54 protein-coding genes (1 of these 54 running past the window's edge) are annotated in these 55,672 nt (G+C 65.6%); 24 read left to right on the top strand and 30 right to left on the bottom strand.

From position 1 onward, the window contains the following. The first annotated feature begins 104 nt into the window (after positions 1-104). A complete protein-coding gene (locus HD883_RS05060) occupies positions 105-2,525 on the top strand; it encodes a catalase (protein WP_373563312.1) in 2,421 nt (806 codons plus the stop codon). Positions 2,526-2,592: 67 nt separating this feature from the next. On the opposite strand, the gene HD883_RS05055 is transcribed toward HD883_RS05060, so the two are convergent. Next, positions 2,593-3,123 (bottom strand): C40 family peptidase, encoded by a 531-nt coding sequence (locus HD883_RS05055; RefSeq protein WP_179587538.1) that lies wholly within the window; start codon positions 3,121-3,123, stop codon positions 2,593-2,595. A gap of 226 nt (positions 3,124-3,349) precedes the next feature. Beyond that, the gene (locus HD883_RS05050) at positions 3,350-4,237 is read right to left on the bottom strand and encodes a LysR substrate-binding domain-containing protein (RefSeq protein ID WP_179587539.1); all 888 of its coding nucleotides are present in this window, start codon (positions 4,235-4,237) and stop codon (positions 3,350-3,352) included. A gap of 136 nt (positions 4,238-4,373) precedes the next feature. Here HD883_RS05050 and HD883_RS05045 point away from each other — a divergent pair, with 136 nt between their 5' ends. The 5 genes from HD883_RS05045 to HD883_RS05025 all read left to right on the top strand — a co-directional run bounded on the left by HD883_RS05045 (position 4,374) and on the right by HD883_RS05025 (position 9,646). Beyond that, the gene (locus tag HD883_RS05045) at positions 4,374-5,435 is read left to right on the top strand and encodes a Bug family tripartite tricarboxylate transporter substrate binding protein (protein ID WP_179587540.1); all 1,062 of its coding nucleotides are present in this window, start codon (positions 4,374-4,376) and stop codon (positions 5,433-5,435) included. A 91-nt stretch (positions 5,436-5,526) separates the two neighbouring features. Beyond that, positions 5,527-6,288 (top strand): SDR family NAD(P)-dependent oxidoreductase, encoded by a 762-nt coding sequence (locus tag HD883_RS05040; RefSeq protein WP_179587541.1) that lies wholly within the window; start codon positions 5,527-5,529, stop codon positions 6,286-6,288. 61 nt (positions 6,289-6,349) lie between these two features. Beyond that, positions 6,350-8,005: a (2,3-dihydroxybenzoyl)adenylate synthase gene (locus HD883_RS05035; protein WP_179587542.1), complete on the top strand. Its 1,656-nt coding sequence runs from the start codon at positions 6,350-6,352 to the stop codon at positions 8,003-8,005. Positions 8,006-8,030: 25 nt separating this feature from the next. Further along, entirely contained in the window at positions 8,031-8,873 is an 843-nt protein-coding gene (locus HD883_RS05030; RefSeq protein ID WP_179587543.1) for an amidohydrolase family protein, read from the top strand. Beyond that, the gene (locus HD883_RS05025; RefSeq protein WP_373563311.1) at positions 8,870-9,646 is read left to right on the top strand and encodes an enoyl-CoA hydratase-related protein; all 777 of its coding nucleotides are present in this window, start codon (positions 8,870-8,872) and stop codon (positions 9,644-9,646) included. The genes HD883_RS05030 and HD883_RS05025 overlap by 4 nt, the downstream gene beginning before the upstream one ends. 19 nt (positions 9,647-9,665) lie before the next feature. On the opposite strand, the gene HD883_RS05020 is transcribed toward HD883_RS05025, so the two are convergent. Then, positions 9,666-11,147 (bottom strand): amidohydrolase family protein, encoded by a 1,482-nt coding sequence (locus HD883_RS05020; protein WP_179587545.1) that lies wholly within the window; start codon positions 11,145-11,147, stop codon positions 9,666-9,668. A gap of 4 nt (positions 11,148-11,151) precedes the next feature. Next, positions 11,152-12,171, bottom strand: coding sequence for an ABC transporter substrate-binding protein (locus tag HD883_RS05015; protein WP_179587546.1), 1,020 nt, complete (start codon positions 12,169-12,171; stop codon positions 11,152-11,154). Between HD883_RS05015 and HD883_RS05010 the strand changes: the two genes are divergently transcribed. Continuing rightward, a complete protein-coding gene (locus tag HD883_RS05010) occupies positions 12,170-12,343 on the top strand; it encodes a hypothetical protein (protein ID WP_179587547.1) in 174 nt (57 codons plus the stop codon). The genes HD883_RS05015 and HD883_RS05010 overlap by 2 nt on opposite strands. Before the next feature lie 94 nt (positions 12,344-12,437). On the opposite strand, the gene HD883_RS05005 is transcribed toward HD883_RS05010, so the two are convergent. The 7 genes from HD883_RS05005 to HD883_RS04975 all read right to left on the bottom strand — a co-directional run bounded on the left by HD883_RS05005 (position 12,438) and on the right by HD883_RS04975 (position 19,532). Continuing rightward, positions 12,438-12,902 (bottom strand): RidA family protein, encoded by a 465-nt coding sequence (locus tag HD883_RS05005; RefSeq protein ID WP_179587548.1) that lies wholly within the window; start codon positions 12,900-12,902, stop codon positions 12,438-12,440. Between the two features lie 93 nt (positions 12,903-12,995). After that, positions 12,996-13,973 (bottom strand): hypothetical protein, encoded by a 978-nt coding sequence (locus HD883_RS05000; RefSeq protein WP_179587549.1) that lies wholly within the window; start codon positions 13,971-13,973, stop codon positions 12,996-12,998. Between the two features lie 201 nt (positions 13,974-14,174). Continuing rightward, entirely contained in the window at positions 14,175-15,665 is a 1,491-nt protein-coding gene (locus HD883_RS04995) for an efflux transporter outer membrane subunit (RefSeq protein ID WP_179587550.1), read from the bottom strand. A gap of 2 nt (positions 15,666-15,667) precedes the next feature. After that, entirely contained in the window at positions 15,668-16,597 is a 930-nt protein-coding gene (locus tag HD883_RS04990; protein WP_179587551.1) for an efflux RND transporter periplasmic adaptor subunit, read from the bottom strand. Then, complete coding sequence (locus HD883_RS04985) at positions 16,594-16,824, bottom strand: DUF1656 domain-containing protein (protein ID WP_179587552.1); 231 nt, start codon at positions 16,822-16,824, stop codon at positions 16,594-16,596. Before HD883_RS04985 ends, HD883_RS04990 begins: the two co-directional genes overlap by 4 nt. Beyond that, positions 16,814-19,045 carry an FUSC family protein gene (locus HD883_RS04980; protein ID WP_179587553.1) on the bottom strand — a complete coding sequence of 744 codons (2,232 nt, stop codon included), beginning with the start codon at positions 19,043-19,045 and terminating at the stop codon, positions 16,814-16,816. Before HD883_RS04980 ends, HD883_RS04985 begins: the two co-directional genes overlap by 11 nt. Before the next feature lie 19 nt (positions 19,046-19,064). Further along, a complete protein-coding gene (locus HD883_RS04975; RefSeq protein ID WP_179587554.1) occupies positions 19,065-19,532 on the bottom strand; it encodes a MarR family winged helix-turn-helix transcriptional regulator in 468 nt (155 codons plus the stop codon). A gap of 252 nt (positions 19,533-19,784) precedes the next feature. Between HD883_RS04975 and HD883_RS04970 the strand changes: the two genes are divergently transcribed. After that, complete coding sequence (locus HD883_RS04970) at positions 19,785-20,729, top strand: LysR substrate-binding domain-containing protein (RefSeq protein WP_179587555.1); 945 nt, start codon at positions 19,785-19,787, stop codon at positions 20,727-20,729. Between the two features lie 44 nt (positions 20,730-20,773). On the opposite strand, the gene HD883_RS04965 is transcribed toward HD883_RS04970, so the two are convergent. Next, positions 20,774-21,460: an SDR family oxidoreductase gene (locus tag HD883_RS04965; protein WP_179587556.1), complete on the bottom strand. Its 687-nt coding sequence runs from the start codon at positions 21,458-21,460 to the stop codon at positions 20,774-20,776. Positions 21,461-21,689: 229 nt separating this feature from the next. On the opposite strand from HD883_RS04965, the gene HD883_RS04960 reads away from it, so the two are divergent. Continuing rightward, complete coding sequence (locus HD883_RS04960; RefSeq protein ID WP_257021998.1) at positions 21,690-22,292, top strand: PadR family transcriptional regulator; 603 nt, start codon at positions 21,690-21,692, stop codon at positions 22,290-22,292. A gap of 161 nt (positions 22,293-22,453) precedes the next feature. Continuing rightward, positions 22,454-23,308, top strand: coding sequence for a siderophore-interacting protein (locus tag HD883_RS04955; RefSeq protein ID WP_257022412.1), 855 nt, complete (start codon positions 22,454-22,456; stop codon positions 23,306-23,308). An 84-nt stretch (positions 23,309-23,392) separates the two neighbouring features. On the opposite strand, the gene HD883_RS04950 is transcribed toward HD883_RS04955, so the two are convergent. Next, positions 23,393-23,728 (bottom strand): thioredoxin family protein, encoded by a 336-nt coding sequence (locus tag HD883_RS04950; RefSeq protein WP_179587559.1) that lies wholly within the window; start codon positions 23,726-23,728, stop codon positions 23,393-23,395. A 108-nt stretch (positions 23,729-23,836) separates the two neighbouring features. Here HD883_RS04950 and HD883_RS04945 point away from each other — a divergent pair, with 108 nt between their 5' ends. After that, positions 23,837-24,460 (top strand): DNA-3-methyladenine glycosylase I, encoded by a 624-nt coding sequence (locus HD883_RS04945; protein ID WP_179587560.1) that lies wholly within the window; start codon positions 23,837-23,839, stop codon positions 24,458-24,460. Here HD883_RS04945 and HD883_RS04940 read toward each other — a convergent pair. Further along, positions 24,457-24,774 carry a chaperone modulator CbpM gene (locus HD883_RS04940; RefSeq protein ID WP_179587561.1) on the bottom strand — a complete coding sequence of 106 codons (318 nt, stop codon included), beginning with the start codon at positions 24,772-24,774 and terminating at the stop codon, positions 24,457-24,459. The two genes, HD883_RS04945 and HD883_RS04940, sit on opposite strands and share 4 nt — an antisense overlap. Positions 24,775-24,808: 34 nt before the next feature. Next, a complete protein-coding gene (locus HD883_RS04935; RefSeq protein ID WP_179587562.1) occupies positions 24,809-25,741 on the bottom strand; it encodes a DnaJ C-terminal domain-containing protein in 933 nt (310 codons plus the stop codon). Between the two features lie 229 nt (positions 25,742-25,970). On the opposite strand from HD883_RS04935, the gene HD883_RS04930 reads away from it, so the two are divergent. Continuing rightward, positions 25,971-27,167 carry an AI-2E family transporter gene (locus tag HD883_RS04930; RefSeq protein ID WP_179587563.1) on the top strand — a complete coding sequence of 399 codons (1,197 nt, stop codon included), beginning with the start codon at positions 25,971-25,973 and terminating at the stop codon, positions 27,165-27,167. 159 nt (positions 27,168-27,326) lie between these two features. Here HD883_RS04930 and HD883_RS04925 read toward each other — a convergent pair whose 3' ends face one another. The 5 genes from HD883_RS04925 to HD883_RS04905 all read right to left on the bottom strand — a co-directional run bounded on the left by HD883_RS04925 (position 27,327) and on the right by HD883_RS04905 (position 31,950). After that, entirely contained in the window at positions 27,327-28,289 is a 963-nt protein-coding gene (locus HD883_RS04925) for a pirin family protein (RefSeq protein WP_179587564.1), read from the bottom strand. Between the two features lie 115 nt (positions 28,290-28,404). Next, entirely contained in the window at positions 28,405-29,406 is a 1,002-nt protein-coding gene (locus HD883_RS04920) for a methyl-accepting chemotaxis protein (RefSeq protein ID WP_179587565.1), read from the bottom strand. Positions 29,407-29,555: 149 nt separating this feature from the next. Then, entirely contained in the window at positions 29,556-30,518 is a 963-nt protein-coding gene (locus HD883_RS04915; protein WP_179587566.1) for a Bug family tripartite tricarboxylate transporter substrate binding protein, read from the bottom strand. A gap of 78 nt (positions 30,519-30,596) precedes the next feature. After that, on the bottom strand, positions 30,597-31,265 hold the full coding sequence (locus tag HD883_RS04910) for a GntR family transcriptional regulator (protein WP_179587567.1): 669 nt from the start codon (positions 31,263-31,265) through the stop codon (positions 30,597-30,599). Positions 31,266-31,293: 28 nt separating this feature from the next. Continuing rightward, positions 31,294-31,950, bottom strand: a complete 657-nt coding sequence (locus HD883_RS04905) for a DUF4286 family protein (protein WP_179587568.1) — start codon at positions 31,948-31,950, stop codon at positions 31,294-31,296. Here HD883_RS04905 and HD883_RS04900 point away from each other — a divergent pair. Genes HD883_RS04900 through HD883_RS04890 form a run of 3 tightly spaced genes read left to right on the top strand, consistent with a single transcriptional unit; the run spans position 31,934 to position 35,085 of the window. Next, complete coding sequence (locus HD883_RS04900) at positions 31,934-32,662, top strand: amino acid synthesis family protein (protein WP_257021997.1); 729 nt, start codon at positions 31,934-31,936, stop codon at positions 32,660-32,662. The genes HD883_RS04905 and HD883_RS04900 overlap by 17 nt on opposite strands. An 18-nt stretch (positions 32,663-32,680) precedes the next feature. Then, complete coding sequence (locus HD883_RS04895; RefSeq protein WP_179587569.1) at positions 32,681-33,877, top strand: amidohydrolase family protein; 1,197 nt, start codon at positions 32,681-32,683, stop codon at positions 33,875-33,877. Next, positions 33,877-35,085, top strand: coding sequence for an FAD-dependent oxidoreductase (locus tag HD883_RS04890; protein WP_179587570.1), 1,209 nt, complete (start codon positions 33,877-33,879; stop codon positions 35,083-35,085). The genes HD883_RS04895 and HD883_RS04890 overlap by 1 nt, the downstream gene beginning before the upstream one ends. 26 nt (positions 35,086-35,111) lie before the next feature. Here HD883_RS04890 and HD883_RS04885 read toward each other — a convergent pair whose 3' ends face one another. Both HD883_RS04885 and HD883_RS04880 read right to left on the bottom strand, forming a co-directional pair. Beyond that, entirely contained in the window at positions 35,112-35,942 is an 831-nt protein-coding gene (locus HD883_RS04885) for an aldo/keto reductase (RefSeq protein ID WP_179587571.1), read from the bottom strand. Positions 35,943-36,022: 80 nt separating this feature from the next. After that, a complete protein-coding gene (locus tag HD883_RS04880) occupies positions 36,023-38,188 on the bottom strand; it encodes an Ig-like domain-containing protein (protein ID WP_257021996.1) in 2,166 nt (721 codons plus the stop codon). A 313-nt stretch (positions 38,189-38,501) separates the two neighbouring features. Between HD883_RS04880 and HD883_RS04875 the strand changes: the two genes are divergently transcribed. Next, positions 38,502-40,079 carry a tannase/feruloyl esterase family alpha/beta hydrolase gene (locus HD883_RS04875; protein WP_257021995.1) on the top strand — a complete coding sequence of 526 codons (1,578 nt, stop codon included), beginning with the start codon at positions 38,502-38,504 and terminating at the stop codon, positions 40,077-40,079. Positions 40,080-40,140: 61 nt separating this feature from the next. Here HD883_RS04875 and HD883_RS04870 read toward each other — a convergent pair whose 3' ends face one another. The 3 genes from HD883_RS04870 to HD883_RS04860 all read right to left on the bottom strand — a co-directional run bounded on the left by HD883_RS04870 (position 40,141) and on the right by HD883_RS04860 (position 43,940). Then, entirely contained in the window at positions 40,141-42,300 is a 2,160-nt protein-coding gene (locus HD883_RS04870) for a TonB-dependent receptor (RefSeq protein WP_257021994.1), read from the bottom strand. Between the two features lie 137 nt (positions 42,301-42,437). Beyond that, positions 42,438-42,794, bottom strand: coding sequence for a hypothetical protein (locus tag HD883_RS04865; RefSeq protein WP_179587574.1), 357 nt, complete (start codon positions 42,792-42,794; stop codon positions 42,438-42,440). A gap of 258 nt (positions 42,795-43,052) precedes the next feature. Further along, complete coding sequence (locus tag HD883_RS04860) at positions 43,053-43,940, bottom strand: transcriptional regulator GcvA (protein ID WP_179587575.1); 888 nt, start codon at positions 43,938-43,940, stop codon at positions 43,053-43,055. 102 nt (positions 43,941-44,042) lie between these two features. Between HD883_RS04860 and HD883_RS04855 the strand changes: the two genes are divergently transcribed. Together HD883_RS04855 and HD883_RS04850 are read left to right on the top strand one after the other, a co-directional pair. After that, positions 44,043-44,624, top strand: a complete 582-nt coding sequence (locus HD883_RS04855; RefSeq protein WP_179587576.1) for a chromate transporter — start codon at positions 44,043-44,045, stop codon at positions 44,622-44,624. Further along, a complete protein-coding gene (locus HD883_RS04850; RefSeq protein ID WP_179587577.1) occupies positions 44,621-45,151 on the top strand; it encodes a chromate transporter in 531 nt (176 codons plus the stop codon). Before HD883_RS04855 ends, HD883_RS04850 begins: the two co-directional genes overlap by 4 nt. A gap of 159 nt (positions 45,152-45,310) precedes the next feature. Here the strand turns inward: HD883_RS04850 and HD883_RS04845 are convergent, their stop codons facing one another. From HD883_RS04845 to HD883_RS04825, 5 genes are all read right to left on the bottom strand, one after another. Continuing rightward, on the bottom strand, positions 45,311-46,615 hold the full coding sequence (locus HD883_RS04845) for a PQQ-dependent sugar dehydrogenase (RefSeq protein ID WP_179587578.1): 1,305 nt from the start codon (positions 46,613-46,615) through the stop codon (positions 45,311-45,313). A gap of 261 nt (positions 46,616-46,876) precedes the next feature. After that, a complete protein-coding gene (locus HD883_RS04840) occupies positions 46,877-47,668 on the bottom strand; it encodes an amino acid ABC transporter ATP-binding protein (protein ID WP_218863229.1) in 792 nt (263 codons plus the stop codon). Continuing rightward, a complete protein-coding gene (locus tag HD883_RS04835) occupies positions 47,655-48,308 on the bottom strand; it encodes an amino acid ABC transporter permease (protein WP_179587579.1) in 654 nt (217 codons plus the stop codon). The genes HD883_RS04840 and HD883_RS04835 overlap by 14 nt, the downstream gene beginning before the upstream one ends. Before the next feature lie 9 nt (positions 48,309-48,317). Next, positions 48,318-48,980 carry an amino acid ABC transporter permease gene (locus HD883_RS04830; protein ID WP_179587580.1) on the bottom strand — a complete coding sequence of 221 codons (663 nt, stop codon included), beginning with the start codon at positions 48,978-48,980 and terminating at the stop codon, positions 48,318-48,320. 86 nt (positions 48,981-49,066) lie between these two features. Continuing rightward, positions 49,067-49,852 carry a transporter substrate-binding domain-containing protein gene (locus tag HD883_RS04825; RefSeq protein WP_179587581.1) on the bottom strand — a complete coding sequence of 262 codons (786 nt, stop codon included), beginning with the start codon at positions 49,850-49,852 and terminating at the stop codon, positions 49,067-49,069. A 193-nt stretch (positions 49,853-50,045) separates the two neighbouring features. On the opposite strand from HD883_RS04825, the gene HD883_RS04820 reads away from it, so the two are divergent. The 6 genes from HD883_RS04820 to rlmD form a co-directional block, all read left to right on the top strand. After that, the gene (locus HD883_RS04820) at positions 50,046-50,672 is read left to right on the top strand and encodes a class I SAM-dependent methyltransferase (protein WP_179587582.1); all 627 of its coding nucleotides are present in this window, start codon (positions 50,046-50,048) and stop codon (positions 50,670-50,672) included. Between the two features lie 169 nt (positions 50,673-50,841). Further along, positions 50,842-51,621 (top strand): 5'/3'-nucleotidase SurE, encoded by a 780-nt coding sequence (gene surE, locus HD883_RS04815; RefSeq protein WP_179587583.1) that lies wholly within the window; start codon positions 50,842-50,844, stop codon positions 51,619-51,621. Between the two features lie 293 nt (positions 51,622-51,914). Continuing rightward, complete coding sequence (locus HD883_RS27910; protein ID WP_373563421.1) at positions 51,915-52,619, top strand: protein-L-isoaspartate(D-aspartate) O-methyltransferase; 705 nt, start codon at positions 51,915-51,917, stop codon at positions 52,617-52,619. 80 nt (positions 52,620-52,699) lie between these two features. Continuing rightward, positions 52,700-53,623: a peptidoglycan DD-metalloendopeptidase family protein gene (locus HD883_RS04805; protein ID WP_179588728.1), complete on the top strand. Its 924-nt coding sequence runs from the start codon at positions 52,700-52,702 to the stop codon at positions 53,621-53,623. Positions 53,624-53,655: 32 nt separating this feature from the next. Beyond that, a complete protein-coding gene (locus HD883_RS04800) occupies positions 53,656-54,444 on the top strand; it encodes a 3'-5' exonuclease (RefSeq protein WP_179587585.1) in 789 nt (262 codons plus the stop codon). 41 nt (positions 54,445-54,485) lie between these two features. Continuing rightward, positions 54,486-55,672, top strand: the 5' portion of a protein-coding gene (gene rlmD, locus HD883_RS04795; protein ID WP_179587586.1) for a 23S rRNA (uracil(1939)-C(5))-methyltransferase RlmD. 199 nt of this gene lie beyond the right edge of the window; only the first 1,187 of its 1,386 coding nucleotides appear in the window; the start codon lies at positions 54,486-54,488; the stop codon falls past the right edge of the window.

Below are 55,672 nucleotides of genomic sequence, written 5' to 3'. Positions count from 1 at the left end.
TCGCCGCAAACCGCCCCTGGGGCGCACACGTGCCAAAGCGAGGTCCTTCCATCAGGGAGGAGCCACGGGGTCGGGTGCGCACCACCGACCCGTGAGGAACACCCGTGGCCACCACCAAGAAACCCGCAGCACCTGCAGCCAAGTCAGATCCGAAGAAAGCGGCTGCCAAGTCATCCGCACGTACGACATCGACCGGTCCGTCGCATGGATCGACCGCCCCTGGCGATCTGCCAGCGGAGCACATGCAGCTCGTGAACGAGCTGTCGGCCTCCATGCGCTACAACGTCAACAAGGCCGCCGAGCATGGCCGTGACAACGCCGTGTCGCCGCCCCAGGGCATGACCAGCGAACCTGCATCCCCCATCGTGACCGGCAGCACACTGAGCGAGACCAATGCGTCCGCCAAGGTGGGCAGCGGCGTCCCGCCGATCGGAACCAATGCCACGATCCAATCGCTGGACCGCGTGCGCGCCGACGCCACCGGCCAGGTACTGACGACGAATCAGGGCGTGCCGATCGGCGACAACCAGAATTCGCTGAAGGCCGGATTGCGCGGCCCGACGCTCATGGAGGACTTCATCCTTCGTGAAAAGATCACCCATTTCGACCACGAGCGGATTCCTGAACGGATCGTGCACGCTCGCGGTTCGGCTGCGCACGGCTACTTCGAAGCGTACAAGCCGCTGACCGAATACACCCGCGCCGCGCCGTTCAAGGAAGCGGGCAAGATCACCCCGGTGTTCGTTCGCTTTTCGACCGTGGCCGGTGAACGCGGGTCGACCGACACCGCCCGCGACGTGCGCGGCTTTGCGGTCAAGTTCTATACCGACGAAGGCAACTGGGACCTGGTGGGCAACAACATCCCGGTCTTCTTCATCCAGGACGCGATGAAGTTTCCGGACCTGGTGCACGCGGTCAAGCCCGAACCCAACAACGCCATTCCGCAAGCCGCATCGGCCCACGACACGTTCTGGGACTTTGCGTCGCTGATGCCCGAGTCTACCCACATGCTGATGTGGGCCATGTCGGACCGTGCGCTGCCACGCAGCTATCGCATGATGCAGGGCTTTGGCGTGCACTCGTTCCGCCTGGTGAACGAAGCCGGCCAGTCGGTATTCTGCAAGTTCCACTGGAAGCCGAAGCTTGGCACCCATTCGCTGGTGTGGGACGAAGCCGTCAAGATTTCTGGCGCCGATTCCGACTTCCACCGCCGCGACCTATGGGAAGCCATCGAAGCCGGTGAATACCCCGAGTGGGAACTGGGCCTGCAGATCTTTACCGAAGAACAGGCCGAGTCGTTCAGCTTCGATATCCTGGACTCCACCAAGCTGATCCCGGAAGAACTCGTGCCGGTCATGCCCGTGGGCCGCATGGTGCTGAACCGCAACCCGGACAACTTCTTTGCCGAGACGGAACAGGTCGCCTTCTGTACCGCTCACGTGGTGCCAGGCATCGACTTCAGTAACGACCCGCTGCTGGCAGGCCGGAACCACTCGTATGTCGACACGCAGATTTCGCGTCTGGGTGGCGCCAACTTCCACGAGATCCCGATCAATACGCCGATCGCGCCCGTGGCCAACAACCAGCGTGATGGCCATCATCGCCAGACCATCAACCGTGGCCGCGTGGCCTATGAGCCGAATTCGCTCGGCGGTGGCTGCCCCTTCCAGGCCGGCATGAAGGGGTTCGTGTCCTTCCCCGAGCCGATCCATGAAGACAAGGTGCGCGGCAAGCCGGAAAAGTTTGCGGATCACTACACGCAAGCGACGCTGTTCTTCAACAGCCAGACCGAAGCCGAAAAGCAGCACATCATTGGCGGCTTCCGTTTCGAGTTGAGCAAGCTGACGGTGCCGGCGATCCGTGAACGGATGCTGTCGTCGCTGATGAACGTGTCGATGGAACTGGCGACGGAAGTCGCCGACGGCCTGGGCATGGAATTGCCGGAAGCGATGCCCAAGGCGCTGCAGATCGACGTGACGCCGGAAATCACGGTGTCGCCGGCCCTGTCGCTGACGGCGCTGCCAGGCGAAGGCGGCGTGCGTACCCGCAAGATCGCCATCCTGGTGGCCAATGGCGTGGAAGGCACGTCGGTGCAAGCCCTGCAGACCGCACTGGTCGACGCAGGCGCCGTGCCGTTGCTGGTGGCCCCGCGTCTGGGCAAGGTTACGGCTGCCGATGGCACCGTGCTGGAAGCGCAGGCATCGATGGAAAACACGCCGCCCGTGCTGTTCGACGCGATGGTGCTGCCGGATGGTGAGGACGCTGTCGCCCTGCTGGCGCGCATCGGCTACACCGACGAGTTCATCAAGAACCAGTACCGCCACTGCAAGACGATCCTGGTCCTGGGCGCGAGCTCCAAGCTGACGGAAAAGATGGGCATCAACCCGACTTTGCCAACCGGCGAAACCGACCCGGGTCTGCTGTTTGCCGATGCATCGGGCATCGACGCCGCAGCCCAGCAGTTCATCGACGCCGTGTCGCAGCACCGCCATCCGGCGCGCGATATGGATCCGCCGCTGATCTGAGGGTGAAGTAAAACGAAAAGGCCGGAACGTAGCGATACGTTCCGGCCTTTTTTCATGCTGCGTGCGCTTAGGGCAGGGTGGCCGAGATCAGGCGGCGCGCGCCGGTAAAGCGGCGCTTCCAGTACGAGTTGTGCATGTCGTCGACGCGCACTTCGGACCCGCGGGAAGGGGCGTGCAGGAACTGGTTGCCGCCCAGGTAGATGCCGACATGTGAACCGGGGTCGCGGCGGGTGTTGAAGAACACCAGGTCGCCGGGCTTCATCTGGTTGCTGGCGACGGCGGTGCCCGTCTTGCGCTGCTGCTTGGCGATGCGCGGCAGGTCCATCCCCAGCGTTTGCTGGAACACGAATCGGACGAGTCCGCTGCAATCGAAACCATCTTCGGGATTGTCGCCACCCCAGACATAGGGGGTGCCGATCCAGGATTCGGCCGTCTGGACCACGCGTTCGCGGATCGACAGGCGGGGCTCGGCATCGGCTTGGCGCTCGGTCACTGCATACGCAGGAGCGGCCATCAGGGCGGTCAGCAGGGCAATTGTTGCAGGAAGGTGAAACCGGACGGCGCGGAACAGGGCGCCGGAAATAACGCGAACAACCATTGTGGGGGGTACCGTCAGAAGGGACAAAAAACTCGCGGCTTACGAGGCGGTGACCAGACTTGCTGCTGCAATCAGCTACAAGCCCGGACGGATTCTAACAAAAGACGCGTGAAAAAATGTTACGGATCGCCGGAGTTACAGTTTTTTGACGGGGGATGCCTGCGAATTGCTAGGAATTTGACGCAGCGGGTTTAAGAAGAACCCTTACATTTACACGCTTTTCCACTCAACCGGAATGCCGACGCAGCAGGTCGCAAAACGCCTCTGCCGCTGGGGTGAGGGGCAAATCCGGGCGTCGGATACACCCAATCGCAGGCGCTGGCAATACCTCTTCGATCGGAATCACCTGAAGCATTTCTTGCGCTAACGGAAATTCGTTCCATTGGACGGGCAGGATCGCAAGCAAATCGCCATAGGCCACCGCCACCATGACCGACATGGCGGAGTCGGCCTGCAGCATGACGCGCGGCGCGCCCATGCCGTAGCGGGTGAAAAGCGCTTCCAGGTCTTCGGTCGCGTTGTAGTCGACCGAGGTCGTCGCCCAGTCGGCGCTGGCCAGATCGCGGATCGACGTGGCGCGGGCCAGCGGATGCCCCTTGCGGCCCACGATGGTGCGGGTGTTGTCGAACCAGCGTTCTTCCAGCAGTCCGGGCGCCGGTGGCACCCGGGGGGACGCGCCCACGTAGAAGTCGATGCTGCCGTCCCGCAGGCCGGCTTCCATGGCGGGATACAGGCCTTCGATTACCTTGAGCGTGACGTTCGGGAATTGCCGCCGGAACGCGGGCAGGGCCTGCGGCAGCATCCCGACGTGCGGCATGATCGACAGGCCCGCGACCACGGTGCCGTGCATGTCGCCGCTGGTCTGCTCGATTTCTTCGCGGGCCCGCCGCAATTCGTTCACCACCGCCTTGGCGCGCTGGTAGAACAGTTGCCCGCGCGGCGTCAGCACCATGCCGCGGGCATCGCGCTCGAACAAGGTGGTGCCCAGTTCATGTTCCAGCGCCCGGACGCTGCGCGTCAGCGCCGGCTGCGCCAGGCCCAGGAAGCGCGCGGCCGCCCGCAGGCTGCCCTTGTCCGCAATCGCAACCATATCGCGCAGTTGATTGAGTTTCATGGGCATTTGCCTTGGGTTCGGGGGATGCGAAAACCGTATCGCCTTGACGATTCTGCCATCTATTTGCAATCGGGTCGCCATGACATAGTCCGCTCCAGACCGCGATCACGCGGCAATGAAGACCAGGAGACACGCCATGCCCCGCCTTGCCGGACTGTCCTGCTTTACCTCCCGATTGTTCTCCCTGCCGCGCGTGACGAGCCTGGCGGCGGCGCTTGCCGCCGTTGCGCTCGCGTCCCTGCCGATGGGCGTATCGGCGCAAGCTGCCGCACCGGGGGCCGCGTCCGCTGCCACGCCGGGCGCGGCCTGGCCAACCAAGCCGGTGCGGCTGATCGTGCCGTTCCCGGTGGGCGCGGCGCCTGATGTCATTGCCCGGCTGGTGGGCGACAAGCTGTCGATGGCCTGGGGCCAGGCCGTCGTGGTCGAAAACCGCGCCGGCGCCGGGGGGATCCCGGGCATGTCGACCCTGGTGCGGTCCCCGGCCGACGGCTACACGCTGGGCTTTGTGCCCGCCGCCGTGGCGACCCTGACGCCGCTCCTGTACCGCCAGCCGCAATTCAGCATGAACGACGTCGCGCCCATCGCCATGGTGGGGACCAGCCCGATGATGGTCGTGGTGCCGTCCACCTCCAGCGTCCATACGCTGGCGGACCTGGTGGCGGCGGGCAAGGCGCAGCCAGGCAAGGTCAACTTTGCTGCCGCGCAGACCCATTCGGTGCCGCACCTGACGGGCGAAGTCCTGAGCCGCGCGACCGGCATGGGCCTGTTCACCGTGCCCTACAGCGGATCGCCCGCTGCCATTACCGCGCTGCTGGGCGGCGATGCGGCCGTCACGATCGATGGCCTGCCGGCGCTGATGCAGCACGTCAAGGCAGGCAAGTTCCGCCCGCTGGCCGTGACCTCCAAAACGCGCCTGCCGGGCTTCGAGACCATTCCCACCGTGGCCGAGACCGTCCCCGACTTTGAATCGATCGGCTGGTTCGGCATCTTTGCGCCGGCGGGCGTCCCCGCCGCCGTGGTGGAGCAGGTCAACCGCGACGTCAACAAGGTCGTGCAGTTGCCAGAGATGGTCGCCCGTTTTGCCGAGCTTGGGGTGTATCCGCAAGCCGGGTCGCCGGGGGACCTGGGCGCCTATCTGAAGGACCAGCAGGCGGTATGGCGCAAGGTCGTCGCCGACCTGGGGCTGTCGCCGCAGTAGCGCTTTTGCGCGGCATTGCATTGCTTGAATCGCCATTGCGGCACACGCGCCGCAGGCCGTCATTCGTCGTCACATCATCAAAAGGGCAGTCATGACAGACAGGAAAAAAGCGCTGGTTACGGGCGGCGCAACAGGTATCGGACGCAGCGCCGTGCTGGCGCTGGCACGGGCGGGCTACGACGTGGCCATCAACTATGCGTCGAGCGAGGCCGCGGCGCGCGCTTGCGCCGACGAAGCGCGCAGTCTGGGCGCCGACACGTTGCTGGTGCAGTGCGACGTCAGCAATGAAGCCGCGGTGCGGGCGATGGTGGCGCAGGTGGGTGAACGGTTCGGGCACCTGGACGCCTTGATCAACAACGCGGGCACCACAGCCACCTGGAAGGTAAAGGACCTGGAAAGCCTGGACCTGGACGAGTGGGACCGGACCTTTGCCGTCAATGTGCGCGGCCTGTTCCAGGTGACGCGGGCTGCCGTGCCGCTGCTGCGCCGAGGCACGGCGCCTGCCATCGTCAACACGGCCAGCATTGTTGGCCTGCGGCCGGGCCCGCAACCCTTGCCCTACGCCGCGAGCAAGGCCGCGGTCGTGAACCTGACCAAGACGCTGGCCTGGAACCTGGGCCCCGACATTCGCGTGAATGCGGTCGCGCCGGGCTGGATGGAAGGCGACTGGATGGAACGCATGCTGGGCGACAAGTACGACGACCTGATGGGCAAACGCGCGCGCGCCACGCCGCTGCGCCGCTGCGTGACGGCGGACGACGTGGCCGAAACGATGCTGAACCTGCTGGAAGGCAATCGTTTCGTGACCGGTGAAATCGTTGTGATCGATGGCGGGTTCACGGCATCGACCTGACCTGACTCGCAGGCCGCCTGACCCGATTTATCGCCTGATCAATTTGCACGGAGGCATTCCCATGCTGCCAGGATTCGTTTCTTTTCCCGATGCCGATGCCGCGCGCTACCGCGCCAAGGGCTATTGGCGCGACAAGTCGCTTGCCGAAGAATTTTCCACCGTGTTTGCGACCTTTGCCGACCGCATTGCCTTGGTGGATGGCGATCGTCAGTACACCTACGAAGCGCTGGACCGCGCGTCGACCAACCTGGCGCTGAATCTGCTGGACCTGGGCCTGCAGCCGCAGGACCGGGTCGTGCCGACCCTGCCCAACGTGGCCGAGTTCGTGATCCTGTACTTCGCGCTGCAGAAGATCGGCGCCATACCGATTGCTGCGTTGGTGACCCACCGCTATGCGGAGATCAGCCAGTTCGTGCAGTTGTCGGGCGCAACCACTTGCGTGTATCCCGAAACCCAGGGCAGCTTTGCGTTTGCGCCCGTGATCACGCGAGTGCAGGCAGAACAGCCCACGCTGCGCTTCCGCATCGTGCTGGGCACGCCGGGCGAAGGCGAAGTGGGCTTGCAGGAACTGATCGCCCGGCCGGCCACCCGGCCCGCGTCGGCGCTCGGCGCGCTGCATATCGACCCGGCAGATCCTTGCATCTTTCAACTATCGGGCGGCACGACCGGCATTCCGAAGCTGATCCCGCGCACCGGCAACGATTACGCCTACAACTCGCGCGCGGCGTCGGTGGTGGCGCATGTGGAACGCGATTCGGTCCTGCTGCTGGTGCTGCCGATCGCGCACAACCTGCCGCTGGCCTGCCCGGGTATCCAGGGCTTTCTGTTTGCCGGGGGCAAGGTGGTCCTGCATGGCAATACGAAGCCGGAAGAAATGTTTGCGTTGATCCAGCAGCACAAGGTAACGCACCTGAAGGTGGTGCCGGCCTTGCTGATCCGGCTGATCAACGATCCGGCCATCGGCAAGTACGACCTGACATCCTTGCGGCAGATCCAGAGCGGCGGGCAGCGCATGCAGCCGGAAGTGCGCCTGCGGACCCGCGAGCTGATTCCGAGCGCCTTCGTGCAGGAAAACTTTGGCATGTCGGAAGGCGTGCTGATGTTCGTGCGATTTGACGATCCCGATGACGTGAAGCTGGAAACCTGCGGCCGCCCCGTGTGCGAGGACGACGAAATCCTGCTGCTGGACGAAGAAGGGCGCGAAGTGCCGATGGGGGAGGTTGGCGAGCTGACCTGCCGCGGGCCGTACACGCTGCGCGGCTATTACGGGGTGCCCGAGTACAACGCGCGCCAGTTCACGCCCGATGGCTTCTATCGGTCGGGCGACCTGATGCGGCAGCATCCATCCGGCAACTATGTGGTGGAAGGGCGCAAGAAAGACCTGATCAACCGGGGCGGCGAAAAGATCAGTGCCGAAGAAATCGAAAACCTGATCCTGATGCACCCATCGGTGCAGAACGTGGCGTGCGTGCCCATGCCCGACCCTGACCTGGGCGAACGCATGTGCGCCTTCGTCATCCTGAAACGCGGACGCGACCTGACCTTGAAGGCCTTGGTGGACTTTCTGCTGACCAAGGAAATCGCCAAGTTCAAGCTGCCTGAACGGCTGGAAATCGTTGCGGATTTTCCGGTGTCGACGTTCGGCAAGGTGTCAAAGAAAGCATTGGGCGAACAGATCGCCGCGACCTTGGCATCGACCGCCAGCACCCCTTCCTGAATTCTTTTTTGCATCGAGACCTGCCATGAGAATCATCGACCTGCATTGCTACCCCGGCACCCAGACCTGGATCGACGCCCAGGGCCCGTATGTCGAGGCGCTGGCCACCTACTGGAAACGGCACTGGGTCGGCAAGACCGAAGAAGCCGTGATCGACGAGTTCACCACGGCCGGTGTCGAAGCCTGCCTGGTCGCGCTGGATCTGGAGACCACGGTGGCGACACCGCCATGCACCAACGACTATGTGCATGGCATGTGGAAGCGGCATCCGCAGCGTGTCATCCAGTGCTGGGGCACGCTGGATCCGTTCAAGGGCGAACTGGCGATCCGCGAAGCGCGGCATGCGATGCGGGAGCTGGGCTTTATCGGCTTTCACTTCCACCCGATCATGCAGCACTTCGCGGTCAACGACCGGCGCTTCTATCCGCTGTTCGAAGAACTGGCGCAACTGGGCGCCGCGGTGATGATCGACGTGGGGACGACGGGAATGGGCGCCGGCATGCCAGGCGGGATGGGCGCGCGGATCCGCCATGCGCATCCGGACGCGATCGACGATCTGGCCGCGGATTTTCCGGCCCTGAAGATCGTGATGGCGCACCCCGGATGGCCCTGGGTGGACGAGACGACGGCCGTGGCGCTGCACAAGGGCAATGTGTACTGGGAGATGTCGGGCTGGGCGCCCAAACACTTTCCCGGCAACCTGAAGGTGGATATCCGGGGTCGTCTGCAGGACAAGATCATGTTCGGCAGCGACTATCCCAGCCTGCCGTACGAACGCATTCTGCGGGAATGGCAGGAGCTTGGGTACAAGGACGAGGTCATGGAAAAGATCATGCACGGCAATGCCGAGCGGGTGCTGGGACTGTGAGCCACGATGTCCTGCAACTGACAAGGCCGGCGCCGGGCGTGGCGTGGCTCCGGCTGAACCGGCCGGACGTATTGAACGCGCTCAATCTTGAACTGCGTCATGCGCTGGCTCGCCGCTTTATCGAGCTGGATGCCGACGACACCGTGCGGGCCATCGTGATCACCGGCAATGAACGCGCTTTTTGCGCCGGCGCGGACCTGACGGAATACGTGGACGCGACACCGACCGAGGTGGCAGGCCGCGACATGGGCCGGCTGTGGCAGGCGATTGCAGGCTGCCGCAAGCCCGTGATCGCCGCCGTGAGCGGCCACGCGCTGGGCGGCGGATGCGAGTTGGCGATGCACGCCGACATGATCGTGGCCGGGCAGGGCGCGCGTTTCGCCCAGCCCGAAGTGCTGCTGGGCTTGATGCCGGGTGGCGGGGCGACGCAGCGCCTGACCCGCGCCGTGGGCAAGTTCCGCGGCATGCGCATGTTGTTGACGGGTTCAACGATCCACGCGGACCAGGCGTATGCGATGGGGCTGGTTAGTGATCTGGTGGCCGACACGGAAGTGGAGTCCACCGCGTTGGCCCTGGCAGGCCGCATTGCCGACCTGCCGATCCATGCCGTGCGGGCGATCAAGGAATCGGTGCTGCACGGCATGGAGGTGGGACTGGACGCCGGGCTGGCGTTCGAGCGCAAGGCTTTCCAGTTGCTGTTCGCCACGGAAGACAAGACCGAGGGCATCCGGGCGCGCCTGGAAAAACGCCCGCCAAACTTCGGCGGGCGTTAAGGGTACGGCGATGCCGCCATCACAGCGGCGTCGCATGCTCCCGCATCCAGGCCACGGCTTGCCGCGCCTCGCGCCGCAGGGCATCGACATCCAGCCCGGCCAGCGCGCCGTCATCCACGATCTGCTTGCCCCCGACCAGCAAGGCCTTGACGCGTCCGCCGCCTGACGCAACCGGGGCAATGCCCAGGTCATGCAGGCCGAAGTGGCGCGGCGCATCGACCGCGTGCAGCGCCAGGTCAGCCACGCGTCCGACTTCGATGCGGCCCAGGTCGGTCAGGCCGAGCACATCGGCCCCGCCCGCGGTCGCCCAGCGCACCACGTCTTCCACCGTCGTGCGGTTGCGGCCGGCTTCGCCTTCACCGCCGTGCAGGCGGGCACGCGTCCATTCGCCTTCCTTGGCCCGCTGCATCAGCCAGGCCGTATGGACTTCCGAATACATGTCGGCCGCTTCGTTCGATGCCGCGCCGTCGACACCGATCGACACCTTGGCGCCAGCGGCTTCCAGCGCTTCGACCGGCGCAATGCCGCTGCCCAGGCGGGCGTTGCACTGCGCGCAATGGGCAACACCAGTGCCCGTGGCGCCAAGCAAGTCGATTTCTTCGGCTTGCAGCTTGACCAGATGGGCAAACGACACGTCGCTGCCGACCCAGCCGTTGTCGGCGCAATATTGCACCGCCGACTTGCCCGCGATCCGATGCGCGTCATCCTGGTAGGACACGGTTTCGGACAGATGGGTATGCATGCGCAGCCCCAGGCCGCGCGCGAACGCGGCGCTTTCGCGCAACTGCCCCGCATCGACACCGTGCAGGGGATTGGTCGGCGCCAGCACAACCTTGCGCCGCGCGTCCGGCGCAGGATCGTGATACCTGGAAGCCAGGCGTTCGACGTCGGCCAGGTAGTTCTCGAACCGTTCCGGCCGCAAGGACGCGGGCAGGCTGTCTTCGACCTGCCGCACCCGGGTCTGGCCGCCCCGGCACAACACGAAGCGCAGGCCCAGCCGGTCCGCTTCCTCAAACAGGATCTCGGAGGTGTCGAAGCCCAGACCCGGGGCATACAGATAGTTGTGATCCGCAACCGTTGCGCACCCCGACAGGGCCAGCTCGACCAGACCGATACGCGCCGCGGTCCGGAAGCGCGACTCGTCAAAGGCCGGGCGATAGCGGAACGGAATCGCCGTCAGCCAGGGCATCAGCGAGACGTTAATACCCAGCGGGTCCCCTTTGAGCAGGGACTGGAACAGGTGGTGGTGGGTGTTGACCCAGGCCGGATACACGACACAGTCGCTTGCGTCCAGCACGCGTTCACCCGGCTCGGGCGCCAGCGTGCCAATGGCGTGGATGCGGCCTTCACGAACACGGATGTCGCGCGCAGGACTGCGCGCGCCCGCGTCCGGCAGGCCGGTCAGAATGGCCTGCGCGCCGCGGATCAGGAGGCTGTCGCCAGCCGGGCCGGATGCGCGGTGGGCCGCGGCCGGCGGCAAGGTATCGATGGACAGCGCCATGGCGTCACGCCTTGGCCATGCGGTCGGCCAGCGGCGGCAGGAAACGCAGGTCGTACAGGCTGTCGACCGTGGGGCGGGTCTTGAGCCCGAACGTATCCGACACCATCGTGATCTGCTCGGCCACCAGGTCCTTGCGCACGTCGCCCATGCCATGCGTGCGGGTATCCGGCGCGGCCAGGTATTTGGCGGTGATCAGCCAGCTTTCGAGCTGGACCTTTTCGTCGATCAGCGGATCGCGCTGCTTGACGATGGCCATCGCGGCAACCGGGTTGGCCAGGGCGTCCTGCAGGCCACGGTTGCTGGCGCGCAGGAAGGCGGCCAGCGCTTTCGGGTTGTCGTTGATCAGCTTGGTGCTGGCCAGTACGGCGTTGCCGTACAGGTTCACCCCCGCATCGGCAAACGACAGCACACTGAGGGTTTCCGGCTTCATGCGCTGGAACAGTGTCACGGCCGAATCATGGAAGTAGGTCGCGCCGTCGACATCACCGCGCACGATCACGTTGTCGCGCAGGCTGAAGTCGGTCGTCACCCATTCCAGCGCGTCGTCTGACAGGCCTGTCTTGCGCGCGACCATGGGCCAAGCGCGTTTGGTGGACTCGACGGCGGCCGCGGCGATGCGCTTGCCTTGCAAGCTCTTGAAGTCAGTGATGCCGCGATCCTTGCGGCCAATGATCGCGAACGGCGCGCGGTTGTAGTACTGGTAGACGGCGCGCAGGGCCGGGGTGCCGGTGGCGGCGCCGTGGTATTCGATCAGCGAATTGATGTCGCCCAGGCCGATGTCGTACGCGCCGGTCACCACGCGCGTGATCGACGCGACCGACCCGCTGCCGGCGTCGATCGTGACGTCCAGGCCTTCTTCCTTGTAGTAGCCCTTGGCCAGTGCGACCAGGAACGGCGCGGTCTGCCCGGTCACGCGGTAATCGAGCGTGAAGCGCAGGCGGGTCAGGGGCTGGGCACAGACGACGGGCGCGGCAAGCACGGCTGCGGCGGCAGCGCCCAGTTTGAGCATGTGACGGCGATGCATGGTGAAGCTCCTTCGGATAGGGGTCGGCGCCGTGGACTCGGCTTGCGACTTGAAGTGGGAAATCGCCCACGCCGGCAACGTCAAGGACGATGCACCGGCGGTGGGCACTTCAAGAGCAATTTCCGGCCACACTGGCGACCCGTGCACCGTAGCGGTGCTGAAGGAATGGTAGGTGGTGAACGCTTCTACTCTTGCGTCTGTTCAAGCACGTAGCGTGCCAACAGGACGCGGCGTCACGCGTGGATCACGCGGCGATCACGCCATGCCTAATTCGGCACGTGGAACGTGCCTTCCACCTCGATGATGTCGTCCTGATTCAGGCGGTCGACTTCCACGATGGTCCGCGGCGGGTAGGGCCCCTTGCCCCACAACTCTTCCTGAACCTTGTTGGCCAGCGGGCGGTAGCGATACATGTCGCTGACATACACCACCAGGCGCAAGGTCTGCTGCAAGGTGCCGCCCGACGCTTCGACGATCTGCTTCATGTTCATGAAGGCTTGCCGCACGCGGGCTTCATCGCCCGCAACGAGCGCGTTGGTCTTGGGGTCGATGCCACGCATGCCGGCAACGTACAGAGTGTTGCCGGCCTTGGACGCGAGGCCCCATGGGCCGGTGGGCGTGATGGCGCCGGGGGGGTGCAGATACTGGACGGCGGAGGTGGCGGGCGATTGCGCGTGCGCGGCGGATGCAAAGGCAAGCGCTGCGATCATGGAAGCCAGGAGACGGGTCATCAAGGTACATGCTCTGGAAAGGTGCCGGCGTGCGGCGACCCGTTTCCAATGCAAAGCGCATGCCACGTTGGCGCCAGGCAGATGCTTCGCGGCTTACTCGAGACGGCCCTGGCCGTTCAGGCGTTGCCAGGTCGCGACCCATTCCAGCGCATGGGCGGTGCCGGCTTCGGGGGTATCGAAATCCGTGGTGGGCGGGATCATGCAGGACTGGCGGCTGCCGCCCCACTTGGCTTCGAGTTCGATGTGCGGCTCATAGCGGTTCTGGCGATTGCGGCGAATGTGGACGCGTACGCTCCAGTCGCGCGCGCCGGCTTCTTCGGGTGATGCAGGTGTGGCGCGGATCAGGACGCTCTGGATCACGGCCAGCATGACCAGCAGCGGCAACATCAACTCGAAGATCTCTTCGAAACTTTGCAGCAGGGTGCGCATTGTGGCCGGCACCGATGCCATCAGGCCGGTCGACACCAGCGTGACCGGCGTACGGTCGAAGGCCTTGGCCAGCACGATGATGACCAGGAAAGTCATCAGGGTCAGCGCAGGGGCGCGGCGCGAGACGACGGCGTCCCACCAGCGCCGCGCCCCTCGGCGGATCAGCCACAGCATCGATAGCAGGGCGGGCAGCAAGGTCACCACGGCCATCACGATCTGCTCGAGCGACCCATAGCGGTTATAGAAACGCGCCTTGAGGATGCTGATGCCGAACATGGCCTTGTGCAGATCGGCCTCGCGCGCGGCCAGGGACAGCAGCACGACGCACAGCGCCAGCTTGTCGGTTCGCGTCAGGCCCGGCATGCGGGTCATGATCACACAGGCCACCGATGCCAGATACAGGAAGATGGTGCCGTTTTCAACTGGGCCGCCTTCTTCCAGGAAGCCCAACGGCATGACGTTCGGCGTCAACAGGCCGATGGCCAGGGCAGCCAAGGCGAAGACCGCAGCCAGCACCAGGCTCGCCTTGCCGCTGGACAGGCCGCTGACGGCGGGCGACAGCGGGATCGCAGGGACCAGGGCGGGGGACGGGGGGCGTTCTGGGCGGGGGAGCAGGTCGCTGCTTCGGGCGGGGTCTGGCATGCCGGACGTTCCTTAAATGAGCGCCAGACTGAGGCCGCTATGCAGAAGATCTGACGGCAGGGAAGGGCGCCAAGGCAGATTGCCGGGCCAGCGGTCCCCTGCACGAAGATGTCAGGAAAATGACATCATACATACGTACATGAACGTATGTTGTGAAAGTCCATGGCTGAGTAGGGGATTTGCGTCGGCGCAACGCCGCGTTCAGCCCTCCCACCCTCCGCCCAATGCCAGGAAGACCGCGATCTGATCCGTGGACAGCAGGCTGTCGGATGCCGCCAGCGCCGCATCGGCCGAGGCCAGCGTCCGCCCGGCATCCAGCACCGTCAGCAGGTTTTCGCGGCCCCGGGCATAGAGTTCGTTGGCTTGCTGCGCGGCCACGGCGCTCTGGTCCCGCGCGGCGCGCAGGGCGGCGTTGCGGTCCAGTTCGCGGGCATACACCGTCAAGGCCGATTCGGCTTCGCGCAGCGCGCCCAGCACCACGCCGTCGAAGCGGGCCAGGCTGGCGTCGCCATTGGCTTCGGCCTGCGTGATGCGGGCGCGGGCAACGCCCGTGTTGGGCAGTGTCCAGGAGATCAGCGGGCCCAGGCTCCAGCGATAGCTTGCGCTGTCCAGGAACCGGGTCGCCGGGCCTGTTGACCCGGCCGAGAGGCCCAAGGCAATGGTGGGATACAGGTCGGCGGTGGCGACGCCGATCCGTGCGGTCGCGGCCGCCAGGGTGCGCTCGGCCTGCCGGATATCCGGACGGCGGCGCAGCAGGGCCGCACCGTCCCCCGCGGGGATCGGTTGCGCCAGGTGCGGCGGCGTGTCGCAGGCAGGCTCGGGCGCCTCGGCAGGGGTACGGCCGGTGAGCGCGGCCAGTCGATACGACGCCACCCGACGCTGCGCCGCAAAGCCGGGCAGTGTGGCGCGCAGGGTGTCGAGTTGCGCGGCGGCGCGCACGCGATCGAACGCCGTGCCGCGGCCGGCCGAGGCCAGCCGGTCAGTCAGGTCCAGGCTGCGCTGCTGCAGGGCGACCTGATCGGCCGCGGCTTTTGCCTGGTAGTGCGCCGAACATAAGTCGGCATAGGCACGCACCGTGTCGGCCACCACCGTCATGCGGGCGGCTTCGTATGCGGCCTGCGTGGCCGACGCATCGGCTTGCGCGGCGGCAATCGAACGGTCGATGCGGCCAAACAGGTCCACCTGATACGACACGCTGATGCCGGCATCGTAGGAGACCCGGCTGGGCAGTTCGTTACGCAACCCCGTGGCCGCGCCCGACGCGTGACCCAGCGACGGCCCGCCGCTGACACCGATCGTGGGAAGGGCTGCGCCTCCGGCTTCGCGCACCACCGCTTGCGCCCGGCGCAAATTGGCGGCGGCGGCCTTCAGGTCGTTGTTGGCGGCCAGGGCCTGGCCCACCAGGTCGTCCAACGCCGGGTCCTGGTACAGCCGCCACCAGTGCGGCGGCAGCGGGGCGCTGCTGACGCCGGGCTCGGTGGCGCCGATCAGCGGGCCGTTGGCGGACGGGGCATGGATGGCTGCGGAAGCCGGCGCGCCGGTGTACTCGGGACCCACCTGGGCGCAGGCGCCGAGCGCAAGAAGGACCGGCAGCGCGAGAAGCGCAGGGGCCGCGGCAGGTGCGCGGGCAGGTGACCGCTGCGTGAATCCGACTCGCAGGATTATCGTACGAACGAAAGAAAGGCAGGCCATGATCAATTCACCACGGTCACGGTGGCGGTCTGTCCGGCCACCAGGCGCACCGACGCAGGGATGTCATCCAGCGACACGCGCACCGGCACGCGCTGCGCGAGCCGCACCCAGTTGAAGGTCGGGTTCACATTCGGGAGCAAGTCATTGCCGGTGGTCCGGTCGCGATCGGCAATGCCGGATGCAATGCTGTCCACATGGCCCTGGACGTCATGGCGTTCGCCCATCAGCAGCACCGAGACTTTGTCGCCCAGGTGGATGTGCGGCAGCTTGGTTTCTTCGAAGTAGCCTTCCACGTAGAACGAATGCCGGTCCACCAGGGCCAGCACTGCCTTGCCCGCCGCGGCATAGGCGCCCGTGCGCAGATCCAGGTTGGTCACCGTGCCATCGACCGGCGACAGGACCCGGGTGCGTTGCAGATTGAGCGCGGCCGTGTCGCGGTTGACGACAGCCTGCATCAGGGCCGCGCGGGCCTGTTCGACACGAGCCAGTCCCTGTTCCCGCACTTCTGCCGACACCAGGTCGCGCAGTTCGTTATTGCGGCGGGATTCACGTTCGGCCTGGGCCAGCACGGCGCGCTGCTGGCTTTCGGCGGATTGCGCCTGGCGCAGCGCCAGTTCGAAGCGGGTCGGATCGATCCGGAACAGCACCTGTCCGGCATGCACCGATTCGTTGTCGTGCACAGCCACTTCCACGACAGGCCCGGTCACGTCGGGCGCGATCTGCACGACCGATGCCTTGACCCGGCCGTCGCGTGTCCAGGGGTCGATCTCGTAGTGATTCCACAGCCGCAGGCCCGCGAATGCCGCGCCAATGACGACAACGGCCGTGACGGCGACGCGGCCGACCCTGGGAGCGTGATGAGAGAAGACTCGGCGGGTGGCGCCGGTGGTGGCGCGCAAGAAGCGGCGGACGGCAGGGGCAAGGCGTTTCATAGCAGTGACGACAAGAAGGCGGGCGACGTGCCCGCGGTGAGGGCGCAGATACCACCCAGCACCAGGATGAACAGACAGAAATCGAACAGGGCCGGATGCCACACGTATCGATAGAAGCCGACGGCGGCAAGCACGCGCCGGAGCAGGCTGGACAACAGCAGCGCGCCCAAGGTCAACACGAGCAATGCAGGAACGAAGATGCCGTGGAGATTGACTTCACCGATCATTCGGGGGCTCCGCTGGGGGATGGGGGGCGGCAGGTGACGCAGCTGTAGCCGCCGCGGTGGCAGTGGCTGTGGCCGCTGTGGTTGCGACAGAGGTTGCAGCAAAGGTTGCCGCAGCGGTGGCCACGGCGCTTGCCACATACGCCTCGGCTTGTGGAAACAGGCTGTTGCGCAAGCCGGCCAGGGCGATGACCGCGCGGTCGCGCGCCATGCTGGCCGGGCCAGCCACGATGCCGCGCAGCGCGCCATCCAGCGCGGCCAGCACTTCCGGGCCCGGCGCGCCGCGGCCGCCAGCCATGTCCGCCGCCTTGATGCGGCCCGCCGACAGATCGGCAAAGTGCCGCGACAGCGCGCGCAGCAACCGGCGCAGCGCCGGTTCACCGTCGTGCAGCAGCGGCCGGGCGCGCTGCAATTGCGCGATGGTGTCGCCCACGCGCAGGTCCTGGAAGGCATCCGACGCCACCTGATGTTCGACCGGCCGCGACAAGGCAAGCCTGGGTGCAAGCAGGCCCACCCGGTCCAGCATCCGGTTGGCCACGTTCTGATGCGCAACGGTCTGCGCCGCTGACGCCCCGCGCGCACCGGCCATGGCGGCAAGTTCGGACCAGCCAGAGCGCAACAGCCGACGCGCGGTCCATTCGGCGCCCACACTGCGCAACAGTTGGGTGATGAGCGCGGCAGCAGCGGTGCCGGCGATCTGGCCGATGTTGCTGTTGATGAACGACGCAAAGTCGGCGGTGCCCGTGTCGTGCAGGCTCAAGGTCGACCCGAATCCGAACAGCAAGGCCATGGCGCGCAGCGTGGTCTTCGGGCGCGCCACAAAGATGCCGATCGCAACGATCGCGGGCGCCGTCGCCAGGGCAAGCATGCCGAAGCTGTTGATGGCCGGCATCACGACCAGCAGGTAGAAGGCTGACAGCGGCAAGGAATAGATTGTGTAGGCCAGGAAGGTCTTGATGCTGGGCGCGGGGTCATCCTGCGTGGCAAAGAAGCAGCAGAACACGGCCGCGATCAGCGCTGCCGCCGACCCTGATGGCCAGCCCGTGCCGATCCAGAACGCGCAGCACACCAGGATGGCAATCACGGCGGCGAACGACGACAGCAGCGCCAGGCCATGGTCGCGATGAAAGGGCGTGCCGAAGCGCGCTCGGATGACGCGGGTGATGCCGTCGGTCAGGCGGGCCGGGCCGCCGTGCGCGATGCGGTCGATCTGCGCGCGCAGCCGCCAGCTTTCAACGCGCGCATCCAGCAGCTCATGCAGCCGTGCGCACAGATGAAAGGTCAGCAGGTCCCGCCACGACGACATGCCGTCGACTGCCGGCGTGGATGCGTCAATCCGCGCCGCCAGCGCGGCCTCGGCACGCTGCATGACCGCCGTGTCGGCCGACGATGCGCCATCCGCCGGTTCCCACGCCGCAATGTCGTCCAGCAAGGCGGTGTGGTTGGCCGACAGGCCGCCTTGCGTTCGCAGCGACGCCACGACGTCTTCGATCGATGCCAGCACCGGCAGCAAGAGCGCCATGCGGTCCTGCAAGGCGCGCAGGGAATGGGACGTGAAACGCAGGTGCGACGTATCAAAGGGCAGATGGGTCGACAGCACGCGCAGTTCGGTAATGTCGCTGGCGACCTTGCGGCGATCGCGGTCACTCTTGGCATCGCGGTCGCCGCGCAAGGCATCCCGCATCCAGGTCCGGGCATCGGCCAATGCGCCATCGAGCCGCTTCAGCAGCACGGGCCCGAGCCCTTGCGGAAACACCAGTGAATGCACCAGCGTGCCGCACACGATCCCCAGCGAAATTTCGATGACACGCGCCAGGCCCACGTCAAAGATCGTTTCGGGCTGCGACACGGCCGGAAAGCCGATCAGCGCCGCGCTGTAGCCCGCCAGCATGAACACATAGCTGCGCGGCGTGCGGTCAAGCAAAGACAGATACAGGCAGGCGCCGACCCACAAGGCCAGCGCCAGTGACAGCAGTTCGGGCGCGTTGGACAGCGGGGGCACCATGACGATCGCGGCCGCAGCGCCCAATGCCGTGCCAAGCAGACGGAACACGGCCTTGGACCGCACCGCGCCCGACAGCGGCTGCGCGACCACGAACACCGTCAGCATCGCCCAGAACGGACGCGGCAAACCCATGCCCATCGCAATGAAGATGGCGAGCATGGCGGCCGCGTAGTTCTTGAACGAGAACAGCCATTCGGCCCGGGTCGGCAAGGCAGTCATGGGCGGATCAACGATGGGGTCATTTGCGGTTCAGCTGGCCCAGCAGGTCAGGGCGGCCGAGTGCGTCGGCCACGCTGCCAAACACGCGCATGCAGGCTTCCAGGTCGTCTACCGACACCCCGTGGAACAGGCGCTTGCGCCATTGAATCAATGACGCTTCGATGTCGTCGCGCAGCAGCCGGCCTTCTTTGGTCAGGTACAGCGTCTTGGCGCGGCGATCGTTGGCGTCGTCCTTGCGTTCGACCAGACCGGCCGCGCACAGCTGATCGATCAGCCGCACCAGCGACGGGCCTTCGATGCCGACGGCCTCGGCTACCGCGCCCTGGCGCGTGCCTTCGCCCAGCCGGCCGATCATGACCAGGGGCCAGGCCGCCGAGTGCGACAGGTTGAAGCCGGCCAGGGCGGCATCGGCCTCTTGTTTCATGGCGCGTGTGACCACCACCAGCGCGGTGCTGACGGACATGCGGAGCGAATCTGCGGGTTTCATGAAGCGTATCTTAGCCTAATAGATAGGATCCTATCAATTAGGATGAAATACAATTCAGGCGGATGTCAGGATGGTGTGGCGCGCCTGCCGGTCCGGCGTGCGTTCCATAGGCTGGTAGAATCGCCGACTCGCTTTTCACCCGTGCTGTTTGCGCTTCTTTACCGATGTGTACCGCCACGCCATTCTTGCGGGCGTCTTGCCACCGTGAAGACTGCTTTGCACCACGCCGGCTTCACGGCAAGGACTGCTCTCATGCGTTTTGACCTGATCGATCTCGGTCTGTTTCGCCATATCGTCGAAGCGGGCAGCATCACCCACGGCGCCGCGCGCGCCAATCTTGCGCTGGCTGCGGCAAGCAAACGCATGCGCAATCTCGAGGTCTCGCTCAATATCCAGCTGTTCGAACGCGCACGCCAGGGCATCACCCTGACGCCCGCCGGCCGCACGCTGCTGGCGCACGCCAAGACCATGCTGGAACAGGAAGACCGGCTGCGCGGTGACCTGCATGCGTATTCAGGTGAGCTGGCCGGCCAGGTGCGCCTGCTGGCGAACAACCATGCCCTGGCGGCCTTTCTGCCGTCGGCGCTGGCGGCGTTCCAGAAGCAGCATCCGGATCTGCATGTCGAAGTGAACGAACGCCTGGCCGACGAAGTGGTGGAGCAGGTGGGCGACGGCACGGCCGACCTGGGCCTGCTGCCCGCGAACACCGACACGGGCGGGCTCGAAACGTATCCCTTCCGGTCCGACCGGCTGGTGCTGGTCGTGCCGACGGGCCACGTGCTGGCGCGGCGCAAGGGCATGGGTTTTGGCGACGCGCTGGACCAGCCCTTCGTGGGCCTGGATGCACGCAACGCCTTCCAGCAATTCCTGTCGGACAAGGCGCTGGCGCAAGGCAAGTCGGTGAACCTGAAGATCCAGGTGCGCAGCCATGATGCCGTCTGCCGGCTGGTGGGGGGCGGTGCGGGTGTGGGGGTGGTGCCCGAAGCCGTGGCGGCGCCCTGGGTCAAGGTGGGCCAGCTCAAGGCCATCGTGCTGGCTGACGCCTGGGCGCTGCGCGAACTGGTGATCTGCCTGCGCCGCCTGGCCAACCTGACGCCGGAAGCGCGCCTGCTGGCCGAGTATCTGGGTGGCGGATCGGCGGCCGACAAGCCCGCCGATGCGGCGCTGGAACCGGGGCAGCAGGGCTTGTTGATCTGAGGCCGGGGGCGCACCTCCGGGTGCGCCCCGGTTCAGCATCGCCCCTACCAGGGCATCGGTTCGCCCTGGTAATCCACGAACGTGCACACCTTCTTGCCCGCGTGCGCGTCCAGCGTACGGATCAGTCCGGCCGCGCTCTGTTCCACCGTCTCGGTCGCGTCCGGCCCGCCCATATCCGTCTTCACCCAGCCCGGGTGCAGGGCCAGCAGGCTGAACGGCAACACGTCCAGCGTCGACGCCCAGCTCAGCATCAGGCTGTTCAACGCCGCCTTGCTTGCGCCATAGAGCGGCATGCCGCCGGACCGGTTCAGAGTCAGGCTGGCCATCTGCGAACTCATGAATCCGATCACGCCGCCATCCACCACGCTGCCGCACAGCTGCTGCGCCAGCCGCACGGGCGCGATCGCGTTCGTCATGAAAAGCAGGCCGGCTTCATCCATCGTGGCGGCCGCGACGCTTTGATGTAGCGGTGTCTTTACGCCCGCGTTGAACACCATGCGGTCGAACGTGATGTCGCCAAACCCCGCACGCAGCACGCTGGCCGCGTCGGGTTCATTCAGGTCGCAGGCAATGACCGTCAGCGCGTCGCCATGCTTGCCCGCAAGCGCCTGCAGCCCGTCCGACCCCGCCGGGTTGCGCGCCACCGCCACCACATGGTGCCCCTGCGCCAACAGCGCCGTGACCAATCCCAATCCGATACCGCGCGATGCGCCTGCGATCAATACGTTCATGCCTGCTCTCCTGAAGTCAGGCAAGCAAGGTAGCGCCCCGGCGTAGGCGCAGGCAAGTCACCGGACGTGTCGGTCCGTGCCAAGGCAGCCGCCATGACACTGATGCTGTTTTAAAACATATCTAAAAACATGTGTCTTAAAACATGTTTTTAGATATACTGATCCCGTAGATGCAGCGATGCGAGCGTCGCGCCGCCCTGGCGCACCCCCGCTGCGAACAAGGACAACCATGCATGGACATCATCGAGGAGGCGGCCGGGGCGGCCGTCGTTTCTCCGCCGGGTTCGACGACGCGCAAAGCGGCCGCCCGGCATTTCGCACCGGCCGCAAGCTGGCGTCCGAAGACCTTCAGTTGGTGCTACTGGCCTTGCTGGCCGACAAACCCAGCCACGGCTACGAACTGATCAAGACGCTGTCAGAACGGTCATCCGGCTTTTACGGTCCCAGCTCGGGCATGGTCTATCCGGCCCTGGCCTACCTGGAAGACATCGGCCACGCTACCGTGACCATGGAAGGCGCCAAGAAGCGGTACGCCGTCACGCCGGAAGGGGAAGCCTGGCTTGCTACCCAGCGGCATGTGGCCGACGACATCCTGGCGCAGCTGGCCAGCGTCGGCGCCAAGATGGCGCAGGTAAGACGCGTGTTTGCGGGTGAAGAAGATGCCGATGCCGTCGCACCGGGCACCCCCGAATCGCTGATGCTGGCGCGGCTGGGCCTCAAGCATGCCTTGCACGATCTGGGCCTCTGTTCACCTGAAGGCAACCGCCGCATTGCAGAGATCCTGCAGCGCGCGACCGACGACCTTCGTCAACTCAAAAAGGATCTGACATGAGCACACCGCAATCTGCCCGCACCGACTCCAGCACTACTGACTCCAGCACTACTGACTCCCGCACCACCGACTCCGGAACCACCGACTCCGGCACCACCGAATCCCGCACCGCTGACGCCACCCCGGCGCGCGGCGTGCGCCGTGTCCGGCATGAACTCAAGATGCGCCTGTTGCAGGTGCGCCGCGTGGAACACGTCACGCCGCGGCTGCTGCGCGTCACCCTGGCGGGCGACGACCTGGAAGGCTTCACCAGCGCGGCGTTCGACGACCATGTCAAGGTGTTCTTCCCGGCCCCCGGCCAGGACCAGCCCGACCTGCCGCAACTGGGCCCCAATGGCCCAACCGGCCCCGGCGGCCCCGACGCTACCGATACGCCCCCCGCCGCGCGCCGTGATTACACCCCGCGCCGCTACGATCCGGCCACCCGCGAACTGGACATTGAATTCGCCTTGCATGGACATGGTCCGGCCGCGGAATGGGCGGCCCAGGCCACCGCCGGCCAGTACCTGGGCATTGGTGGACCCCGGGGGTCGATGGTGATGGAAGGGGACTTTGACGGCTATCTGATGGTGGGTGACGAAACCGCCTTGCCGGCGATTGCCCGCCGCCTGGACGAACTGCCTGCCGGCGCCCGGGTATGCGTGGTGGCCGAAGTGGCCGACGCGCAAGAAGAGCAGACGTTCAGGACGCTGGCCGACCTGACGGTACGCTGGGTGCATCGCGGCGCGTCCGACGACGCGGGCGACAATGCCGCCGCGGGGAAGGCTGCGGTTCAGGCTGCGGCGGGCGATGCCGCCATAGGACAGGCCGCCGCAGGCGACGCCGTGGTGGCCGCGTTGCGCGACCTGCGCCTGCCCGATGGCGACATCTACGCCTGGGTCGCGGCGGAATCCAGCGTGGCCAAGGCCGTCCGCGCCTACCTGGTGGGCGAACGCGGCCTGAACAAGGTGTGGGTCAAGGCGGCGGGCTACTGGCGCCGCGGGGCCGAAGCGACCCACGACAAGCACGAAGACTAATCAGGCCCTGACGGACCAGTCAGCAGGGCAGGCAAGGCAAGGCAGGGCAAGGCAAGGCAAGGCAGGGGCGGTGTGGCGTCGGGCTCAAGGCAGTTCGGCCGGCACGCTGTCCTGCGCCAGGTGTACCTGCCGGCGAATGTCCCACTCCGCCAGCGTGGCCTGCACCGACCCATAGAACACGGCGTTCTTGACCACATACATCGAAGGCAGATGGAACACTTCATACCGTTCCACCAGCCCGCCATTGTCCCCGGCGTCGATCCAGCAGATCCGTTCGACCGGCAGGTTCATTTTGGGCAGGTTCTCGCGCGCCAGCTTGCAATTGGCGCAGGTGCGGCTGTGGAAGACCACGAGCGAGACGCCGGTGGAGTCGAGCAGGAAGCGGTCGGCGGTACTGTCGTTGAGGTCAAATTCTTGCATGGCGAGCCGATGGGCGTGGGGGAGGGCATTGAAGACAAGCGCGGCGGCGGCGCAAACCGGCCGGGCCAAGGCGCACTACGATAGCGGATTGCGAACCGCAGGAACACCATGCCGCCGACTTTCGAAGACGGCCTCACGCGCTGCGCGTGGGTGACCGCCGCTCCGGATTACCGCCATTATCACGATACCGAGTGGGGCATGCCGCTGGGCACGGACACGGCACTGTTCGAACGTATCAGTCTGGAAGGGTTCCAGGCCGGCCTGAGCTGGCTGACGATCCTTCGCAAACGTGAGGCCTTTCGCGCCGCATTTGCAGGGTTCGATATGGATCGACTGGCGCGTTTTGACAACACCGATGTCGAACGTTTGTTGCAAGACGCAAGCATCGTGCGGCACCGCGGCAAGATCGACGCGGTGTTGAACAACGCGCACCGGGCGATTGCGCTGCGGGAAGAGGCCGGCTCCCTGGCTGCCTTCTTGTGGCGTTACGCGCCGCCGGAAACGCTGCCGACCACGCCGGTCCGGGCCACGTGTCCGGAATCGGTGGCGCTGTCCAAGGCCTTGAAGTCACGCGGCTGGAAGTTCGTTGGACCGACGACGCTGTACGCCCTGATGCAGGCCACCGGCATGGTCAATGACCATGCCGCCGACTGCGCGTACCGCAACGCGGTGCATGCCGCGCGGACCGCATTCACCCGGCCCGGCGCGGGCAATGCCCCCCGGCCTGCCTAACGAAACCCTGAACGACGCAGCTCCGCTCGCAAGGCCATGATCTCGTCCATCAGGTCCAGTGCCAGCGCGACGCCGGGCGGGTTCAGTTCCAGGTCCTGCTCCAGCCGGCAGGCCAGCCGCGTGCGCCGCAGCGACACACCCGTAAAGCGCCAGTCGGGTGGACGGTCGCCCACCGGCTCGAGCATGCCTTCGGACACCCAGGTCATGATCCGCTCGCGCGGCGCACCGCTGGCCTGACACAGTTCCAGCAACGTCAGCTGGACCTCATCTTCGACGACCCGGCCTTGCAGGGCCGGCGATTCGTTTGCTTTCATCACACTCTCCTGGTGTGGCCCCGTGCGCGTCCGGTCAGAACCCCGCGCGTGGGTTGAAATGGAAGGCTTGCTGCATGGCCGCGTAGGCCTCGCGGGCTTCGGGCGTGTCGGCGGGCGGCAGGGCAATGCCCACCACTACGTACAGGTCGCCTGCCGGATTGCTGGGCAGGCCCTTGCCCTTCAGGCGAAGCTTGCGGCCGGCCGACGTGTTTGGCGGAATGGTCAGTTGCACCGACCCGTCGGGTGTCGGAACGTCGACCGTTGCGCCCAGCGCCGCTTCCCACGGGGCCAGCGGCACGTCCACATACACGTCCCGTTCATCGACGCGGAACAGGCGATGCGGGCGAAAGGCGATCTCTAGATACAGGTCCCCGGGCTGGCCCTGGCCGACGCCCGGGCTGCCCTGGCCCGACAGACGCAGGTGCTGGCCTTCGCGCACGCCCTTGGGAATGTTGACGCTGAGCGTGCGTTCCTGGGTCGTGACCCGGCCTGACGCATCCGTCATGGGCATGCGCAGCGTGACGTTGCGCGATGCGCCGCGATAGGCATCTTCCAGGTCGATCATGACCTTGGCGTGATGGTCTTCGCCCTGCGCGTGCATCGGCCGGCGCGAGCGGCCGCGTGCACCGCCGGCCTGCGCGCCGAACATGGACTCGAAGAAGTCGCTGAAGTCGCCCGCATTGCCACCGCGTCCGTTGAACTCGAAGCCGGCATCCCAATTGGGGGGCGGCTGGAAGTCCTGGCCGCCTTGCCACTGCGTGCCCATGTTGTCATAGGCCGCGCGCTTGTCGGGTTCCTTCAGGACCTGATAGGCCTCGCCGATTTCCTTGAAGCGGGCTTCGGCGTCGCTTTCCTTGCTGACATCGGGATGGTATTTGCGCGCCAGCTTGCGGTAGGCGCCCTTGATCTCGGCTTCGGTGGCCGTGCGCGGCACCCCGAGGATCTCGTAATAGTCTTTGTATTTCATGGCCCTTGGCGTCAAAGAATGGGGGAAGGGACAGAACGGATACGCATTACGTGAGGTCGCATGCCGGCAGATCAAGCGTGCGAGGGGTCGAATCCATAATACAACTGGCAACATTGGCGTTCGGTAACCGGCTGTGTGCGCATGGCTTTCGCGTATCGTTGAGCGCAGGCGAAACCGCCGCCACAACAACACGCAACGACCATCCGGGCCCCGGCCCACCCAGGTAGCCATGAATAACTCGAGTCTCCATTACAAGACTTTCCTTCTGATCCTGATCGTGGTGTCGATCGCGTTCGTCTGGATCCTTCAACCTTTCATTGGCGCCGTCTTCTGGGGCACGATCCTGGCGATCATCTTTGCCCCGCTGAACCGCAAGCTCGTCAACAAATTCGGCAAGCGCCGCAATGCCGCCACGCTCGTGACCTTGCTGCTGGTGCTGCTGATCGTGATCCTGCCGCTGATGCTGATTACCGGTTCGCTGGTGCAGCAGGGGTCGCTGGTCTATGACCAGATCAAGTCCGGCAATCTGAACTTCGGCGCCTACTTCCAACGTGCCTTCGATGCGCTGCCCTTGTGGGTGCACGACATCATGGTCCGCTTCGGGCTGAACGACATCGCCAGCATCCAGACCAAGCTGACCGATGCCGTTGCGCAGGGCAGCCAGTTGATGGCCACCAAGGCCGTTAGCATCGGATCGGACACCTTCCAGGTGCTGGTCAGTTTTGCTGTCATGCTGTACCTGATGTTCTTCCTGCTGCGCGATGGCCCGCAACTGGCGCGCCGGATCCGCCAGGCGATCCCGCTCAGCGACGGCCACAAACAGCACTTGCTGCAGAAGTTCACGACCATTGCCCGCGCGACCGTCAAGGGCAACATCGCGGTGGCGCTGGTGCAAGGCGCACTCGGCGGCATCATCTTCTGGATCCTGGGTGTGCAGGCGCCGCTGCTGTGGGCCGTGGTGATGGCCTTCCTGTCGCTGCTGCCGGCCGTGGGCGCGGGGCTGGTGTGGGGCCCGGTCGCGATCTACTTCCTGTTGACCGGTTCGGTCTGGGAAGGCGTGGTCCTGATCGCCTTCGGCTTCCTGGTGATCGGCTTGGTTGACAACATTCTGCGTCCGTTGCTGGTGGGCAAGGACACGCGGATGCCCGACTACGTGGTGCTGATTTCGACGCTGGGCGGCATGGCGCTGTTCGGCCTGAGCGGCTTCGTGATCGGCCCGGTGATCGCTGGCCTGTTCATGGCGGCATGGGATCTGTTCGCGACCGAAGACATGCCCGAGACCGTTGAAACGCGCATCCTGTCGGGCCCCGGCGACAGCGTGACGGTCAAGGCCGAAGCGACACCGACCACGCCGACGACGCCGACCGCGTCCGTGGCGTCAGCAGGGGAAACGCGGGTCACGACGCCGTCGGCGGAACGCAGGTAAGCAGTCGAAACCGTTGCCTGGGTGTCGGATCCTAGACGGCTTTGGCGTTCAGGCTAGGGGCGTCGAGGCTAGGGGCGTCAAGGCGGGGTAGCGTCAGGGCCTGGTGGCTTCAGGGGCAGACGCCGGGGCCTTGACCCACCGAGCCGCTTCGTTATTCGTTCAGAAGCCGCCGAACTTGCCTGCCTGGTAGTCGGCGATGGCTTCGTTGATTTCCTGCCGCGTCGTCATCACGAAGGGGCCATGACTGACCACGGGTTCCCGGATGGGGTCGGCATGGCCGAAGACCAGGAAGGCGTCGGCACGGGCGGTCACCGTGATCGTGTCGCCGTCATGCGCGAAAGTGACAAGGTGCTGGGCGGCCACATCGATGCCTGACGCCGTAGCGCCTGGTGCCGCGGTCCCGCTCGCCAGGTTATTTGCACTCTCTGTACCGCCCACCGTCACCGCCCCCCGCACCAGATAGAAGAACACCGACCGGCCGGCCGGCGCTTCCAGCTGCACGTGCGCACCCGCCGTCAGCGTCAGCGTCGTCATGGTGATGCCCGTCAGGGACTGGATGGGCGCGACCTGTCCGGCCCAGGTTCCAGCAATCAGGTCCAGCTGGGCCTTGCCATCATCCAGTTCCAGGGACGGAATGTCTTCGCGCTGCAGGCCCACGTACTTGGGCGGGCTCATCTTCAGGCGGGACGGCAGGTTGACCCACAGCTGCAGCACTTCGAGCGGTCCGCCATCGCGCTTGAAATCCGCCGATGACACTTCTTCGTGCACCAGCCCGCTGCCCGCCGTCATCCACTGCACGCCGCCCGCATCGATCACGCTTTCATGGCCGCCCGTGTCGCGATGGGCAATGTCGCCTTCCAGGATGAAGGTGACGGTCTCGAAACCACGGTGGGGATGGGGGCCGAAGGGCAGGCCGTTGTTGCGCGGCCGGTAGACCTGCGGGCCATGGTGATTCAGGAACAGGAAGGGATCGACCTGGTCCAGGCCGCGGCCGGGCAGGGGGCGGCGGGTAATCAGGTCGGCAATGTCGTCACGCTGCGCCGGGAACTGGCCGGTGACAGTGCGGCTGCCGGTAGTGGTGCTGCTGTGGCTGGCGCTTGAAGGCTGGGACAAAGAAGTCATGGTCGGTCACTCTGCATAAGAGGTGCGGCCGCCGGCGTCGCGCCCGCGGTGCAATGACCGACATTATCCCCCGACGGCGGCAGCGGATTGCCTTCGAGGCAGGATCCTGCCGCCTTCAGGCCTGGCTGACCATGTCCGTTGCGCGCTGCGTGGCGTCGCTGGTGCGGGTGGCCAGCTTGCGGACTTCGTCTGCCACCACGGCAAAGCCGCGGCCTGCTTCACCCGCGCGGGCCGCTTCGATCGCGGCGTTCAGGGCCAGCAGGTTGGTCTGCTGCGCAATGCCCTTGATGGTGCCCACGATTTCGGTCACCGACGCCAACGTTTCAGCCAGTTGATCCTGCTGGCGTTGCTGCGATTCGCGCAGGGCCGCTTCGTCGTACGACGCGTTGATGTCCACCAGCACGCCCACGACGCGGATCGGTGTGCCATCGGGTTCACGTTTGGTCTGCGCCCGCGAATTGAACCAGTGATAGCTGCCGTTCTTGAGCCGCAGGCGATAGCGGACGTCAAAGCGGGTCTTGCCCGACCGGTCGTTCAGGTGGGCAAGCAGGGTATCCAGCACGCCCTGTTTGTCATCGGGGTGAATCCGCGACGACCAGCTGTCGGTCACGTCGGGGAACTCTTCTATCGTCTCGAAGCCCAGCTGGCGGCGGAAGGCCTGCGACCACCAGAAGGGGTTGCGCGGGTTGAGCGGGTCGGTCGGCAGGACGGTCAGGTCCCACACGCCGTCATGCAGCAGGTCGCGTGCAAGTTCAAAGCGGGCGAGACGGGCGTCGCGTTCCTGTTCATGGGCATTGCGTTCGGACACTGCCGTGGACGCTTGGGCCGCCGCAGCGGCATCGGCCACGTCCTGGGTCAGCTGCGCATTGGCCCGTTCGGCATCGTGCAGTTGCTGCCGCAGCGTGTCGATTTCCGCCGCCTGGGCGTCGAGTTGCGCAAGCAAAGCGGCACGGTGTTCGTTTTGCGCGCGATGCGCATCGGCCAGCTTGGTGGCCAGGGCGCGGGACTTGGCCGACGTGCCAAATTGCCATTCCGGCGTATGGCCGGCCAGCCAGGCGTCACCCGCGGCGTCAAGGCCGCGGCGCAGGGCTTTGGAAGAAAACAGTTTCTGTAGCATCGCTGATGGTCGTCCCTGTTGGCGAGTGGACCCCCACCCGCACCCATCCAGGGTTATCGGCCGATCGCGGCGGGAGTTGAGCGCAGGATGCAAAAGTGGGCACTACGGATGCCGGATCCGGTGCCCACTTCGCTTGACATCCCGTCAGATCACTGCAACACCGCGCCCGAATCCTTCACGGCTGCGGCCCATTGCTTGTTGTCGGCCACGATCTTCTGGCTGAACTCGGCCGGTGTGTTGCCCAGCGGCTCGACACCGATCGCGGCCAGTTTGCCGACAAACGCCTTGTCCTTGACGGCCAGAGCAATCGAATCGGCCAGTTGTTTGACGATCTCGGGTGGCGTCGCCGCCGGTGCGGCCACGCCATTCCACGTCTGCGTCGAAAAGCCCGGATATCCCTGTTCGGCCACGGTCGGCACATTGGGAAATTCCGGCGCGCGCTTGGGACCGGACACGGCCAGCACTTTCAGCTTGCTGGAATTGGCATAGGGGATGATCTCGGCCACGTTGCCAAAGTAGAAGGGCACCTGGCCACCCAGCACATCGGCCAGCGCCGGCGCGCCGCCCTTGTAAGGCGCGTGGATCATCGACAGCCCGGCCGTCTTGGTGAACATGGCCATGGTCAGGTGGCTGACGGAGCCGGTGCCGGCCGACGCATACGCCACGCTGCCGGGGTGGCTTTTCACATGGGCCACCACGTCCTGCAGCGATTTGGCGGGCATGTTCGCGGCCACGGCCAGGGCAAACTCGTTGGTGGCGACGATGGACACCGGCGCAAAGTCCTTGACGGGGTCATACCGCACCTTCTGCAGGTGGGGCACGATGGCCATTTGCGGCAGCGTCGCCATGAACAGGGTGTAGCCGTCCGGTTTGGCGCGGGCCACGTGTTCGGCGGCGATGGCGCCATTGGCGCCGGGGCGGTTGTCGACCACCACCGTCTGCTTGAGTTGGGTCGTCAGCCATTCGGCGGTAATGCGCGCGATGCTGTCGGTATTGCCGCCGGCCGCGAAGGGCACGACCAGCGTGACGGAACGTTCAGGCCAGGCGGCAAGAACGGGCGTGACGGTAAGCAGGGCGGCCAGGGCGGCCAGTGATCGGATGGGGGACATCATGACGAGTTCCTCGTGGGTGGGGTAATCCGGTCAAGGCGGCCTGGCCGTACGGCAACGGTCAGACAAGGGCTGTGGACGTCAGGCCGCCGCGTTCATTGCCAGGTACACATCGCGTGCTTCGGTCTGCGCCGCTTGCACGTGGGACACCGCGGCCGCGCGGGCGGCGCGGGCGTCGCCTTTCGCGATCGCGGCGTAAATCTGTTCGAGTTCGCGCACGCTGTGCTTGGCGCGTCCGGGACTGGCCATGGTCTTTCCCCGCAGGAAGTTGATGCGCGACAGCAGGCCGTGCAACACGTCGCCCATCACGGGATTGCCGCAACGCGCGATGATCACTTCATAGAAGTCGGCCGTGGCCGAAATCCGTGCGGCCCAATCCTGCTGCTCGACGGCATCCCGAAAGCGCGCCAGGGCGGCGGCCATCGTGGCGACGTCGTCGTCCGTGCGTTTGCCCGCCGTCAAGGCCGCCGCTTCGCCTTCGAGCAGCGCCCGCAGGTGATAGATGCCTTCGGCTTCGGCCCAGCTGACTTCGGCTACCGACGGGCCCTTGTTCGGCACGATGGTGATCAGCTTTTCGGCGGCCAGCACCCGCAACGCTTCGCGGATCGACGTGCGGCTGACACCCATCTGGCTGCACAGCTTGGCTTCGATCAACTTTTCGCCCGGCCGGAAGTGGCCCGACAGGATGGCTTCACGCAACAGGCGCACGGTTTCGTGCTGAACGGTGCGGGGGGAAATCTTCAAATCCATGGTGTCTCCAGATCTTTCTTGAATCAGGTCAGAGCGGCGGCAACTGCCGCTCGCCGACCTTGGCAAAGACGTCGTAGACGCCCTTGAACCAGGGTTCGGCCGATATGCGGTTGCGCCAAGGCGTGTTGCGCGCCTTTTCGCGGGCCGGCGATGCTAGCGCGGATCCGTCGTCCAGGTAGTGCAGCGCCAGGCGGTTGTAGTCACCCGGCACGCCGTCGGTGACATTGAAGCGGCGCACGCAGCGCCATTCCGGGCATTCCAGCAGCAGCGGCACGTGGTCCTGCTCGTACCAGGCGTCGAAGTCGGCCAGGCGTTCCGGCGGCACCTTGAACCACACCGGGTACAGCACCTGGGTCTCGATACCGGCAGGTGACGTGTCGCCGGCAATGCTGATTTCTTCGCACAGATACCGGGTAAAGCCCGTCACGTTCTTGAGCATCCACGCCGTTTCGGGCGACGGGTTGTTCTTGATCGCCTGATAGGCGACGGTCTTGAGCGCCTGCAGCGTGTCCATCTCGTACACCGCCAGGTAGTTCCGATCCGGACGCACATAACGCTGGCTGCTCTGGAAACCGCGCAGGCCGACGCGGATGGGAATGTGTTCCTCGTCGTACCAGGTGTTGAAGCGGTCTTCCCATTCAGGGGCCGGCGTCATTTCGGAAAAGAGGATGGTGCGTCCGCGCATGGTTTTCTTCCTGAATCATTTGACATTAGGATTGTATGACAATAGCATCGTCATCAATCCGCAACAACAATTTTTTGCCGCCATCAGGCGGCGGGCAGGTTGCGAGGTCACGCGTCTTTTTCAGGAGCACGGCATGCAATTACAGGTTCGCAGGTGGGTCATGGTCATCGAGCACAAGCTCGAAGAAGCAGGTCAGCGGGCCGACGTGCCGCTGCGCAAGGCGGCCGCGGTCGCCTTCATCAAGAATCCGTTCCTGGGCCCGTACCAGGAAGACCTGACCGAAGGGATCGAGGCCAGCGTGGCCCTGGGCGCCCAAGTCGCCCGACAATTGATGTCGGTGTGGGGCGACTACCCGGTGCAGGCGTACGGCAAGGGCGGCATTGTCGGCATCGCGGGCGAGCAGGAACATGTGAACGCGCTGCTGACCACGGCGGCCGCGACGCCGCTGCGCGACATCATCGGCGGTGGCAAGGCCTGGATTTCGTCGGTGACCAAGGTAGGCGGCCCCGGCGTGACGATCGACATTCCACTGGCATCCAAAGACGCGCTGTACGTACGCTCGCACTACAACGCCATGACGTTCACCTTGAGCGACGGCCCGATGCCCGACGAGATCGCGGTCATCTTTGCGGTGGCCAACCGCGGCCGCATCAACGCGCGCGTGGGCGGCATCACGCAAGAAGCAATGCAGGGCAAGGACGGCCTTATCTAACCCACGCAGGAGTCAGCGATGAAAGTAGCTATCGTAAATCTGGGACGCATCCTCAATGGTGAGTGGCGCGAGCCTGTCACGGCCGGGGATTCGATCCTGACCGAAGACGGCAAGATCCTGAAAGTCGGGACCCTGTCGTCGGCCGAGGTGGAAACCGCGCAGATCGTGATCGATGCCGATGGCGCCACCGCCATTCCCGGCCTGATCGACTCGCAGGTGCACAACACGTTTGGCGACTACACGCCGCGCCAGAAGACCGTGGGTTTCCTGGAAAGTTATGTGCACGGCGGCATCACCACGGCGATCAGCGCATCTGAAGTGCACGTGCCGGGCCGGCCGAAAGATCCTGCCGGCGTGAAGGCGCTGGCCGTCGCTGCGCTGCGCTGCTTCGAACACTACCGTCCCGGCGGCATGAAGGTCTTTGCAGGGTCCATCATCATCGAGCCTGGCCTGGTCGAACAGGATTTTGCCGATATCGCGGCACAGGGCGTGTGGCTGGCCAAGGCCGGTTTTGGCGCGGTCAAGTCGCCGTATGAATATGCCGAGATGGTCGGCTGGGCGCGCAAGCACGGCATGATCACGACCGTGCATACCGGTGGCGCGTCGATCCCCGGATCATCGGGCATTTGGGCGGACCACCTGATCGCCATGAAGCCCCACGTTTCGTTCCACGTGAATGGCGGGCCAGTCGCCATGCCGGACGAAGACTTTCCCAAGCTCGTGTACGAGTCGGACATCGCACTGCAGGTCTGCACGGCAGGCAACCTGCGCACGACCCTGATGCTGGGCGACATGGTGCGCAGCGCCGACGTGTTCGACCGCTTCCTGATCGCCAGCGATACGCCGACCGGCAGCGGCATCATGCCCCTGGGCCTGATGTACACCATCACGCACCTGGCCAGCCTGACCGACATGCCGGTGGAATGGGCCATTGCCGCCGCCACGGGCAACAACGCACGCACTTATGGCATCAACAGCGGCTTCCTGAAGCCCGGCAAGGATGCCGACATCGTGCTGCTGGATGCGTGCGTGGGCGGCACCAAGACCGATCCGCTGGACGCCTTGCGCAATGGCGACATTGCCGCCGTGGCCGCGGTGGTGACCGACGGCGTGCCGCGCTTTGTGGGCAAGAGCCGCAATACGCCGGCCGGCAACCGCAAGGTGCGGGTCGCGCGCTGCGACATTCCGCAGGACTTTTCCGGAGTGGCCCACTGATGACCCAGCAACATATCGTTGTCGTCGGGGCCGGGCCGGTCGGGGTGATCGCGTCGTTGGCCTGCGCGCAGCGCGGCTTCAAGGTCACGCTGTGCGAAGCGGAAAGCGGGGTCGACGAAAGCCCGCGCGCGGCCACCACGCACTGCTCCACGCTGGAAATGATCGCGAACGTGGGCCTGATCGACCGCTTCGTATCCGAAGGGCTGGTGGCGCGGTATTTCCAGTTCTGGGATCAGGGCAAACGCGAGCGCGTGGCGCAGTTCGATCACGACATCCTGAAAGACGAAACGGCGTATCCGTTCGTGGTGCAGACCGAGCAGCACAAGCTGGCCTACATGGGGATCGATGCCTTGCGCGCGATGCCCGATGTGTCGGTGCGCTTCGACACCCGCGTGTTGGATATCTCGCAGACGGATACGCAGGTGACCGTGAACGTGCAGGGGCCGGACGGCGTCGAGACCCTGCATGCGGACTATGTGGTCGGGGCCGACGGCGCGCGCAGCACCTTGCGCAAGGCGCTGGGCATTGAATTCGAAGGCATCACGTGGCCCGAGAAGTTCATCGTGCTGACGGTGCTGGATGACTTCGAGCAGATGATGGGTTGTTGCTATCGCAACTATCTGGCCGATCCCGATGCGTGGACCAACCTGTTCAAGATTTCAGGTGACGACGGCAAGGGCCGGTGGCGCGCGGTGTTTCCGTCGGGCGCGGATGAGACCGACGAGATGGCCTTGAGCGACGAGGCCGCGCACCGCCGGCTGCAGCATGTGTGCCCGACGGACAAGGCCTACGACCTGGTGCACCGGAACATTTACCGCGTGCATCAACGCGTCGCGGCGACGTTCCGGCAAGGACGGGTGTTTCTGGCGGGGGACTCGGCGCACGTCAACAACCCGATCGGCGGCCTGGGCCTGAACAGCGGCATTCATGACGCCATGGAACTGGCGACCATGTTTGCCGAAGTGCGTGACGGGGCGGACACGGCGGTGTTCGATCGCTACAACCGGCGGCGGCGCGATCTGAATATCGAGTTCGTGCAGCAGCAGACCGTGGCGAACAAGAAGCGGCTGGAAGAAAAGGATCCGGAAAAGCGCGCCGCCGCGCTCGACCAGATTCGTCAGACGGCGGAAGATCCGGTGCGCGCCAAGCAGTTCCTGATGCGCAGTTCCTTGATCGATAGCGTCAGAAAGGCGCAGGCGATCGTGTAATGCGCGGGCGGGAAAGTCGTTTTGCCTCAGTCTTCCACGTAGGTGTCCGGGTCGAAGCCCGTACGCACGCCTCGGTCCAGTTCCTGGATCGAGGCGATGTCTTGCTGGTCCAGTACGAAGTCGAACACCGCGAAGTTTTCGGCCATGCGGTCCGGGTGCTGTGTCTTGGGAATGGCCGCCAGGCCCAGTTGCAGATGCCAGCGCAGCACGACCTGCGCAGGCGTCTTGCCGTGTTTTTCGGCAATGAATGTCAATGCCGGATCGGCCAGGTGGCGGCCGCGTCCGATCGGGCTCCATGACTGGGTCACGATGCGGCGGCCGGCGTGGTAGTCGCGCAGATCGGGTTGCGAGAACGCGGGATTCAGTTCGATCTGGTTGACGGCCGGCGCTTCACCCGTCGCATCTATCAGTCGATCAATATGCGTGGGCTGGAAGTTCGATACGCCAATCGACCGCACCTTGCCGGCTGCACGCAGGTCGATCAGCGCACGCCAGGCATCCACATAGTTGTCGCGGGTGGGCTGCGGCCAGTGGATCAGGAACAGGTCCAGATAGTCGGTGTCCAGGCGCGCCAGCGTCGCGTCCAAGGCCTTCAAGGCTGGCCCGTAGCCATGGTCGGTGCCGCGCAACTTGCTGGTCAGGAACAGGTCGCCGCGCGGTACGCCGGACTGCTGCAGCCCGCGCCCCACGCCCGTTTCGTTGCCATAGCGCGCGGCGGTATCGATCAGGCGATAACCCGTCTGGATGGCACAGGCTACCGCCTGTTCGGCCGCCGCATCGTCCAGGGGCCACGTCCCGAACCCCAGCGCGGGCAGGGCGTGACCATCGTTCAGCAGCAGGGTGGGCGAAGCAGTCATGAAACGGCGCCTTGTACGATTATCAGATGCACCAAGGTTAGCGCATTCGCTGGCCCGTACGCCCGCTTGCGCGGGGCGCATCATTCCCCTGCGAACAGGCTCCCCGTTGCTGTCAACGGATAACCCAGCGCGGGCTTGTAGCTCAGCTTCCAGTTGCTCTTGTTCTTGACGCGCGCCGCGAAGGCCGCCAGGTCGGCGCGGTCCAGCGCGCCGGCATACAGCGCGTTGGTCTGGTTGGTGGGCGACACCGAAAAGTCGATGGCCGTGCCGGCCGCGGTCAGCTCGGCGGGGATGGTGCCCGCCGCGCCGCCCAGCGTGATCGATGCCAGGAACGGACCGACCGCAGTGATCTCGCCCGCCGTGCCATCGCCAAGCCCGGCCACGGCGCCACCGGTGTAGGCGTAGATGGTCTCTTCCTTGCCGAGCCCTGCCGGTGAACCGATCGTGAAGCCCTTGTCGGCAATGGGGCTGGCTGGCGTGTCGGTCTGGATCGTCACGATGCTGCCCGCTGGCAGATTGCGATCGGCTGTCCACACAAAGACGCCTTCGTTGGTCACGCCGGTGAATTCGCCCGTGCCGGTCTTGCGGTTGCGGTCGGTAAAGGTGATGCGCGTGCCGCCGTTCACGGCCTTGAGCAGGGCAAACGCAAAGGCATCGGGCGCTTCGGCATTCGCGCCCACGAACAGCAGGTCATTGACGGCCAAAGGTGTGGGGGTGCCTGCCGCCGTGAAGTTGAGCGCCGTCGGACCGCTCAGGCCCGCGTAGCCATTGCCCTGATGGTCCAGCACCGCGGTGGGGTCCACCGTCAGGAAGTAGCCCGCGTTGTTCTGCAGCGGTGCGGTCGGGGTCAAGGTCAGCGTATTGAAGCGCACCTGCACACGGGTGGCGGCGCTGTTCGCGTTGAAGGTGTCCACCGCGGCGCCGTTGGCGGTGCGCAGGGTGATATTGCCTGCGCCCAGGCGCACGCCTTCGTCAAATTGCAGCACGATCTGCGTATCCACATTGACGCCCACGCGGTCGTCGGCCGGGGTGCTGGTGACCAGGGCAGGGCCCTGCGCGTCGCGCAGCGGATTGCCGATCACGGTGCGGAAACCCTGGAAGCGTTGTTCCGCCGCCGGCAGGTCCTTGGCCACGCTGGTCGTGCCAGTGAACACGGTGTCGCCGTTGTCCAGCAGCAGCTGGACTGCCGTGCCGGCAACCACCGGCCCGGGCACTTCCACAATGGTCTCGAAGCTGCCGCCCGTCGCCTTGCGCAAGGTTTCCAGATCGTTGTCGAGTTCAACCGGTGCAATAGTCGGATCGCCATTCCAGGTGTACAGCGCGAAGTTGCGCGTGACCGCTGCACTGGCGCCGGCGGCCGGGCCGGCCAAGATCAGGTAGTTGCCGTCCGTGCCCTTGTCGATGGACCGGATGCCGCGTCCACCCAGGTTCAACTGGAGTGGCGTGCCAAAGACCGCCTGGGTGGTCGTGCCGGCAATCAACGCCGGCAGATTGTTGACAGGCACAATCAATGCCTTGTCGCGCAGGGCCGTGTTCGCCAGCGGCGCGCGAAAGCCCAGCCACACGGCCGTGTCGCCACGATTGCTGGTCATGCCTTCGATCGAAAAGCCATCGACGCGCTCGGGGGCAATACCCGCTGCCGCTGATGCCGTCAGACCGAACGCGTTGGCGCCCAGGCCATGCGTATTGGCTGCGTCCCAGGCCGCGAGCTGGCGTTCCAGATCGGCAAACTGACCCACGTATTGGAAGGCGGTGGCCGCGCCCACGCCAGTGGTCTTGACCGCGAAGACATGGCCACGATCGGCCATGGCGTCGCCACCGTCTTTCTTGTTGCTGTGCGAGCCGGCAAAGTACAGCGTGTCGCCGATCTTCACGCTGGCTTCCAGGTCCAGTTCCTTGGCGAACTTGGGGCCGTTCAGCGCATAGCTCCACTCCAGCACGGCTTCGCCGCCGGCACGGGGATACACGCGCAGCAGATTCGATTCGTCGTCGGCCACGATCATGAAGGCCGCCGATTGGGCAATGGCCGTCGATGCGTCGGCTGACCCGCCCGTGGTGGCAGCGCCAGGCGTGAAGGTGTCCGGGGCGACAGCAGGCGGTGGCGATACAGGGGGCGTCGTGACGGGCGGGGTCGTCACCGGTGGCGTCGTGCCGGGCGTCGTCGGCCCCGGCGTGCTGTCGTTGCCCCCGCCGCCGCAAGCAGCCAGGGCCGCGAGCAGTACGGTGGACAGAAGGGTGGTCGACAAACGAGCGCGCGGCGTCAAGGGCATGGCAGTCCGGAAAGATAAGGGCAAAAACAAGGAATCAGGAAGGGTGCGAGCGGGGCAGGCAATGCGGGCAGGGGAACGCAGGCAGGCGGTGATGCTGCGTAAAGACTGCAGCGCATTCAGGCCAGCGTCAGCCCGGCAGGCGCGCCAGCGTACGGCCAGGGCATGACACGGTCGTGACACACGCGGATGCGCCATCCTGGCGGTACCCGCGGATCCCGTCTGCCTTGTGTTGCCTGCAAGCACTTTCTTGCATGTTGCTGAACGTGTTATCCGCAAACCGCGCAACTGAATGGCGACCACGCCCACTGCCGCCGCCGATCTTTGTGTGGTCAAGCTGCTGGTCGGGCCGGGCAACCCGGGGCCTGCGGATGCGCCATCCACCTCGCCCGGCATCGGGATCGAGGTCTGGCTGCCGGCGCCCACGGCCTGGAACAACCGTCTGCATGTGTTGGGTGGCGGCGGCTGGCAAGGGGGGGGGCATACGTCGCTGACAACGCTGGCAGGCACCTCGCGCAACGGCCTGGTCACGCCGGCCGAGGTCGCCGGGGTGGAAGGCGCCGTGTCGGCCACGACCGATACGGGTCATGCCAACACCACCAACGGCGGATCCTTTGCGATGCTGCCCGACGGGTCCATCAACACGACGCTATGGAATGATTTTTCGCAGCGGTCGCTGCATGAAATGGCGGTCAAGACCAAGGCCCTGACGCTGGCCTATTACGGCCGTGCGCAGCGTTATGCCTACTTCGATGGTTTTTCGACCGGCGGCCGTCAGGGCCACAAGCTGGCGCAGGTGTATCCGGAAGACTATGACGGCATCCTGGCCGGCGCACCGGCATTCAACTGGACGCGCTTCATCACTGGCGAGCTGTATCCGCAGGTCGTGCAGCAGCGCGACCTGGCCGGCGTCAACCTGACCAGCGCGCAGCTGGGACTGGTATCCAACGCCGCGATCAATGCGTGCGACGTGGTGGGCGGGCAGCATCTGGGCTACATCCCAGACCCGACGCAATGCACGTACGATCCGACCAAGGATCTGGCGGTGCTGTGCGCCGCCAGCGGGGGCACCAACGCGACGGCAAGCTGCGTCAGCACCGTGCAGGCCACGGCCATCAACAAGATCTGGTATGGCCAGACCAATGACGGATCGGTGCCGATTCCCGCGGCGGACAATGGCTTTGCGGTGTCGCCCACCGGCAATCAGCGGTGGTACGGCCTGACTCGCGGCACCGACCTGAACGCACTCGCGGGTGCCAATCCGTTTCCGATCAGCACGGACGTGGTCGCCCTGGAATCGCAGGACGCGACCCTGGCCCAGCCCGTGTTCATCAACGCCAAGGCCAATGGCGCCAACCGCTGGCGTCAACTGACGTACGCGGATCTGGCGGCGGCGGGCGACAAGGGACTCGCCCTGCAGACGTCGTTTGCGAACATCAACACCGACAATCCGGACCTGTCGCGGCTGCGTGACCGGGGCGCAAAGATGGTGATGTACCACGGCATGGCCGACGTGCTGATTCCGCCGCAAGGCTCGATCAACTACTACAACCGCGTCGCCACGCAAATGGGCGGCATCCCGGCGATCCAGAACTTCTATCGGTTCTATCTGGTGCCAGGCATGACGCACGGGCTGGGCAATGGCACGTCGAACCCGGCCGCGGTGGTGCCGTTGCCGACCGCGGGCCAGCTCTATCGGCTGGTGACGGATTGGGTCGAGAAGGGCGCCGCGCCGGGCCGGCTGGATATCGCCAGCACGGTCACGACCACGGCGCCGGTGGCCAGCTCGCGTCCGTTGTGCGTGTATCCGCTCAAGGCAACCTACACAAGCGGATCGGTCACGGCCGCGGCGAGCTACACCTGCTCGTGATGCCGAGGATCAGGGCCTTAACGCAGGCCCTGATCCAACCGTCCTGATCCAACCACCTAGATCAAAACGTCGTCCGCAAACCGACCTTCACGCTGCGACCCCCGAGCGGCGCGATATCGCGCAACACCGACGTTGCCGTGCGCGCCGTCTCGTTGGTCAGGTTGTCGAGCCTGACATAGGCCAGCGAACTCAGCCCCGAGAACTTGAAGCGATAGCTGAACGAGGCGCCCAGCAAGGTGTAGCTGTCGGTGGCGGTATCGGCCACCGGCACATGCGTCTGGCGCGCGACGTAGGACACGTCCGCGCGGGCGCCCCAGGGTCCCGATCCATAGATCAACGACGCCCCCAGGCGCCACGGCGCCAGCCGGGGCAGGGCTTCGCCGGTGTCGCGGTTCTTGCCGCGCACCACATCCCCCCGCAACGACACATCCAGCGTATCGGCGCCGGTCAGCAGTTGCTGCGCGACGCGGGTCTTGCCTTCGGCTTCCACGCCGTACAGCACCGCAGGCACCCCGGCGTAGCGGTATTCGGGCAGGCCATCAGCCCCGACCACGGCGCCTTCCTCATTGCGCAGCACACCGGTCGTGCCCAGGGCCAGGTAGTTGGCAAAGCGGCTGTAGTAGGCCGACACGTTGGCCGTGCTCGTGCCCTGGCCAAAACGCATGCCAAGGTCCAGCGACGTGGCTTTTTCCTTCCTGGCATCGGGATCGCCGATTTCATATGACCCGGTGGCCAGGTGCGGGCCGTTGGCGAACAGCTCATAAAAGGTCGGCGCGCGTTCCGTGTAGGCCAGGTTGGACGTCAGGCTGTACGCCGGGTTGAGCTTGTAGACCAGCCCGGCCGACGCACTGCCCGTGTTGAAGCTGCGGCTGGCATCGGTGAACCGTTCGTTGTCCCCGGACTTGGCCTTGATGCGCGTGTGGTCCATGCGGCCGCCCAGGCTCAGCTTCAGATCTTCGCTGGCGGTCAGCGGCAGTTCTTCAAGAATGAACAGGCCGGCATTGTCGGTTTCGGTCGATGGCACGAAGGCTTCTTCGCCCAACGCCGAAAATTTCTTCTGACCAAATTCCGCGCCGATCACGCCCTTCATTTTGCCGATGGGCCGGTGCTGCGCTTCAAACCGCGCATCCCAGCCACGGTTCTTGAAGGTCGTGCCCGTCTCGCCGTTTTCGATTTCCTTGTGCTCATAGTCCGAAAAATTGATCTTGCTGCGCACGGTATCGAAAATGCCCCAGCCCAGATTGCGGGCTTCGCCTTCCAGGGCCAGGTTGTCCTGCTTCATGTCGATGCGGACGTCTTCCTCGGCCACCGTGCCGTAGTTGCTGCGGTAGCCCGTATAGCTGGCGCCCAGGTAGCCGTCGGCCCACGTGTAGGCGCCGCCCACCGATCCGCCTTGCTGGCGCGCGCTGCTGTTGGGCAGGCGGCCCTTGGCTTCCGTTTCTCCGTCGGGCAGCGGATTGGCATTGCGCAGGCGTTCGCTGCGGGCAAATCCCGGAATGTGCAGATTGCTGGTGTGGCGATCGAAGGCATCGGCGTGCACGGCAAATTGACCGTTGCCCGCTTCCACCATCGCGCTGCCGCCCCGTTCCGCATCGGCACCGCCAGCACGTGCATCGACCGCGCCGTGCACGCCGTTGATCGGTTCCTTGGGAATTCGATTGGTAATGACGTTGACCACGCCGCCAATGGCCGTGCCGCCATATAGCAGTGCCGCCGGTCCGCGCACGACTTCGACGCGATCGACGGCCAGCGGGTCGATGGGCAAGGCGTGGTCGTACGACAGCGCGGACGCATCGAGCGACGTGCCGCCGTTCTGCAGGATGCGGATGCGGTCGCCGTCCAGCCCACGAATGACCGGCCGGCTGGCGTTCGGGCCAAAGTAGCTGGACGACACGCCCGGCAGGTCATTCAGTGTTTCGCCCAGCGTGCTGGCGCGGCGGATGGTGAGTTCGTCGCCTTCAAGCGTCGAGACCGGGGTGACCATGTCATTCAGGTCACTGCCCAACGGGTTGCCAGTGACGACGATGCCGCGCAGGGTGACGGCGGACGACGCCGTGGTGGCCGGGGTGCCGGGGGTCGCTGCGGCGTTCGAACTCGCGGGGGCCGCGGTCTGCGCCTGGACGGCATAGGGCAGGCAGAGCAAGGCGGCGGCGAGGGGAGTCAGGCGGGCGGCACGATGGGCGACGCGGGTCGCACGGCGAGAAATCAAAGAGACGTTCATGGGATGCTTGAAGGGGTACCGGAACCGGTTTGCGTGATGCCGCAGGCCACGCGCCATGGGCACGGACAGGGACGGACGCGCAGGGTTCCCGGACAGAAATCGACGCCGGCGGCAACGCGCCACCGGCACAGCTCAGGCTAGGACGACAGACCGCCGCGCGGTGGGGCGCGGGAGTGGAAGGCGCGCAGGGGCGCCAGATCGACCGGCAAGGCAGCGAAGGACCGCGGCGCGAGCTGGGTGACGCGCAATCGCGTCAGCGAAGGGGGAAGACAGGCGCCGCCCACGAACAGCGAATCGCCGTCGAACAGGACACAGGAATGGCCAAGGTGGACGGGGGACGGCGCGTCGGTGGATGCGTCCGGGGCAGCATCGGATCCGGCCGCTGCGGCCATGGCGACAGCCGCCGCGACGCCAGGAATGGCGGCGTCGCCATGCTGGATGCGGTGGGCCAGGCCGGCGGTCTGCATGACCAGTACCAGCAGGGCAATCGCCATCCACCCGAAAGCCGGTCTGCCGGCGCGTGTCCGGCCGCCGAGCCGCCGTCGCATGTCAGGTCGAACGCAGCGGGCAAGGGCTTGCCACATCGTCTCGACTCCTTTCATGGAACAGGGGTTACAGGGCGGCGCAATGTCGCGCACGGTCGGCGGCCATTGTGCAACGGAGTTGCAATCTATACAAGCGGGCGGATGCACGAGCCGGGCGACAGGGCTTCATTACCTGCGCCCACCGCATCACCATCGCTTATCGCCATCTCATTCCCGCCGCGCCTCGTCTTCCAGCCACTTGCAGAAATCCCGTACCAGCGGCTGCGCGGCATGTTGCCGCGGCACGATCCACCAATAGCTGCGCGCGGGCACGTCGGGCTTGCGCAGCGCCACCACCAGCCGCCCGCTGTCGATCTCGTCCAGGATCAGCGGCAGGGGCCCCAACGCCACCCCCAGTCCGTCGGCAGCCGCCTGCAACGCCAGGTAGTAGTGGTCGAAAAACTGCCGTTTGCCGAACGCTTGCGGCGACAGCCCGGCCGACACCAGCCATTTCTGCCAGGCATCAGGCCGCGTGTCGGAATGCAGCAGCGTGTGGTGCCGCAGGTCCGCCGGCTCGCGGATGGGCGACTGCAGCATCAGCGCCGGGCTGCATACCGGCACTTCTGTCTCCTGCATGAATTCACGGCTTTCGCAGTTCGCCCAATGCCCGGGCCCGCGGCGCACGGCCACGTCGAACACTTCGCTGGCATCCGTCAATGCCGTGTTGGACGTGGCCAGTTTCAGTTCCACGGCGGGGTACAGGCGCTGGAAGCGGCTGAGGCGCGGCAGCAGCCATCGCATCGCAAAGGTAGCGAGCGCATTGATCCGCAAGGTGCGCACCGTGCCGGATTCCGCCAGCCGCGCGCTGGCCGCGGCCACGCTGTCGAACGCGGCCTGTACGGTGACCAGATACCGGCGCCCATCATCTGTGAGCTGAACGCGCTTGCCACGGCGATGGAATACCTGCACGCCCAACCAGTCTTCCAGCACCGCCACCTGGCGGCTGACCGCACCGTGCGTGACGTGCAACTCCTCGGCCGCGAGGGAAAAATGTTCGTGACGCGCGGCGCACTCAAACACTTTCAGCGCCTGCAAGGGGGGAAGTTTGCGTTGCATGCTTGTGAGTGTAGATCACATAAAAGCCGTATAAAAATCGATTTGGCCTCGCATCGCAAAGGTCTACCATCCACAGCCTGATGACCCTGTGATGACGTTCCGATGCTTGCGCCGACCTTGCCCGCTGCTTCTCCTTCCCCTTCTACTGAGGCGACCGTGACGCCCACGGTCATGGATCTGTTCCTTGGATTCCTTGGGCTGGGCATGATCGGATTTGGCGGGGTCTTGCCCCTGGCGCATCGCCTGGTCGTCGAAAAGAAGCACTGGCTGAACGAGGCCGAGTTCACGGACCTGCTGGGCCTCTGTCAATTCCTGCCGGGCGGAAACATCCTGAACCTGGCGGTGGCCATCGGCATGAAGTTCCACGGCCCCCGCGGCGCCATGGCGTCCCTCTTTGCGATCATTGCCGCGCCGTCTGCCGTCGTGATCGCGCTGGGTTCGATCTATACGCGGTTCAATGGCCCGCATCTGCAGCACATGTTTGCCGGCCTGGCTGCCGCCGCGGCCGGACTGCTGATCTCGACCGCGCTCAAGATCGCCGTGCCGATACGCAGAAAACCGATAGCCATCCTGATCGCCTGTCTGTTCTTCGTCGCGATCGCGGTGCTCAGACTGCCGCTGTTGCCGACCATGGCCGTGCTGATTCCGTTGAGCATGGCCGTGACCTGGCGGGCCGCGCGATGACCCCGGTGCTTGTCTCGCTGGCGATCATCTTCACCCAGCTGTCCTTGCTGGCCTTTGGCGGCGGCAACACGATCCTGCCCGAAATGCAGCGGCAGGTGGTCGAGGTCCATCAATGGATGTCGGCGCAGGAATTCAGCGCCATGTTCGCGTTGGCCCAGGCCGCGCCCGGGCCCAACATGATGGTGGTGACGCTGGTGGGCTGGCACGTTGCCGGCTGGCCCGGCGTGCTGGTGACCACGCTGGCCAAATTCGGTCCGTCGTCCATCGTGACCGGGCTGGCGCTGCATGCGTGGGAACGGTTCAAGGACAAGCCCTGGCGCGTGAAGGTGCAAGCCGGTCTCATTCCCATGACGGTCGGTTTGGTGGCGGCCAGCGCGGCACTGATCACCCTGGCGACCGCGCATGAATGGATGCTGGCGGTGATCACGGCCGTGGTCGCGATTGCAGGCTTCCGGCTGCGCATTCACCCCCTGTGGCTGCTGGCCGCCGGGGCACTGGTGGGGCTGACGGGCATTGGTCAGGGCTAGGCGGCTGGCGCTTTGCCGCCCCGAAGAGTGCCGCCCCGGGTCGCCGCGTGACATGGGCAATCTTCGCGGCCGGCCTTGCTTCGCTGACCTTGCTTCGCCGCCCTTGCTTCGCCGCCCTTGCTTCGCCGCCCTTACTTCGCCGCCCTTACTTCGCCGCCCTTACTTCGCCGCCGTCACCCGCCAGATCACATTCCCGACATCGTCCGCCACCAGCAGCGCACCCTGCCTGTCCAGCGCGACGCCCACCGGCCGGCCTTGCGCCTCTTCTTTGTCGCTCAGGAAACCCGTCAGGACATCGACCGGCGCGCCCGCCGGCTTGCCGCCCGCGAACGGCACAAAGATGACCTTGTAGCCGCTGTAGGGCTTGCGGTTCCAGGAACCGTGCTGGCCAATGAACATGCCTTCCTTGAAGGTATCGGGCAGGGACGTGCCGGTCGATGTAGCCAGGCCGAGCGATGCCGTATGGGGTCCCAGCGCGTAATCGGGCACCTTGGCCTTGGCGACCAAGTCGGGGCGGGGCGGCTGCACTCGCTCGTCCACGTTCGCACCAAAATAGCTATAAGGCCAGCCATAGAAGGCGCCATCCACCACCGACGTCAGGTAATCCGGCACCAGATCGCTGCCGATCTCGTCACGCTCGTTCACCGCGGTCCACAGCACATTGGTCCCAGGCGCCCAGGCCATGCCATTGGGATTGCGCAGGCCCGACCCGAACAGGCGTTTCTGCCCGCTGGCTACGTCGATTTCCCAGATGGCCGCGCGGCCTTCCTCGATGTCCATGCCGTTTTCCCCCACATTGCTGTTGGAGCCCACGGTGGCGTACAGCTTCTTGCCGTCTTTGGACGCGATCAGGTTCTTGGTCCAGTGGTGATTCAGGCCCCCGGGCAGATCCGTCACCTTGACGCCGGGCGCCGTGATCGACGTCGCGCCTGCCTGATACGGAAAGCGCATGACGGCATCGGCATTGGCCACATAAAAGGTGTCGCCGACCAAGGCCATGCCGAACGGCGAGAACAGCCCTTGCAGGAACACGCTGCGCTGATCTGCCACGCCGTCGCCGTTGGTATCCCGCAGCAGGGTGATGCGGTTGGCGCTCGGTGCCTTGGCGCCTGCCCGCGCCATGACCTTGCTCTGCACCCACGCGCGGATGCCCGACGGTTTCTTCTCGGGGCCGTTGGTTTCGGCCACCAGCACGTCGCCGTTCGGCAGCAGGTAGATCCAGCGGGGATGATCCAGCTTGTCGGCAAAGGCATTGACGGTCGTGCCGGCTGCCGCGTGCGGCGTGGCGCCTTCCGGCCAGCCCACCGCCTTGGCAATGTTCACGGTTGGAACCAGGGTCTTGTTCGGCGCCGGCAATTGGGGATTGGGGCCGTAGCCGTCCGACACCCTCAGGCGCGCGGTTTCGCCGCAGGCCGCCAGGCTGGCCAGCATCAAGGACGTGATGAGAATCTTGGGTGCAAACATGGAAGCTTCCTCGAAGATGGCAAGGCAGGACGCCAGGCGGCGGGGCCAGGCCAGGCCCAGGCCCGTGCAAAGACCCAAAGCCGGTCCCAGCCCCGGCCCCAGTCTAGGGACTATCGAGGTAAGCAGGTCACGCGATTGTGCAAGAGATGTTGCTCGACGCTGCACGCGCGCAGGCCGCGGTTGCTACGTTTATCCCCGGTCCACGTCAACCCCGGCAACGCCTTCACGGCGTGGACGCTGCCCGGGGCTGGCAGTGCGGCTTCAGTTATGCAGCGAAGACAAGAATTGCTTGAGTTCCGCCGTCTGCGGATTGCCGAACAATTCCGTTGGCGGTCCCGACTCGTGCACCTTGCCCTGGTGCATGAAGATGACGCGATCGCTCACCTTCCGGGCAAAGTTCATCTCGTGGGTAACCATGATCAGCGTCATGCCGTCGGCGGCCAGCGATTCGACCACCTGCAGCACTTCGCCGACCAGTTCGGGGTCCAGCGCCGACGTGATCTCGTCGCACAGCAGCACGGCCGGTTCCATGGCCAGGGCGCGCGCAATCGCGACCCGCTGCTGCTGCCCACCCGACAGCTGGTCCGGATAGGCATCGAACTTTTCGGCCAGACCGACCCGCGCCAGCAGCTTGCGGGCGCGTTCTTCGCCCGGCGTCTTGGCCAAGCGCTTGACCAGGGACGGCGCCAGCATCACGTTCTGCCCGGCCGACAGGTGCGGGAACAGATTGAAGTTCTGGAACACCATCCCGACCTGCTGGCGCAGCTCGCGCATGGCCTGCGTGTCGTTGTGCTTGAGCGGCTGGCCATCCACGGCCAGGCTGCCTTCCTGAAAGACCTCCAGACCGTTGATGCAGCGGAGCAGGGTACTTTTGCCCGAACCGCTTTTGCCGATGATGCAGACCACTTCACGCCGGCCGATCTGCAGGTCAATGCCTTTCAGGACCTCGTTGGTGCCAAAGCGCTTGCGCAGGCCGCGGATGTCGACCAGGGCATACGGCGCGGCGCCGGGGGCGGCGGACGCCGCGGGGGCGACGGGATTAACGGTTGGCATGATTCAATTTCCTTTCCAGTCGGCGGCTCCAGGCCGAGATGGGATAGCAGAGGCAGAAGTACATCAGGCCGACGCAGCTGAAGACCAGGAAGGGCTTGAAGGTGGCGTTCGCGATCATCGATCCGGCCTTGGTCAGTTCAATGAAGCCGATCACCGACGCCAGCGCCGTCCCCTTGACAACCTGCACCATGAAGCCGACCGTGGGCGCGATGGCAATACGGCCGGCCTGCGGCAGGATGATGTGCAGCAGTTGCTCCTTCAGGTTCATGGCCAGGCTGCTTGAGGCCTCCCATTGGCCTTTCGGAATGGCATTGACGCAGCCGCGCCAGATCTCGGTCAGGTAGGCCGACGCGTGCAGGGTCAGGGCCAGCGCCGCCGCCGTCCAGGCCGACGTATCCACGCCGAACAGCGCAATGCCGAAGTAGGCCAGGAACAGCTGCATCAGCAGTGGCGTGCCCTGGAAGATCTGCACGAACAGCGCCACGCCGCGCTGCGCGCCGGGCACCTTGGCCAGGCGCAGCACCAGCAGCAGCATGCCCAGAACGCCGCCGCCAATGAACGCGATGACCGACAGGACCACGGTCCAGCGCACAGCCAGCAGCAGGTTGCGCACGATGTCCCACAATGAAAATTCGACCATGGGATGTCCTTAGCGGTTGAACAGGAAGCGCGGGCCGAACCAGTTCAGCAGCCGGCGCAGCACGATGGACAGCACAAGGTAGATCGCGGTGGCGATGATGAAGGCCTCGAACGCGCGGAAGTTGCGGCTCTGGATCAGGTTGGCGACCAGCGACAATTCTTCGGTCGAGATCTGCCCGCATACCGCCGATCCCAGCATCACGATGATGATCTGGCTGACCAGCGCCGGCCACACACGCGACAGCGCGGGCGGCATCACCACTCGCGTAAAGATCTGCCAGCGATTCATGGCCAGGCTTTGCGCGGCTTCGATCTGGCCGCGGGGCGTCGATTCGATACCGGCGCGCACGATCTCGGTGGAATAGGCCCCCAGGTTCAGCGTCATTGCAATGATGCTGGCCATTTCGGCAGACAGCTTGAGCCCCAGCGCGGGCAAGCCGAAAAAGATGAAGAACAGCTGCACGATGAACGGCGTGTTGCGGATCAGTTCCACATACGCGCCGACCAGCGGCCGCAGCCACACCGGGCCCTGCGACCGTGCCCACGCGGCGCTGACGCCAACCAGACCGCCCAGCACCATCGCGATCGCGGTCAGCTTGATCGTCATCAGGGTGCCGAACAGCAACAGCCGCCAGTCCACGAGCACCGCGGCAAAATCAAAAGTTATGTTCATGGGAAAGCCCCGAAGCGGCTCGATGGAAAAAAGGAGCCGGACGCCAGCAGCGTCCGGCGGGGTCGAGCGGGGGGAGGGTGAACGCCTTATTCAGGCAGCGTGCCAGCCGGGCGGCCCAGCCACTTCTGCGACATCTTGTCGATCGTGCCGTCGGCCTTCGCGGCCAGGATGATCTCGTTCACCTTGGCGCGCAGCTTGTCTTCACCCTTGGCAATGCCGATGAAGTTGGGCGAGTCCTTGATCAACAGCTTGTATTCCGTGTTGGTCTGCGGATTCTTCTGCATGATGGTGCCCGCGACCGCGGCGCCGATCGCCACCAGCTGCGTCTGTCCAGCCACATAGGCCGATGCCGTCACGTTGTTGTCTTCGAAGCGTTTGATGTCCACGCCTGCGGGCGCGAGCTTGGTCAGTTCCTGGTCTTCCATCGCGCCGCGCGTCACGGCTACGGTCTTGCCGACCAGGTCTGCCGGCGTCTTGACGGTAATGTTCTTGGGGCCGAACACAGCCTGGAAGAAGGGCGAGTAGGCCGCCGTGAAATCAATGACCTTTTCGCGTTCGGCATTTTTGCCCAGCGTCGAGATCACCAGGTCGGCCTTCTTGGTCTGCAGGTAGGGAATGCGGTTGGCGCTGGTGACCGGCACCAGGTCGAGCTTGACGCCCAGCTTCTGGGCGATCAGGGTAGCCATCTCGACGTCGAGCCCGATGGGTTTCAGGTCCGGACCCACATAGCCGTACGGCGGGTAGTCGGTCGGCACGGCAATGTGGATGACCTTCTTGCTCATTGCGTTATCAAGGGCCGCTTGCGCGTGAACCGGAGCGTGGAAGAGCAGGGCGGCAGCGGAAACGCTGGTCAGGAGCGAGAAAAACTTCATGGCGGAGATCGTCCAGTAAATGAAACCAAACCTTTCCAAGCAAACGCTGTGCCATGCTGAACCGTCCGTTTGTGCCCGTATCTGGTGCGTCCACGGCCAAAGGCGCAGGCCCGCCACGCGTGAACCCGCCCCATCACGGTGCACACCGCTGTGACCGTCTACCATGGCGCTTACTGACATACGGAGTCCGACCATGCCCCTGGCACCCGACGAACTGGCCACCATTGCCGCGCGCACCATCGCGCACTACAGCGCGTCGGCCGAGCCCTTCCGCGACGGGACACGCGACCACGACGTCTCGCAGAACATCCACGCCTTGCTGTCGGCGATCGAAGGCGACGCGCCTTATGACTTGCTGGATGTCGGCTGCGGGCCCGGCCGCGATCTGCGCACATTCACCGCCCTGGGGCATCGCGCGGTCGGGCTCGATGGCACGCCGGAGTTCGTGGAGATGGCGCGCACCGATTCGGGGTGCGACGTCTGGCATCAGGATCTGCTGGCGCTCGACCTGCCGGCGGCCCGCTTCGACGGCATCTTCGCCAACGCCGTGCTGTTCCATGTGCCGAGCCAGGAACTGCCGCGCGTGCTCAAGGAACTGCGCGCCACGCTCAGGCCCCGCGGCGTGCTGTTCACCTCCAACCCGCGCGGCAACAACGAAGAAGGGTGGAATCGCGGCCGCTACGGCGCCTACCACGACCTGGAAAGCTGGCGGTCGCTCATGACCGCCGCCGGCTTTGCCGAAGTGGACCATTACTACCGTCCGGCCGGGCTGCCACGCGAGCAGCAACCCTGGCTTGCCAGCGTGTGGCGCGCATGCTGATGACATGTCGCGCGCACGCCCGCAAGTGTGGCGTTATCCACCGTTAGGACGATACCCTCATGTACAATCGTCCCTCGTCGGCGGGCTCCCCGGCGTGTATCGAGAGCGGGCCGGTACAGATTTCAAGCCCGCACGGATTGCCCGGCGGGCTTTTTAGTTGATGGATGACATGCTGATCCTGGTTTCGAATGATGATGGCTACTTTGCCCCTGGCCTCGCGGCACTGGTCGACGCACTGCGTCCCCTTGCCGAGCTGATCGTCGTTGCGCCCGAAACCAACCGCAGCGGCTCGTCCAACTCGCTCACGCTCGACCGGCCGCTGTCGGTACGCAAGGCGGCCAGCGGCTTCATGTATGTCAATGGCACGCCGTCCGACTGCGTGCACGTCGCCCTGACCGGACTGCTCGATCGCCGGCCCGACCTGATCGTGTCCGGCATCAACGACGGCCAGAACATGGGGGAAGACACCCTGTATTCGGGCACGGTTGCCGCCGCCACCGAAGGCTACCTGTTCGGCATTCCGTCGATCGCGTTTTCGCAGGTGCAGAAGGGCTGGACCCATCTGGACGCCGCGGCCGCCGTCGCCCGCCGGGTGGTCGACCAGTTCGTGGCCAACCCGCTGCCATCGCCCGTGCTGCTGAACGTCAATATTCCGAACCGGCCTCTGACCGAACTGCTGCCGCCCCGCGTCACCCGCCTGGGCAAGCGGCATCCGTCCGAACCGGTTGTCAAATCGGCCACGCCCTATGGCGAACCGGTGTACTGGATCGGCCCGGCCGGCAAGGCCGCCGACGCCACGCCCGGCACCGACTTCCACGCCTGCGCCGACGGGGCCGTGTCGATCACGCCGCTGCGCTTCGACCTGACCCACGCCGAACAGATGCCCGCCGTGCGCGCGTGGGCCGCCACCGACTGGGCCACGCCCGAATGGACCGGCGCAAACCGCTGAACCCGCCGGGATCGGCGCCGGCCCCGACCGATCGCGACACGTCGCGGTCCACGGGCAGCCGTGCGTCCGATGGCCGCGGCACGGATTCCCGCAACACCGATCACCGTGGCGCCGACACTCGCAAGCCGGCCGTGGCCGCGCCCGTCAAGGTCACGCCCACCAACAGCAACACCCGCGTCACCACGGGCCGTCCGGCCCTGACACGGACGCCGTTGCCCGCGTCGGTCAGCCGGCCCGATGCGGTGGCGCGGGCCTTCAACAGCAACACGCGTATCGGCAATCCGCGCACGGCGGTGCCGATCACGGTGCCGCAACGCACGGCGCCCATCACCACGCCGCCGCGCCAGGACGACAATCTCGGCCTGAATTCCGAGCGGATGCGCAATGCGCTGGTCGCGCGGCTGCGGGTGCAGGGCATTGCCGACGAACGCGTGTTGTCGGCCGTGCAGGCGATTGCCCGCCACCGTTTCGTCGACGAGGCCCTCGCCAGCCGTGCCTACGAAGACGCGGCGTTGCCGATCGGCCATGGCCAGACCATTTCGCAGCCCTGGATCGTGGCGCGTATGATCGCCGCGGCGCGCAATGGCAAGGAACTGGGCAAGGTCCTGGAGGTCGGTACAGGGTGCGGTTACCAGGCTGCGGTACTGGCCGGTGTCGCCAAAGAGGTTTACACGATCGAACGTATCCGGGCGCTGCATGAACTTGCGCGGACCCGGCTGCGTCCGTTTCGTCTGCCGCATGTGCGGCTGGTATTCGGTGACGGCATGCTGGGGGTTCCCAGCGCCGCGCCGTTCGATGCCATCGTTGTCGCTGCGGCGGGTCTGTCGATCCCGGACGCGTTGCTGGGTCAGCTCGCCATTGGCGCGCGGCTCATCGCGCCCGAGGGCGGGGCCCGGCAGCGGCTGGTCATGATTGAGCGCACGGGTGCGCAAAGCTGGGTCAGAACCGAGCTTGAACCCGTGCGCTTCGTGCCCCTTCAACCAGGGGTATTGTTGTAATGCATAGGAGATGCGGGATGCTGAATGGGCGCACGCCAGGTGTGACGTTGCAAGAGGGCCGGATGGCAGGCAGGGACGACATGTTCGCCCTGGCGCCCGTGCCCTGGGGGCAGGCGTTGCGGCGCGGCGCAATGCTGGCTCTCGGCGCGATCGCCCTGACGGCCTGCACGACCACGCCCCGCACGGTGTCGGTCGTGGACCGCACCACGCCCGCACGCAGCACGACCGCCACCACCGGGTCATCGGCGTCCACGCCGGGCACGACGCCCGATGGCCGCCCGGTGTCCGACGCGGAAACCTACGTGGTCAAGCGCGGCGATACGCTCTACCAGATCGCGCTGGACCATGGTCAGGACTGGCGCGACATTGCCCAGTGGAGCGCGCTGGAAGACGCCAATCAGCTGCGCGTGGGCCAGGTGCTGCGCGTGCGCCGCCCCGGCTCCGCGCCCCCGGTGGTCGCGCAGAACGACACCGGCGTGGCCCAGACCGCGCCGATCACCGGTCCGGCGCCGATTGCACCGCGTCCGCTGGGCACGCCGGCGCCGGTCACGCCGCCCGCGGCCGTGGTCGTGCCCACGCCGCCCACGGTGCCCGCGCCGCCGGCCACCGCCGCCAAGCCTTCCGATGCGCCCGGTGAAAAGATTGATTGGGCCTGGCCGGCAGCCGGCAAGGTCATCGAAAACTTCAACGAAACACGCAACAAGGGCCTGGACATTGCCGGCACGCCGGGTGATCCGATCCTGGCCGCGGCCGACGGCAAGGTGGTCTACAGCGGCAGTGGCCTGCGGGGGTATGGCAACCTGATCATCCTCAAGCACAACAACACCTACCTGTCCGCCTACGCGCACAATCGCGCCATGCTGGTCAAGGAGGGGCAGTCCGTGAAGCGGGGCCAGAAGATTGCCGAACTCGGCCAGACCGACGCCGAATCGCCGCGCCTGCACTTTGAAATTCGCCGCCAGGGCAAGCCCGTGGATCCGTCCGGCTTCCTGCCGTCGCGCTGAACCCCGGCGCCCTGAATGATGACTGCTGAATCATGACCCCTATCCTGGTATTCGACCTGGAAACCATCCCCGACGTGGAGGGCCTGCGCGCCCTGAACGGCTGGGGTCCGGACGTTGGCGACGAAGAAGTTGCCGAACGCGCCTTCACCGCCCGGCGCGAGGCCGTCGGCCATGACTTCCTGCCGCTGCATCTGCAAAAGATCGCGGTCGTGGGCTGCGCCTTTCGCGACGACGACGGCTTTCGCGTCAAATGCATCGGCAAGGCCGACGATCCCGAAGCCAAGCTGATCGACGGCTTCTACAAGACCATCGAGCGGTATACGCCGCAGCTGGTCAGCTGGAACGGGTCGGGGTTCGATCTGCCCGTGCTGCACTACCGCGCCCTGATCCAGGGCGTGCAGGCGTCGCGCTATTGGGAAATGGGCGAAGACGACCGCGACTTCAAGTACAGCAACTACATCAGCCGCTACCACAACCGGCATATCGACCTGATGGACCTGCTGGCCAAGTACAACGGCCGCGCCAACGCACCGCTGGACGAACTGGCCAAGCTTTGCGGCTTTCCGGGCAAGCTCGGCATGGATGGCAGCCAGGTCTGGCATGCATGGCGCAATGGCGACGCCGACGAAGTGCGCGGCTACTGCGAAACCGACGTGGTGAACACGTGGCTCGTATACTGCCGCTTCCGCTTCATGCGCGGCGAGCTGACCAAGGCGCAATACGACGCCGAAGTCGCGCTGGTGCGCACGACGCTTGAAGGCATCGACGAGCCGCACTGGTATCAATACCTGGATGCGTGGGCTGCGCCAGGCCGTGGCTGAAGCGGATCTTCCTTTCTTTTTCTGTGTCACCCGCTGAAGTCATGAGTCACGCTCTTCCAGACGCTTCCTGTCCCCCTGGCGTTGACGCGCCTGCCGCCGAGGCCGCTCCCCGCGATCCCAACGCCGTCCTCACCATCGAGTCGCTCGATCTGGACGGCCGAGGCATCGCGCGGCGGGACGGCAAGGTCATCTTCATCGACGGCGCCTTGCCCGGCGAACGCGTCACCGTTAAAACACTGCAGAACAAGTCGTCGTACGAAATCGCGCAGGTCACGCGCCTGGTGCGTGAATCGTCCATGCGCGTCGTGCCCCGTTGCCCGCACGTGGACGAATGCGGCGGCTGTGCCGTCCAGCATCTGGACGCGCGGGCGCAGGTCGCGGTCAAGCAGCGCGTGCTGGAAGACAACTTTGCGCACATCGGCAAGCTGTCACCGCGGGAAGTGCTGGCACCCATCCATGGTCCGACCTGGGGGTACCGCTTCCGCGCGCGGCTGTCGGTGCGCTATCTGCCCGAAAAGAACGGCATGCGGGTCGGCTTCCGATCGCGCAAGGGCAGCAACATTGCCGACATGCGTGAATGCCACACCTTGCCGCCGCACATTTCCGCCCTGCTGATGCCGCTGCGCTTTTTGTTGATCAACATGCGCTCGCGCAAGAAGATCCCGCAGATCGAGCTGGCCGTGGGCGACCAGCAGACGGCGCTGGTGCTGCGCCACATGGTCCCGCTGATCGAGTCCGACATCCAGTTGCTGCGCAACTTTGCGGCCAAGCACGACATTCACTGGTGGCTGCAGCCCGGGGGCCCGGAAACCGTGCACCCGCTGGTGCGTGAGGACCTGGACGGCCTGGCGTACACGCTGCCGGAATTCGGCCTGCGCATGCCGTTCAAGCCCACCGACTTTACCCAGGTCAACCACGCGATCAACCGCACGCTGGTGTCGCGGGCGCTGACGCTGCTGGCCCCCGAGCCCACCGATCGCGTGGCCGACCTGTTCTGCGGGCTGGGCAACTTCACGCTGGCCCTGGCCACCCGCTGCCGCGAGGCCGTGGGCGTGGAGGGCAGCGCCGCGCTGACCGAACGCGCGCTGGACGCGGCCCGGCGCCACGGGCTGGAAGGCAAGACGTCGTTTTCGACGCTGAACCTGTTCGAAGTCGACGCCAAGTGGCTGCGCAGCCTGGGCCGCTTCGACCGCATGCTGATCGATCCGCCGCGTGATGGCGCACTGGC

It is taken from the genome of Pigmentiphaga litoralis (assembly GCF_013408655.1).
Lineage (GTDB): Bacteria > Pseudomonadota > Gammaproteobacteria > Burkholderiales > Burkholderiaceae_B > Pigmentiphaga > Pigmentiphaga litoralis_A.
This window is presented reverse-complemented; position numbering and strand designations above follow the sequence as displayed.

What these genes read in the sequence shown, in the direction of transcription:
- HD883_RS04825 (WP_179587581.1), bottom strand. Translation starts at nt 49,852, where the DNA reads ATGAAGTTTTTCTCGCTCCTGACCAGCGTTTCCGCTGCCGCCCTGCTC.
- HD883_RS04930 (WP_179587563.1), top strand. Translation starts at nt 25,971, where the DNA reads ATGAATAACTCGAGTCTCCATTACAAGACTTTCCTTCTGATCCTGATC.
- HD883_RS04905 (WP_179587568.1), bottom strand. Translation starts at nt 31,950, where the DNA reads ATGCGCGGACGCACCATCCTCTTTTCCGAAATGACGCCGGCCCCTGAA.
- HD883_RS04965 (WP_179587556.1), bottom strand. Translation starts at nt 21,460, where the DNA reads ATGAACGTATTGATCGCAGGCGCATCGCGCGGTATCGGATTGGGATTG.
- HD883_RS04830 (WP_179587580.1), bottom strand. Translation starts at nt 48,980, where the DNA reads ATGAACATAACTTTTGATTTTGCCGCGGTGCTCGTGGACTGGCGGCTG.
- HD883_RS04850 (WP_179587577.1), top strand. Translation starts at nt 44,621, where the DNA reads ATGACCCCGGTGCTTGTCTCGCTGGCGATCATCTTCACCCAGCTGTCC.
- HD883_RS04890 (WP_179587570.1), top strand. Translation starts at nt 33,877, where the DNA reads ATGACCCAGCAACATATCGTTGTCGTCGGGGCCGGGCCGGTCGGGGTG.
- HD883_RS05055 (WP_179587538.1), bottom strand. Translation starts at nt 3,123, where the DNA reads ATGGTTGTTCGCGTTATTTCCGGCGCCCTGTTCCGCGCCGTCCGGTTT.
- HD883_RS05005 (WP_179587548.1), bottom strand. Translation starts at nt 12,902, where the DNA reads ATGACCCGTCTCCTGGCTTCCATGATCGCAGCGCTTGCCTTTGCATCC.
- HD883_RS04900 (WP_257021997.1), top strand. Translation starts at nt 31,934, where the DNA reads ATGGTGCGTCCGCGCATGGTTTTCTTCCTGAATCATTTGACATTAGGA.
- HD883_RS05035 (WP_179587542.1), top strand. Translation starts at nt 6,350, where the DNA reads ATGCTGCCAGGATTCGTTTCTTTTCCCGATGCCGATGCCGCGCGCTAC.
- HD883_RS04870 (WP_257021994.1), bottom strand. Translation starts at nt 42,300, where the DNA reads ATGAACGTCTCTTTGATTTCTCGCCGTGCGACCCGCGTCGCCCATCGT.
- HD883_RS04980 (WP_179587553.1), bottom strand. Translation starts at nt 19,045, where the DNA reads ATGACTGCCTTGCCGACCCGGGCCGAATGGCTGTTCTCGTTCAAGAAC.
- HD883_RS04970 (WP_179587555.1), top strand. Translation starts at nt 19,785, where the DNA reads ATGCGTTTTGACCTGATCGATCTCGGTCTGTTTCGCCATATCGTCGAA.
- HD883_RS04985 (WP_179587552.1), bottom strand. Translation starts at nt 16,824, where the DNA reads ATGATCGGTGAAGTCAATCTCCACGGCATCTTCGTTCCTGCATTGCTC.
- HD883_RS05045 (WP_179587540.1), top strand. Translation starts at nt 4,374, where the DNA reads ATGCCCCGCCTTGCCGGACTGTCCTGCTTTACCTCCCGATTGTTCTCC.
- HD883_RS04975 (WP_179587554.1), bottom strand. Translation starts at nt 19,532, where the DNA reads ATGAAACCCGCAGATTCGCTCCGCATGTCCGTCAGCACCGCGCTGGTG.
- HD883_RS04800 (WP_179587585.1), top strand. Translation starts at nt 53,656, where the DNA reads ATGACCCCTATCCTGGTATTCGACCTGGAAACCATCCCCGACGTGGAG.
- HD883_RS05040 (WP_179587541.1), top strand. Translation starts at nt 5,527, where the DNA reads ATGACAGACAGGAAAAAAGCGCTGGTTACGGGCGGCGCAACAGGTATC.
- HD883_RS04855 (WP_179587576.1), top strand. Translation starts at nt 44,043, where the DNA reads ATGCTTGCGCCGACCTTGCCCGCTGCTTCTCCTTCCCCTTCTACTGAG.
- HD883_RS04875 (WP_257021995.1), top strand. Translation starts at nt 38,502, where the DNA reads ATGGCGACCACGCCCACTGCCGCCGCCGATCTTTGTGTGGTCAAGCTG.
- HD883_RS04865 (WP_179587574.1), bottom strand. Translation starts at nt 42,794, where the DNA reads ATGGCGATTGCCCTGCTGGTACTGGTCATGCAGACCGCCGGCCTGGCC.
- HD883_RS04920 (WP_179587565.1), bottom strand. Translation starts at nt 29,406, where the DNA reads ATGCTACAGAAACTGTTTTCTTCCAAAGCCCTGCGCCGCGGCCTTGAC.
- HD883_RS05015 (WP_179587546.1), bottom strand. Translation starts at nt 12,171, where the DNA reads ATGCATCGCCGTCACATGCTCAAACTGGGCGCTGCCGCCGCAGCCGTG.
- HD883_RS04910 (WP_179587567.1), bottom strand. Translation starts at nt 31,265, where the DNA reads ATGGATTTGAAGATTTCCCCCCGCACCGTTCAGCACGAAACCGTGCGC.
- HD883_RS04840 (WP_218863229.1), bottom strand. Translation starts at nt 47,668, where the DNA reads ATGCCAACCGTTAATCCCGTCGCCCCCGCGGCGTCCGCCGCCCCCGGC.
- HD883_RS05010 (WP_179587547.1), top strand. Translation starts at nt 12,170, where the DNA reads ATGGTGAAGCTCCTTCGGATAGGGGTCGGCGCCGTGGACTCGGCTTGC.
- HD883_RS04925 (WP_179587564.1), bottom strand. Translation starts at nt 28,289, where the DNA reads ATGACTTCTTTGTCCCAGCCTTCAAGCGCCAGCCACAGCAGCACCACT.
- HD883_RS04990 (WP_179587551.1), bottom strand. Translation starts at nt 16,597, where the DNA reads ATGAAACGCCTTGCCCCTGCCGTCCGCCGCTTCTTGCGCGCCACCACC.
- HD883_RS04950 (WP_179587559.1), bottom strand. Translation starts at nt 23,728, where the DNA reads ATGCAAGAATTTGACCTCAACGACAGTACCGCCGACCGCTTCCTGCTC.
- HD883_RS04940 (WP_179587561.1), bottom strand. Translation starts at nt 24,774, where the DNA reads ATGAAAGCAAACGAATCGCCGGCCCTGCAAGGCCGGGTCGTCGAAGAT.
- HD883_RS04835 (WP_179587579.1), bottom strand. Translation starts at nt 48,308, where the DNA reads ATGGTCGAATTTTCATTGTGGGACATCGTGCGCAACCTGCTGCTGGCT.
- HD883_RS04845 (WP_179587578.1), bottom strand. Translation starts at nt 46,615, where the DNA reads ATGTTTGCACCCAAGATTCTCATCACGTCCTTGATGCTGGCCAGCCTG.
- HD883_RS04945 (WP_179587560.1), top strand. Translation starts at nt 23,837, where the DNA reads ATGCCGCCGACTTTCGAAGACGGCCTCACGCGCTGCGCGTGGGTGACC.
- HD883_RS05050 (WP_179587539.1), bottom strand. Translation starts at nt 4,237, where the DNA reads ATGAAACTCAATCAACTGCGCGATATGGTTGCGATTGCGGACAAGGGC.
- HD883_RS04820 (WP_179587582.1), top strand. Translation starts at nt 50,046, where the DNA reads ATGCCCCTGGCACCCGACGAACTGGCCACCATTGCCGCGCGCACCATC.
- surE (WP_179587583.1), top strand. Translation starts at nt 50,842, where the DNA reads ATGCTGATCCTGGTTTCGAATGATGATGGCTACTTTGCCCCTGGCCTC.
- HD883_RS05020 (WP_179587545.1), bottom strand. Translation starts at nt 11,147, where the DNA reads ATGGCGCTGTCCATCGATACCTTGCCGCCGGCCGCGGCCCACCGCGCA.
- HD883_RS04885 (WP_179587571.1), bottom strand. Translation starts at nt 35,942, where the DNA reads ATGACTGCTTCGCCCACCCTGCTGCTGAACGATGGTCACGCCCTGCCC.
- HD883_RS04895 (WP_179587569.1), top strand. Translation starts at nt 32,681, where the DNA reads ATGAAAGTAGCTATCGTAAATCTGGGACGCATCCTCAATGGTGAGTGG.
- HD883_RS05030 (WP_179587543.1), top strand. Translation starts at nt 8,031, where the DNA reads ATGAGAATCATCGACCTGCATTGCTACCCCGGCACCCAGACCTGGATC.
- HD883_RS04805 (WP_179588728.1), top strand. Translation starts at nt 52,700, where the DNA reads ATGTTCGCCCTGGCGCCCGTGCCCTGGGGGCAGGCGTTGCGGCGCGGC.
- HD883_RS04915 (WP_179587566.1), bottom strand. Translation starts at nt 30,518, where the DNA reads ATGATGTCCCCCATCCGATCACTGGCCGCCCTGGCCGCCCTGCTTACC.
- HD883_RS04955 (WP_257022412.1), top strand. Translation starts at nt 22,454, where the DNA reads ATGCGCCTGTTGCAGGTGCGCCGCGTGGAACACGTCACGCCGCGGCTG.
- HD883_RS05000 (WP_179587549.1), bottom strand. Translation starts at nt 13,973, where the DNA reads ATGCCAGACCCCGCCCGAAGCAGCGACCTGCTCCCCCGCCCAGAACGC.
- HD883_RS04960 (WP_257021998.1), top strand. Translation starts at nt 21,690, where the DNA reads ATGCATGGACATCATCGAGGAGGCGGCCGGGGCGGCCGTCGTTTCTCC.
- HD883_RS04860 (WP_179587575.1), bottom strand. Translation starts at nt 43,940, where the DNA reads ATGCAACGCAAACTTCCCCCCTTGCAGGCGCTGAAAGTGTTTGAGTGC.
- HD883_RS04995 (WP_179587550.1), bottom strand. Translation starts at nt 15,665, where the DNA reads ATGGCCTGCCTTTCTTTCGTTCGTACGATAATCCTGCGAGTCGGATTC.
- HD883_RS04935 (WP_179587562.1), bottom strand. Translation starts at nt 25,741, where the DNA reads ATGAAATACAAAGACTATTACGAGATCCTCGGGGTGCCGCGCACGGCC.